Raw genomic sequence first — 55,820 nt, forward strand, 5'->3', positions numbered from 1 at the left:
ATACCAGGCGCGTGGCGTGCCCGCCGCATCGCGCCCCTCGATCGTCAGCGCCGGCCCATGCCGCGCATCCAGCGGCCGGATACCCCCCGACCGCCAGCGAAACCGCAAGGAGCAATCGCGATAATCGCGCACCGTGTCGTACCGCAGCAGCGGGTGGTCATGGACATCCTCCGATGCCCAGATCAGCCCCGCCAGATCATCCTGTCGGTAGAAGACACATGTCACCCGCAACGCATCCGCGCTGGTCGTCACCACCGACGCCATCATCGGACGCGGAAAATCGACCGTCCAATAGGCAGGATCGAAGCGCGACAGCACGCCCGCCTCCTGCACCGTGCGCTTGTCCGCCAGCCAATATCCCATCGTTCACGCCTCCATCAGCGCGGCACGCACCGCCCGCGCGACCTGCCGGCTCGACTGTTGCAGCGCGCGCGGCGCATCGCCGCCGCCGGCATTGACGGTGATCGCCACCCGCACCTCGCGCCCCCCGCCGCCCTGCGCCGGCACGACCTGCCCACTGCTGGTCGGCACGAACAATTCCGGCCCGCGCTCACCGACCCAGTACGGCCGCGCCGGGCTGACCGGGCCGCCCGTCGCCCGCCCCGGCGCCCCGCCGATCAACTGCCCCAGCAGCCCGATCAGCCCGCCCCCGCCCCCCGGCGTCACCGCGCCGACCACCGCCGCCGCGGCAATCTCCCCCAGCACCTTCAGCGCGGTATCGCGCAGGTCGTCGAAGCCCAGCTTGCCGGTGCGGATCGCCCGCGCCAGCGTCGTCTCCACCGCCCGCCCCGCGCGATCCACGCCGCCCGCAAACGGCCCGTCCAGGCTCGCCTGCATCGTCGCCACATCCTGCGCGAACCCGGCGGTGTCGGCGCGCACGCGCACGACCAGCCGTTCGATTTCCTCATCCATCGGGAAAACGCTCCTTCAATCGATCGATCGTGGTCCGGTCGCAGGGGTCGGGCGCATCGCCCCGCATCGCCTGCACCAGCGCGCCCAGCTCGGCCGGCGTCGCCCGCCAAAAGGCGTCCGGCCCCCAGCCGAACGCCACCCCCGCCAGCCCGGCTGCACGCGCAGCCGCCTCGGCAAAGCTCACCGCCCGCCCAGAATCTGCGCGATCAGGATTTTCAGTGCCGGGGTCGCCGCCGCCAGCCCGCCCGCCGTCACCCCTTCGGCAAAACTATCGCGCCCCATCGGCGCCGGATCGCGCAGGCAGTGCCACAGCAACGCGACCAGCTCGCCGAGCGTCAACCGCCCCGCCGCCGCGCGCTCGACCAGCGCGAACAGCGACCCGACCTCGCCCTCCGCCGCGACCAGCGCGGCAAAGCTCGGCCGCAGCACCAATGTCTCACCGGCGACGCGAACGCTCGCCTCGCCCCGCACCGGATTGGCGCTCATGCCGACACCACCGCGCCGGACGATTCCAGCGCCAGCGTATAATTGCGCTCGCCATTATAATCGCCGGCATAGTCCAGCCGCGTGACCAGGAACCGCCCGGTCATCGTCTCGCCGCTCTCGAAGCTCAGCCGATACTCGTCGATCACCCCCGACAGCGCATTGCCGCGCAGCCGCACTTCCGCCGCCGAGCCCGTAAACACGCCCGCCCCGCTGACGCTGACCGACCGCACCCCCGCCCCCGACAGCAATTCGCGCCACCCGCCCGAATCCTTGCTGGTGATCGCCACCGCCTCACCATTGACCGACAATTGCGTGGTCCTGAGACCCGCGACCGTCGCATAGGCCATCGGCACCGCCCCGTTCCCGATCTTCAACAGGAACGCACTACCCTTCTCCGCCGCCATCAATCTTCTCCTGATAAAATCCCTTTGCCCCGGGAAAGGGAGGGAGCGGCGCAGCCGCGGAAGGGTGAGGGCGCCCCCTCACCCCGCCAGCATCCGCACCCGAAACTCCAGCGCCCCGACCCAGCCGTCCCCCTCGCGCACCACCCGGCTGCGCACGAACGACAGGCTCGCCACCCGCCACCCCGCCAGCCCGGCCGGCGCCGACAACACCGCGACCTCCGCCGCCGCCGCGATATCCCGCAGCCGCGCCGGAACCTCGCCGCCATCGAACAGCTGCACGACCACCCGCCCCTCGCGCCCGGCGGCATCCTTGGTGCCCCAGTCGGTCAGCACCGGCATGTCGACGACCACATAAGGCCGGCTGCTGCGCACCGGCGGCGCATCGAACACGCTGGCAGTCGTCAGGACGCTACGCAGCCGCGCGACCAGCATCGCCTGCAACACCGTCCCCGCGATCATCGCCCCCACCCCGCGATATCCAGCAACCGGGGATCCGAGATCGTCCGCCGCGTCAGCCCCCGCCCCGACAGCACCACGCCGTCGCCGACGACCTCCGCCGAGACTCCTGGCACCTCGCGCGCCGCCGCAACCACCCGCTCGCGCACCACATGCGCCCGCCGCGCGGCCATCGCCTCGGCCCGCTCGACCGCCGCGATCATCGCGCGTCTCCCACCAGCCGCATCCGCCGCCACGGCCGCCACAGCGCCCCCACCGCCGCCGGCGGCGCGGCGGATGCCGTGCGCGCGTCGAACAGATGCGCGACCAGCAGCACGATCCCCTGCGCGACCGGCGCCGGCACCGCCTCCCAGCTTGCCGCCAGCCCCGCGACGAAGCGCACCGGCCCCGCCGCCGCCATCCGCACCCACCCGGTACCCGTCGCGTCGATATCGATCGCCGTCACGGGTGCGACGGCGGTGATCGCGGTCACCGGCGCAACCGGCAACGGCCGCCACGCGCTGGCCGCCGCCATCATCGCCTCATGCGGCCGCGCGACGATCGCGCTGCCGGTATAGGCCTCGGCCAGCGCCAGCGCGCTTTCCGCCAGCCGGTCGATCACCATGTCCTCGGCGGTCCCGGTAACCCGCAAATGGTCGCGCGCCGCCACGCGCACCCCCGCGATTACCGCCGCCGGAAAGGGCGCTGTGGTCATAAACTCCTCCCGATGTGAAAACGGAAAAGGGGCGGGGTTTCCCCCGCCCCGTCAGATCACGCCGCCGCGATCTTCAGCAGCTTGATCGCCTCCGAATTCATCACCGCCCCGCCGACGCGCTTGGTGGCGTAGAAGTGGACGAACGGCTTGTTCGAATACGGATCGCGCAGGATCTGCGTTTCGGCCCGCTCGGCGATCAGATACCCCGCCTTGAAGTTGCCGAACGCGATCGGCAGGTTGCCGGCCGCAATGTCGGGCATGTCCTCCGCCTCGACCACCGGATATCCCAGCAGCGTGTTCGCCTGCCCCTGCGCCAGCCCCGGCGTCCACAGGAACGCGCCTTCCGCCGTCTTGAACTTGCGGATGCGCGCCGCCGTCTGCGCATTCATCACCCAGCACGCCCCCTGTCGATAACTGCCGCGCAGGGCATGGACCAGGTCGATCAGCCGGTTCTCCGGCTCGCTCCCGAAATCCGCCGCAGCGCCCGACGGCAGGTGTTGCAGCGTCCCGAACGGCCGCACCGCATCGCCGGCCGCGGTGGTGGGGTAGGTCAGGAACCCGCGCGGCCGCCCGACGCCGGTGCCATTGACGAACGCCTGCCCCTCGGCCCGCGCGAACTCGCCCGCGATCTCGCCGGCCAGCCACGCCTCGACGTCGAACGCGGCATCGTCCAGCATCGCCTGGCTCGCCGCCGGATTGGCGTACAGCTCGCCCATCGGCGGGGCGATTTCGTTGAAGGTCGGCGTCGCCGTCTCCGGCCGCGCGCCCACCTCGCTCGCCCAGCCCGAAGGCGTCGCACCACTGGTCACCAGCTTGCGATAGCCCGCCGACCCCACGCTCACCACATTGGCGATCGCGCGGATCGGGCTGGCATTCTTCAGCGTCGCCCCGATCATCGCGTCGATCTCGCGCGGCACGGCATAGCCGCCGCCCGCATCGCTGGTCCCCGCCACCGCCTTGGTCTCGACCGTCATGCCGCTGCGCACGAACGCGCCGAAACCGCCGCCCTGCACCTCAGCACTCAGCATCGGCCGGCTCGCACCCGCCGCCACACCCGAAAAGCTCCCCGCCAGCGTCTCGATCGTCATACTCGTCGTCCCCATGAAAAAAGGGGCGCCGCAGCCTCGCGACACCCCCGTTAGAAAAGTTGCTGGATCGAGCGGCAGCTCACCCGTCCTCGACCGCATGGATGCGCGCCAGCACCTGCATCGGCTGCGCCACCACGCTCACCTCGATCAGCTCGGCGGCGGCGATCGTCCGCCACGCCCCCTGCCGCACGACGCGCGCCCGGTACCCGAACGACAGCCCGTCGATCGCCCCAGCGCGCACCAGCCGCGCCGCTTGCGGCTCCTCGATCCGCCCGATCACCCGCAGCCCGCGCGCATCCTCGCCCAGCCACTCGACCGTCCCGATCGGATCGCCCCGATGCTGCCACAACAGCGGCACCACCCCGCCCGCGACCAGCGCACCGCGCAGCACGACATCGCCGCCCCGATCCGCCCGACCGAAGATCGCCGCGTAGCCCGCGAACCTCACCGCGCCCATTCGGGCCACCCGGTCTTGACCGCGATCCCGACCAGCAGCAGCGCGAACGCCATCCGCATCACCCAGGCAAAGGCCGCGCGCACCGCCGACCGTTTGGCATCGCGCCACGCCTTCAACAGCTCGCGCAGCTCCTGCACATCGGTAGCCGCCGCCGCATCCGAGAGCCCGATCCGCGCCATCGCCCGGCTCGCGCCCAGCTCGCCCGCCTCCTCCGCAATCGCGCGCAGCGTCTGCAGGTCAGCACCATCGTCGGCCGCCTGCCCCATCAGCTGCGCCAGCAGCCCCGTATCGCCCATGTCTTGTCTCCCGCCTGTCGCCGCGCTAGCCCCACCCAGGTGAGACCGCGCCTCCGCATCATCGCCGCCGCCTTCGGCGCGGCCCTGCTCGCCTTCACCTTCGCGCTGCCGTTCCTGAAGGGGAAACGCTGCCTCGACGCCGGCGGCAGTTTCGACCGCACGACGCTGGTGTGCACCCCGGCGAAAAGATGAAATGGCTCAAATCCGTTCGTGCTGAGTAGGGACTGAGCGAAGTCGAAGGCCCGTATCGAAGCACCCGCCACGGTCTTTCGATACGCCGCGTCGACAAGTTCAGCGCCACCGCAGGACGAACGGCAATGGGCTACATCCCCACCAACCCCCGCTTCTCCTCCGGCGTCAGGAAATCCGCCCCCGCCACCCGCGCCCACAACTGGTCGCGCTCGTCGCTCAGCGCCGGGATCGCCTCGACCTCGATCTCCAGCGCGCCCGTCCCCAGCCAGCCATCGATCCCCTGCCCAATCGCGCCCAGCACGCGCGTGCCCAGCGGCACGATCGTCTGTCGCCACAGTGCCCGGTTCGCCTCGCGGTAATTGGCAAAGGTATTGTCGCCCGGCAGGCCCAGCAGCATCGGCGGCACCCCGAACGCCAGCGCGATCTCGCGCGCCGCCTGTGCCTTCAGCCCCACGAAATCCATGTCCGCCGGGGTCAGGCTCATCGCCTGCCATTTGAGCCCCCCGTCGAGCAGCATCGGCCGCCCGGCATTGGCCGCCCCGGCAAAGGCATCGTCCATCTGCGCGCGCAGCCGGTCGAACTGCTCGCCCGACAACACGCCGCCATCGCCCGGATCATGGACCAGCGCACCCGACGGCCGCGCCGCATTGTCCAGCAACGCCTTGTTCCACCGCGCCGCCTGGTTATGGATCGCCACCGCCCCCGCCGCCACGCCCAGGCACCCCAGCCCATAATGATCGTCCAGCGGATGAAAGCCGCGCAGATGGATCAGCCCCGGCCGACCGCCCTCGCCCTCCGCCGCGATCCGCAGCACCCGCTCGCCCACGCGGTAGCGGTACGCGACCGGCCACCCGCCCGCATCCGCCTCGACCGTCACCCGCTCGGGCCTGAGCGCATACAGCTCGCCGATCCCACCCGCACCATCGTCGAGGATCTGGATATAGGCATTGCCATGCAGCAACAGCTGCGCGCCCACACTCTCCAGCAAATCCTGCCCGGCCGATCGCGCCGCGACCAGCGCCACCGCCTGGGGATCGCCCTTGACCGGCAACGACGCCAGCCCCTCCGCCACGATCCTGACCGCGCGCTGCGCGATCGGATTGCCCAGATACGCCTCGCGCAGCTGCGCCTCATACCCTTGCGCCCAATCCCCCGCCGCCGGCCCGCTGCCATCGCGCCACAGGGTCGCGCCACCGCGCGCCAACACCGGACGCGCGCCATCGCGCCCGGACCTGCGTCCGAACCATTTCATGCGTGTTCTCCTGTTATCGGGCCGTGCCCGGTTTCGTTGCGATGGCCCTGCCACAATGGTGGCCGTACCCCCGCGAAGGCGGGGGTCCAGAGCCACGAACGCCACCGCCCGCGGCCCTGGGTCCCCGCCTCCGCGGGGATACGGCCAAAGACGAGGCGAACCACGCCCCCCACCACGTCACCCCGGACTTGATCCGGGGTCCCGCTTCTTCTTCTCCGGTCGAAACGGCGCACGCACGGCACGCCCTTCTCGACTACGGTTCTCGACAAGCTCGAAGCAAACGGGGAGGGAGAAGGCGAGAAGCATTGGCCGAAAACCCACCGCCCACCCTCACAACACCCGAACCACCGCCTCCCCCCGCCCGCTCAACATCAGCTCGAACATCGCCCACACCAGCGCATCGGCGCGATCCGGTGACCGCCCCGGCCCCTCATACCCCCCGCCGGTGACCAGCCCGCACAGCTCGTCCTCCAGCGCCGGAAATGCCCCGACATGAAATGCCCGCGCACCGGTATAGAGCGCCGCCACCGGCTCCGCCCGCGCGACCTTGCCGCGCGACGCATGGACCAGCCGCACCGGCAACCCGGCATCCGCCGCGCGCAGCACGCTCGCCACCATCGCCCCGCCCTGGTTCGCTTCCGCCACCACCCGGTCGGCGCTGTGGCGCGCGGCACATGCCGCGACCGCCGCCGCCCAGCCCTCGGGCGACAGGCCGGAAACGCTCGCATCCTCCAGCACATAGGCAAAGCCGTCCGCCCCCTTGCCGACCGCGACGATGCCGCACGCATCGCCGCCGATCCCGGCGGGCGGATCGACCCCGACCACCACCCGCACCAGCGCCGGCGCCCGGTCCACCCGCCGCGCCTCGATTACCGCCCGCTCCCACAGCGCGCCCGCGACATCCTCGATCAGCTCGCCGTCCAGCTCCTGCCGGCCCAGCCGCGTGCCGGCATAGGCCCCCTCGATCTGCGCGAAATAGCTCTCCGACAGGTGCCGGTTGTCGCGCGACCGCCCGCCGCTGATCCGCACCCCGTCCATCGCCCGGATACGCCGCAGCAGCGGGATGACGCGCGGCGTGGTCGTGACCAACGCCTGCGGCCGCTCGCCCATCCGCATCCCCATCATCAGGTTGTCCCACGTCGCATCGGCATTGCGCCATTTGGCCAGCTCGTCGCACCACGCGACATGATGCTCCGGCCCGCGCAGCCCCTCCGGGCTTTCGGCGGCATACACATGCGCCTCCGCCCCCGATCCGAACTCGACGACGCCGCGCGACGGACGCCACGTGACCGGCCCGTAATGCCGCCCGATCGCCAGCAGGCCGGCGGGGCCGCGCACCATCACGCTTTCCACATCGCGCCGCGTCGCCCCGACCAGCGCGATGCGCAGATCGCGCCGTTCGGCCGCCTGCGCGCACACCCATTCCGATCCGGCGCGCGTCTTGCCGAACCCGCGCCCCGCCTGGATCAGCCACACCGTCCAATCCTGATCGGCGATCGTCTGCCCATCGTGCGCCCACAGCTTGAACCGGGTCGCCAGTTCGCGCCGCCGGTGCGGCGTGACCTTCAGGAGAAAGCGTTCGAGTTGCACGTCGCTCAATTCGGCCATCGCCGCGACCAGCGGATCGACGCCGCTCATACCCGACGCTCCTGCTTGCCGCGCATCGCCTTGATCCGGGCAATCAGCATGGCGTCGGTTTCGGCCTGCGTCGCCCGCAACTGTGCCTCGCGACGACCTGCGCCCGGCTTCACTACGGCGCGATGCCGGTCGAGCAGCTTGATCGCCTGTTCGATACTGATCGCCCCTGCCACGACCTGATCCGGATCGCCGACCGCAACCCCGTCCAGCACCGCGATCGCCTTGGCCAACAGCATCTCTTCCAGCCGGTCATACCCGGCCAGCAACGCCATGCGCCATTGCTCGGCAAATGCCGGATCTCGCCGCCGCAGCGCATAGACGCTGGCCTGCGACAGTCCCACGGCCTCGGTCGCGGCCCGTACATTGCAAGTTGCGGCGACATGATCGAGAAACTGTTCTCGTCGGCTCGGCGTCCACCCTTGCGTGATACGCTGCCGCTGCACCGGGCGATTGGCACCCGCCGTCAGCACCTCTTCGTTCTTCATGCCTACCCCCCAGACGCACGTCGGGGCCAACGACGTTTCCGCCCGGCCCCGATCCCCACAATTCCCGATGTTCCTGTTTTGTGCCGTAAGAGCGTTGCGCTGTCAACCTAAATGTTCCCATTTGGTTCGTTTCAGCGCAGCCATGGCGGATTGCCCCTCGCATCCCCACATAGGGGCCATCGTTGGCAGATGGTCCGTAGGCGCCAGCGACCGGGAGACGCACGCGCTTCCGCTTACGCTGTTGGGAGCGTCAAACCATGGACCTCAACGATCTTCTTCACCGCCATCAGGTTTCGCTGATGCGCGCCGCCCATGCCAAATCGGTCGAGGCCGCCCATTCGCACGGCGGCATGGCGCGCGGCTATGAACGCCAGATCGCTTCGCTGCGCGACCTGCTCGGCGCCTCGGGCCGGATGGTGGCGGCATGACCGCCGCTCTCGCACCCGTGGCCGACGACATGGTCGATGGCGTGGCGAACGATGGCGATGCGACGCCCGCCGCCGCCCCGGCCGAACCCGCCGCGCGCCCCGGCGCGATGAAGTTCCGCCGCAAATACACGACCGTCCGCCTCACCCCGGATCAGGCCACCCGCCAGGGACAGGTCGCGACCGGCGCCTTCCGCCACTTCGGCGGGCGCGACGCGGCGATGGCGTTCCTCAACGACCACGACGAAACCCTCGGCGGCCGCCCGCTCGACCTGGCGATCGCCAGTGCCGAAGGACTGGCGCTGGTCGAGGCGGCCATGGTCGCACGGGGGAAGTAACACTCCCCCGACCTTGAGCCGGCCAAGAAGCGAGCCGGCCATGAAGCGTCTGTCGAGAACCCACCCGTTCCCGACAGACGCGAACCTCACAACCCTGCCAGCATCGCCTCCCACGCCGCGACTTCCCCGTCGCGCCGCCCCACGATCCGCAGCGGACCCGCAACGCCGGTCGCCGGATCGACCTCGATCTCGCCATCCCATTCGAACGTGGCGTTGCCGGCGATGGTCACCACGCCATCGGCATCGGCCTTCGCCCGCACCATGCCGCCGCGATTGAAGACCCGCGTCTCCACGCCCCAGCCGATCCGCCCCGTCCGCGCCGCTGCATGGGTCGACGCCGCCATCGCGCTGCCGCAACTGTTGGTCAGCCCGACGCCGCGTTCATAGGTCCGCACGAACAGCGCGGGCGCATGATCCGCCTCGCGCAGCTCGACGAAGCTGACATTCGCCCGCGTCGGGATCAGCGCCGGCGCGCTCTCGCACCAGTCGCCCAAGCCGACCAGCTCGCCCTCGTCCACCGCCTCCACGAACGCGACCAGATGCGGGTTGGGCATCGCCACCGCGGTAAAGCGCCGCGCGCTCGGCAGGCCGGGGATCACCGCCTCGACGAACGGCGCGTCGCCGACGGTCAGCCCGACATCGCCGGGATCGAGCGACACCGGCCCGACCTTCGTCTCGATCGTGGCGACGCCGGCGGCGACATCGGCCACCACCCGCGCCTGCGCAACGCTGGTCTTCAGCCGCACCTGCCCCTGCGCGGTCCCGGTCACCTCGAACCCAAGCCGCGCGGTACAGCGCAGCCCATTCAGGCACGTCTCCGCCTCCGACCCATCGGGATTGAACATCCGCATCCCGAAAATATTCTCGGTATCTGAATCAGTTAGCAGCAAAAGCCCATCGCCGCCGACATCCCCCGACCGATCCGCCAACGCCCGCGCAACCCGCGCCCACGCCGCATCGTCCAACGCGATCGCCCGCGCATCGATCAGCGGAAAGTCGTTCCCCGACCCATGGCACTTCACGAAAGACAGTTTCATTTCACAACCCTTGCCCGCGCCCGTTCGATAAACGCCCGCTCACCCGCCACCCGCGTCGCAAAGGCCGGCCGCGCCAGTATCGCCGCCAGATAGCGCGCAAGGTCCGGATACACCGCCGCATCGACCGGCGCACAGGCATGCAGCGTACTGGCAAAGGCGCTCGCGACCGCAATATCGGCCAGCGTCAGCGTATCCCCGACCAGAAAGTCCCGCCCGCCGACCTGCGCGTCCAGATAGGCGAGGATGCCCGGCCACTGATCGCGCTCCGCCGCATCCGCCACCGCCGCATCGCCGACACCGCCCCGAAACAGCGGCCCGACCACCCGGTTGAACAGCATTGCCCGACCGGCACCGAACACGATCGTATCCGCCAGTTCGTCGAACCAGATGGTGCGCCCGCGCGCCTGCGCCTCGGCGGGGATCAGCGCCGGTTCGGGATATTTCGCCTCCAGATAGGTGACGATCGCACTCGAATCGGCCAGCGAGAAATCGCCATCGACCAGCGCCGGGATCTGCCCGAACGGGCTGATCGCGCGAAACGCCGGCGACGCATCGCCGGGCGCAGTGGGGATCAGGTCGAGCGCGATCCCCTTTTCCTCGGCGAACACCGCAACCTTGCGGACGAACGGCGAAATGGTCGAACCATATAGCTGCATCGACATGCAATCTCCCCACGGTGCGCGAAGGGGGCGACACCGGCCCGTCGGCTGTGCCACAATCGGGTATCGTGACGATAGTCCTCCTCCTTGCCGTGATCGCGCAGACGGTCCTGCTGGTCCGGTTGCAGCGGCGCGTCGACGTGCTGGAACGGCGCGAACCGCGCCCGGCCGAGCCTGCGCCCCGACCGATGCCGGCGCCCGCGCCCGTCGCGTCCCGTCCGGTCGTCGCCACGCCTGCCCCGTCCGACGAAGCGCGCGCACGTCACGCTCCCCGCCCCCGCCCGCCGCGCCCGAAGATCGATGTCGAAACGCTGATCGGCAGCCGCCTGCCGGTGTGGATCGGCGGGCTGGCGCTGGTCGTCGGCGGCATCTTCCTCGTCCGCCTGTCGATCGAGGCGGGGTGGCTGACCCCGGCGATCCGCACCGTGCTGGCCGCGCTGTTCGCGCTCGCGCTGCTGATCGGCAGCGAAACGGCACGGCGCATCCCCGCCACACGCGACGATCCGCGCATCGCACAGGTGCTGGCCGGCGCGGGCATCGCCTCGGCCTATGCCACGCTCTATCTCGCCGCCGCGCTCTACCACCTGATCGGCCCGGCGACGGGCTTCGCGATCATGCTGGGCGCCACCGCGCTCGGCCTGTTCCTGGCGCTGCGCCACGGGCCACCGACCGCCGTCATGGCGCTGGTCGGCGGGTTCGCCGCGCCGCTGGTCGCCGGCTATGACGCTGCCGGCATCGGCGCGCTGCTCGTCTATCTCGGCCTGTTCGTCGCCGCGCTGCTGGCGCTCGCGATCGTGCGCGGTTGGGCGTGGCTGGCGCTGTCGGCGCTGGTTGCGGCGTTCGGCTGGGCCGGGCTGCTGATCGCGCTGGTCCCGCCGACGAGTCTGAGCGGCATCGGCGCGTTCCTGATCGCGCTCGGCATCGGCGGCACGCTCGCCGCCCCGCGCACCACCATCGCCCGCCCGTGGCTGCGCGCAGCACCCTTGCTGGTCGCGCTGCTTCAGACGCTCGCGCTCGCGCCGATGCTCGACTTCTCCGGGCTGGCGTGGGGCTTCTACCTCACCCTGTCCGCCGCCGCACTGTTCCTCGCATGGCGCGACGCGACCCTGCTGCCCGCCGCGATCGGCGCGGCGATCCTCGTCACCTTGCTGGTTGCGCTCGGGCTGGTGCAGGGTCCCAATGCGACCCCGGCGGCGCTGCCCGTCGCGCTGCTGCTGTTCGGTGCAGGCGGTGGCGTCGCGTCCCGCCGCGCGCCCGGCTGGGCCGTGGTGGCGCTCACCGGCACTGCCGCGCCACTGTTGGCGGCGCAGATCGTCGCCCCCGACCTGCTGTCCCCGGCGCTCCGGGCGCTCGCCAACCTCGCCCTCGCACTTGCCGCCGCCGCCCTTGCCTGGCGCCACCGCGACCGTGCCGATCGCGGCGACATGGGGCTGGTCGGCGGCGTGGCGGTGGCGGCGCTCGGCACCGGCCTTGCCGTCGCAGCGCTGCTCCCGGCGGTGCTGGCCCCGATTGCCGCGCTCGGCATCCTGCTGGCGGCGGCGCGGTTCGACCGGGCGATCCCCGAACGGCTCGCGCTGTTCCCGCCGCTGGTCTTGCTCGCCCTCGCGCTCCCGCCGCTGGCCGATGTGGCGCAGGCGCTGTCGGTGTCGCTGCTGTGGGAGGAACTGCCCTATCTCCACCTGCCCGCCCCCGGCGATGCCGCCCGCCTGCTCCTGCTCCCCGCGCTCGCACTGGTCGGCGCAAGCCTGTGGCAGCGCGGCCTGTTCGGCCCGGCCCGCCGCCTGATCCTGCCCACCGCGACCGGCATCGCCATCGCCGGCCTCTATGTCCTGCTGAAGCAACCGCAGGCCATCGCCACCCCCGAAGCCTTCCGCGCGTCGGGCTTCGTCGAACGCGCGCTCCTGACCGATCTCGCGCTCCTCGCCGCGTGGGGCGCATGGCCGCGCCAGCGCCGCGTGGGTCAGGCGCTGCTCGCCCTCGCGCTCGGCCGCATCCTGTGGTTCGACCTGCTCGGCCTCAACCCCGCCTTCGTGCCCCAGGCGGTCGGCGCGCTGCCGGTCCTGAACGCCGCCACGCTCCATTTCGCCCTTGCCGCTGCGGTCGTGTGGCGCCTGACCGACCTGCCGCGCCGCAGCCTGATCGCCGCGCTGCTGACCCTCACCGCAACCCTCGCCACCATCCGCCAGATCGCGCACGGCACGATCCTCACCGGCCCGGTCGGTCTCGCCGAAAATGGCGGCTATTCCGCCGCGATGCTGGCGCTCGCCATCCTCTGGCTATGGCGCGGCATCGCGCGGGGCAGCGCCGACCTGCGCCGCTTCGGCCTGACGCTGCTGACCCTGACCACACTGAAAGTCTTCCTGATCGACGCCGCCGCACTGGAGGGCGTGCTGCGTATCCTGTCGTTCATGGCGCTGGGCGGCGCGCTGATCGCGATCGGCTGGGCGTATCGGCGGTTCGTCACGCCAGCCGGTAATGCGCCGCCAGCCGATCGAGCGCCAGCGTAAGCACCAGCCGCCCGGCCCGCGCCGGCCACCCCAGCGCCTTTTCCGCCGCCGGCAGCCCTTCGTTCGCGCACACCGTTCGCCAGAGGATATCCGACAGCCCCGGCCCGACCGCCGCCACCGCCGCGTCGAACCGCGCCTTGGCCGCCACCTGCCCGCCCGACGGATCGCTTGGGATCCCCTTGCCGCCACGCGGCGCGGCGTCCCATCGCATCGTGACGCGCGGCCCCAGCGCGGCACGCTCATAATCGCCGCGCAGCCGCTCGCCCGCCTCATATTGCCGCGCATCGACCAGCGATCGCGCCTTCAGCCAGTCGAGTGGCGATTCGCGCAGGTTCACCTGCACCCGCCGCCCGCCGGCCTCGTCCCGCACCCGTCCGTCCGCCAGCCGCCGTTCCACCAGTTCGCGCACACCCCGCCTCCTGCATCCGATTCGCCGCCGGGGTTGCCATGACGGCATCGTTGTAGGAAAGCGTTTGTACCAGATCGGTTTGCGCACAAGGATGACGCCCAAATGATTACCGCCATTCGCGAAGTGCGCCGCGCACAGGGCCTGACGCTGGAGGAGGTCGCGATCCGCTGCGTACCACCGACCACCGCGCAGACCATCGGCCGCCTCGAAACCGGCACCCGCACCGTGTCGGTCGGCTGGCTCAACCGTATTGCCGAGGCGCTGGCGGTCGATGCCGCCGATCTGGTCCGCCTGCCCGAACGGCCCGACATTCCCGTCGCCGCGATCCTCGACGGATCGGGCGCCGCCGCCCCGCGCCGCGCGATGAGCGTCACCCCGCCGCGCAGCGAAGCCGACCTTGTCGCCATGATCGTGCAGGCGACGACCGGTGACTATCGCGCGGGCGACATGGTGTGGTGCCGCCGCCTCGCGCCTGCCGATTATATCGCCGCGCTCCACCGCGACGTCCTCGCGCCTGCCCCCGCCGGCCGCTTCGCCTTTGGCCGGTTGCTGGCGTTCGACGGCGACATGGTGTCGATCCTCCCCGCGACGCTCGGTACCAGTCCGGTGCCCTTGCGCTGCGCGTGGATCGCGGTGGCCGAACGGCTGGTGCGCAATCTGTAGGGTACGCCCTCCTCTGGCCGACACCGTACCCGCGCCCGCAAACCCCAACTTTCCCCGACGTCACCCTAAAGCGTCGTGACGCCTCCCCCCTCGACGTGGTAGCCCTTGCCCATGCCCGTCTCGGCCACCGCCTCCGCCCGCGAAATCCTCACCAACCTTCACGACGTGATGGCGTCACGAAGTCCGGCGCAGGCCAAGCTGAACTCCGTCGTCCGCATCATCGCCGAAGCGCTCGATAGCGAAGTCTGCTCGATCTATCTGCTGCGCGAGGGGCTGCTCGAACTCTTCGCCACCGTTGGGCTGGCGCAGGAGGCGGTGCACGTCACCAAATTTGCCCCGAACGAGGGGCTGGTCGGCACGATCGTCGCCAACATCGAAACGCTGAACCTCGCCGAAGCCGCGACTCATCCCGACTTCGCCTATCGGCCGGAAACGGGCGAGGACAAATATCACAGCTTTGCCGGGGTGCCGATCATCCGCCGCGAACGCGCGGTGGGCGTGCTGACCGTGCAGCATGCCGAACCGCGCCGCTATGCCGATGTCGAGATAGAGGCATTGCAGACCGTCGCGATGGTGCTGTCCGAACTGATCGCCAATGCCGACCTGATCGACGCGACCGGCGGTACGTCGATCCGGCCGCAGGCGACCGGCGCGGTACGCGTGCCCGGCTTCAAGCTGGTCGAGGGGATGGGCGCGGGCGTCGCCGTGTTTCACCAGCCGCGCATCGTCATCGAACACACCGTGGCGGAGGATGTCGAGGCGGAGCGCCACCGCGTCTATGCCGCGTTCGACAAGATGCGCGACCAGATCGAACGCATGTCGAACCAGGCCGAATTCGGCGTCGGCGGCGAACATGACGAGGTTCTGGCGACCTACAAGATGTTCGCGTACGACGAAGGCTGGGCACGCCGCATCAACGAGGCGATCGACAGCGGCCTGACCGCCGAGGCCGCGATCGAACGCGTGCAGCAGCGCACCCGGATGCGGATGCGCGAGATCAAGGATCCGCTGCTCGCCGACCGGATGCACGACCTGGAGGACCTGTCCAACCGGTTGCTGCGCATCGTCTCGGGACAGCTTGGCACCGCTGCGCAGATGGGGCTGCGGCAGGACACGATCCTGCTGGCGCGCAACCTGGGGCCGGCGGAACTGCTCGAATATGACCGCCGCCGCCTGAAAGGGGTGGTGCTGGAGGAAGGGTCGCTGACCGCCCATGTCGTCATCGTCGCCCGCGCGATGGGCGTGCCGGTGCTGGGCCGCGTCCGCGACATCCGCCGCCTGATCGCCGAGGGCGACCGGCTGCTGCTCAATTCGGTCGAGGACCTGCTGGTCATCCGCCCGACCCCGGCGATGGAGGAGGCGTTCGAATCGAAGCTGGCGCTGACGCAGAAGCGCCGCGCCGCCTTCGCCGCGATGAAGGGGGAACCGCCGGTCACGAAGGACGGCCACCGCATCACGATGATGGTCAATGCGGGGCTGCGCGACGACGCCGCCGCGCTCGACCTGACCGGCGCCGACGGCATCGGCCTGTTCCGCACCGAATTCCAGTTCCTCGTGTCGGCCACCCTGCCGCAGCGCGAACGCCAGCAGCGCCTGTACCGCGACGTGCTGGACGTGGCCGGCGACCGCCCGGTCGTGTTCCGCACCGTCGACATCGGCGGGGACAAGGCGCTGCCCTATCTCGACCATGCCGAGGGGCAGACGGAAGAAAACCCCGCCATGGGCTGGCGCGCGCTCCGCCTGGCCCTGGGCCGCGAAGGGCTGATGAAGGCGCAGGCCCGCGCCCTGATCGAAGCCGCCGACGGCCGCACCCTCAACGTCATGTTCCCCATGGTCAGCGAACCCTGGGAATTCGAAGAGGCCCGCGCGCTCTTCGAAGCACAGCGCGAATGGCTGCGCGGGCGGGGCAAGCCGCTGCCGACCGACATCCGCTACGGCGCGATGCTGGAAGTTCCGGCGCTGGCCGACGTGCTCGATTTCCTCTGGCCGCAACTCGATTTCCTGTCGATCGGCACCAACGACCTGACCCAGTTCCTCTTCGCCGCCGACCGCGCCGATCCGCGCCTCGCGATGCGTTACGACTGGCTGTCCCCTGCGATCCTGCGTTTCCTGCGCCGCGTGACGAAGGCTGCGCATGAGGCGGGCAAGCCCGTCGCGGTCTGCGGCGAGATGGGCGGGCGGCCGCTGGAGGCGATGGCGCTGATCGCGCTCGGCATCGACCGGCTGTCGATCACCCCGGCTGCGGTCGGCCCGGTCAAGGCGATGATCCGCTCGCTCGACCGGCAGGCGGCAACGGCCGAAATCGACCGCCTCCTCGCCACCCCCAGCCGCACGCTGCGCCCCGCCCTGGAAGACTGGGCTAAGACCAACGGCATAGAACTGTCCTAAAAAATCCTCCCCGGCACGGGGAGGGGGACCAGCGAAGCTGGTGGAGGGGGGTGCCCGCATACGGCACGGCTGCGTTGCGCGCGCGCCCTCCACCCCCGCTTCGCGGCGGCCCCCTCCCCATGTCGGGGAGGATGTGCAAATCCTCCCACTTTCCGCCCGCCCGCCCGCTGCGGCGTTGACAGCCGCCCTGTGCTGGCCGAAACCGCCGATGTACCGGGGGCGGACGATCAGCGGGTTGGAAGGGTAGTATGATGGACGGCGACAGCACCGCGGGCGCGCCACGCACGGCGGGCATGATGCTGCGTTCGGCACGCGAGGCGCAGGGCCTGTCCCTGTCGGACGTCGCGCAGCGCACGCGGATTCCGCTGCGTCACCTGGAGGCGGTCGAGGACGGCAAGTTCCAGGCGCTGCCTTCGATCACCTATGCGATGGGCTTCGGCCGCGCCTATGCCCGCGCGGTCGGCGTGGACGAGACGGAGGTGGCGCGCGCGCTGCGCAGCGAACTGGCCACCAATTACCAGCGGCCCGAACCGCTGCAGGACCTCGAACCGATCGACATGCGCCGCGGCCCCTCGCCCGGCGTCGTCGTGATCGCCGCCGCGATCGCCATCGTGCTGCTGCTGGGCGTCGGCCTGTATTTCGGCACCTCGCTGTTCCGCAACGACGAACCGGTGACCGCGCCCGCCGCCACCGTGGCCGGCGACCTCGGCATGTTGCCGCCCACTCCCACCCCGGCGACCGGCAATACCGCGCCCGTCGCCCCGCCCGTCCCGGCGGGCGGGGGTCAGGTCACGCTGACCGCGACCGGCACCACCTGGGTCCGCATCTTCGACGACACCGGCACGCTGGTGAACAAGGAGATGAAGTCGGGCGATCGCTACGACGTCCCGATGACCGCCAAGAACCCGCAGATCCGCACCGGCCGTCCCGACCTGCTGACCGTCACGGTCAACGGATCGAACGTGCCGCCGCTCGGCACCGCCGAACGCCCGATCACCGTGGGTGTCAGCGCAGAGGCCCTGCGCAACCGCGGCTCGGCCAACCCCACGCCCACGCCGTCGCCCGCCGGTTAAGCGTGGCGACAGCTCGCCTGTCTAGGGTCGCGCGGCCCGTCCAACCTGCTCCGGGGGGAGTTTTCATGCGCCATTTCAAAGCCCTGCCGCTTCTCGCCCTGCTCGCTGCCTGGCCAGCCACGGCGCAGACCACCAGCCAGATCGAACCCCGCGTCAACAAGCTGGAGCGCGAGATGCGCGCCGTGCAGCGGAAAGTCTTTCCCGGCGGCACCCCCAACCAGGTCGAACCGCAGATCACCGCGCCGACCCAGCCCGTCGACATTCCCGGCAGCCCGTCGAGCGGCCCGCTCGCCACGCTGACCTCGCGCATCGACGCGCTCGAATCGCAACAGCAGTCGCTGACCGGCCAGCTCGAACAGGCGCAGTACAAGCTGCGCCAGCTCGAATCGGCGTTCGAGGCCTACAAGACCGCAACCGATGCCAAGCTGAAGACGCTTGAATCGACCGGTGCCGCCCCGATCGCTCCGGCGACCCCCGGCGCGGTCGCGGCCTCCGGCGACACCTCGACCGACACACCGCCGACGCGCGGCTCCGGCAACGGCGGCGGGACACTGGGCGGTGGCGCGGTGCGTCCGCCCGCCGTCACCGCGCCGGCCACCGCCGACCCGGCCCGCGCCGCCCGCGTCAACGCGATCGAAAAGCCGTCGTCCGGCGACGCGGCGGAGGACGGCTATCTCTACGGCTTCCGCCTGTGGAGCGCGAAACTCTACCCCGAAGCGATCGCCGCACTGCGCCCGGTCGTCGCCAAATACCCCAAGCACCGCCGCGCCAGCTATGCCCAGAACCTGATCGGCCGCTCCTATCTCGACGACGGCAAGCCCAGCTTGGCGAGCCGTGAATTCTACGACAATTACAAGAACATGCCCGACGGCGAACGTGCTGCCGACAGCCTGTTCTATCTGGCCGATGCGCTGACCAAGCTGAAGAAGACCAAGGAAGCCTGCGACGTCTATGGCGAGCTGAGCGACGTCTATGGCGAGAAGCTGTCGGCGGCGATGAAGGCGGACGTGGCGAAGGGGCGGACGGCGAACAAGTGCGCGGCGTGAGGGGGACGTTACTTCCCCTCCGTTCGTGCTGAGTAAGGGCTGAGCGTAGTCGAAGACCTGTATCGAAGCACCCGTGGCGGTCCTTCGATACGCTGCTTCGACAAGCTCAGCAGCTACTCAGGACGAACGGAAATAGCCAATCACTGAACCCAACCCCAACCCGTTCGGTTCGAGCAGCTTCGAGCCTGTCGAGAAGCGTCCGCCGAGAACTCGCCGTTTGAGGCATTCCTTGCTCGACTTCGGTCCTCGACAGGCTCGAAGCAAACGGGGGAGGATGAGGGCCACGCAACCTATGCCGCCGTCCAACGCGCACCCATGGTGCCCAACCCCATGACCCTACCCCCCGAGACCCTCACCCGCTTCACCCGCGACCTCACCGCACTCGCCCCCGCACCGACCCCCGACCGTCCGCTGGCGATCGCCGTCTCCGGCGGTCCCGACTCGATGGCACTGCTCGCCCTCGCCGCCACCGCCTTCTCCGGCAGCGTCATTGCCGCCACCGTCGACCACCGCCTGCGCGCCACCTCCGCGGACGAAGCGGCGATGGTCGCCGACTGGTGCCACACCCACGCCATCCGCCACGCGACGCTGTGGCCCGAAAAGCCCCCCGCAGGCGCCAGCATCCAGGCCCAGGCCCGCCACGCCCGCTACGCGCTGCTCGCCGACTGGGCGCTCGCCGCCGACGCGAGCGCCCTTGCCACCGCGCACCATGCCGACGACCAGGCCGAAACCTTCCTGATGCGCGCCGCCCGCGCCTCCGGCCCGGCGGGCCTCGCCGGCATCCGCCCGCGCTGGATGTTCGACGCCGATCGCTGGAGGGCGGCTTGCCGGCAAGAACCGTCCCCCCGCGCAGGCGGGGGGCCAGGGCGACAGGACGCGACCGGTGGGACATGTCACTCTGGGTCCCCGCCTCCGCGAGGACGCGATCTCGAGGCGAAACAACGCCTTCCCATCGTCCGCCCACTTCTCACCTGGCGCCGCGCCGAACTGCGCACCCTCGCCACCGGCCTGCCCTTCGTCGACGACCCATCGAACACCGACCCGCGCCACGACCGCACCGCTGCCCGCGCGCTGCTCGCGGGCGGCCAGATCGACCCGCTCGCCCTCGCCGCCAGCGCCGCGCATTGCCGCGAGGTCGACGCCGCGCTCTCCGAGACGATCGACTGGCTGTGGCGCACCCGCACCCTGCCCGCCGACATTGGCGAACATCGCCTCGACCCGACCGACCTGCCGCGCGAACTGCGCCGCCGCCTCGCCCGCCGCGCGATCGGCCAGGTCCGCCGCGCCACCGGCGTCACCGAGGGGAAATGGTCCGACGCCGCCAATATCGAATCACTGCTCGACGCGCTCGATTCGGGCAAAAAGGCCACGCAAGCCGGCGTCATGGCATCGGCAAGCGCCGGAATCTGGCGCTTTCGCCCCGCTCCACCGCGTCGATCAGACTGATCGACGTTGTTCCATTGCCATTAACCTCGCCAAGCCTATCTTGGGTGGACTGAGAGGTAGCACGTCCGCATGAACGACAACGACAAGCAGAACGGCCCCGAAAACAACGGCGGCAATCCGTGGATGAAGAGCCTGTTGATCTGGGTCGGCATCCTGGTGTCGCTGGCGATTTTCGTCCAGCTGTTCAACGGCCCGTCCACGCAGACCCAGGGTCAGGTGATCCCCTATTCGACCTTCCTGAACAAGGTCGACGAAGGGTCGGTTCGCGACGTCAATATCGCGACCAGCACGATCACCGGCACCTACACCAACGACGACAAGTTCCGCACGAACGCGCTGAACGATCCCAACCTGATCGAACGGCTGCGCGCGAAGAACGTCGTGATGAACGCCCGTCCGGAGGAAGGGCCGAACATCTGGATGGCGATCCTCGTCCAGTCGCTGCCGTTCCTGCTGTTCCTCGGCATCGCCTTCTTCGTCCTGCGCCAGATGCAGAAGGGCGGCGGCGGCGGCGGCGCGATGGGCTTCGGCAAGTCGCGCGCGCGGATGCTGACGCAGAAGGAAGGCAAGGTCACCTTCGATGATGTCGCCGGCATCGACGAAGCCCGCGCCGAGCTGACCGAGATCGTCGACTTCCTGAAGGACCCGACCAAGTTCGCGCGTCTGGGCGGCAAGATTCCGAAGGGCGCGCTGCTGGTCGGTTCGCCCGGTACCGGCAAGACGCTGCTCGCCCGCGCGATCGCGGGAGAGGCCGGCGTGCCGTTCTTCACCATTTCCGGTTCGGATTTCGTCGAAATGTTCGTCGGCGTCGGCGCCAGCCGCGTCCGCGACATGTTCGAACAGGCCAAGAAGTCGGCGCCGTGCATCGTCTTCATCGACGAAATCGATGCGGTCGGCCGGCATCGCGGTGCGGGCTTGGGCAACGGCAATGACGAGCGCGAGCAGACGCTGAACCAGCTGCTGGTCGAAATGGACGGCTTCGAAGCGAACGAGGGCATCATCATCGTCGCGGCGACCAACCGTCCCGACGTGCTCGACCCCGCACTGCTGCGTCCGGGCCGCTTCGATCGTCAGGTCGTGGTGCCGCGCCCCGATATCGAGGGCCGGATCAAGATCCTGCAGGTCCATATGAAGAAGGTGCCGCTGGCCCCTGACGTCGACGCCCGCGTCATCGCGCGCGGCACGCCGGGCTTCTCGGGTGCCGACCTTGCCAACCTCGTCAACGAAGCGGCGCTGACAGCGGCGCGCAAGGGCAAGCGCCTCGTCGCGAACCAGGAGTTCGAAGAGGCCAAGGACAAGGTGATGATGGGTGCCGAGCGGCGCTCGATGGTGATGACCGACGATGAGAAGCGGATGACCGCCTATCACGAGGCCGGCCACGCCATCGTCTCGCTCCACGAACCGGCATCGGACCCGATCCACAAGGCGACGATCATCCCGCGCGGCCGCGCGCTGGGCATGGTGATGCGCCTGCCGGAACGCGATTCGTACAGCTATCACCGCGACAAGATGTACGCGAACCTGTCGGTCGCGATGGGTGGCCGCATCGCCGAGGAAATCATCTTCGGCTATGACAAGGTGTCGTCGGGCGCGTCGGGCGACATTCAGCAGGCGACCAGCCTTGCACGCGACATGGTGACCCGCTGGGGCATGTCCGACGCAGTCGGCCCGGTCGAATATGGCGAACCGCAGGGCGAAAGCTTCCTCGGCTATTCGTCGTCGGCCCCGGCGCGGATGTCGAACAAGACCGCCGAGCTGATCGACAGCGAGATCAAGCGCATCGTCGAAGGTGGCCTAGAACGCGCGCGTCAGTTGCTGACCGAGCATGTCGATCAGCTGCACGCGCTGGCCGGCGCGCTGCTCGAGTTCGAAACCCTGTCGGGTGACGAGATCAAGCGGCTGATCGCGGGTGAGGATATCGGCCGGGACGAAGGCACGCCGTCGACCCCGCTGGCCGCTGCCGGCACCTCGATCCCGAAGACCCGCCGCCCGCGCGGCCCCTTCGGATCGCCGACGCCGCAGGGGGCGTAACCCGGTTCCCGGTGGTGGGGCGGTCGCTCCACCACCGGGCTTCACGCCGCGCGCGAAACGCGTGCGAGTGTGAACTTAGTGAACTTTGGACCGATATTGCTGTCGGTCATATTGACTTCCCCGACGCTCCGCCGAACGATGTGACATCATCGCATCGCTGTCCGGCGATCGGTCAGGAGTCATTGCCCCCATGCGTTTTCGTCCGCTGCTGCTCGCCTGTACCCTTGCCTTCGGCGCCTCGACCCTTGCCGCGCAGACCTCTCAACCCAGCCCCGACATCTGGCCGACCAAGGGCGACATCCCGGCGAACTTCGTGCCGCCGACCGACAAATACGACTATGTGAAGCGCGAAGTGATGATCCCGATGCGCGACGGGGTGAAGCTGCACACGGTCATCATGATCCCGAAGGGTGCGACGAACGCCCCGATCCTGCTGACCCGCACCCCCTATAACGCGTCGGGCCGCGTCGCCCGTGCCGACAGCACCAGCTATGTCGCCGCCCTGCCGCAGGGGGACGAGGTGTTCACCCGCGCCGGCTATATCCGCGTGTTCCAGGACATTCGCGGCAAGTATGGGTCGGAGGGCGACTATGTCGTCACCCGCCCCGTCCGGGGGCCGCTGAACCCGACCAATACCGATCATGTCACCGACGCATACGACACGATCGACTGGCTGGTGAAAAAGGCGAACCTGCCCGAAAGCAACGGTCGCGTTGGCATGCTCGGGTCGTCCTACGAAGGCTTCACCGTCGTCATGGCACTGCTGAACCCGCATCCCGCACTGAAGGTCGCCGCACCCGAAAGCCCGATGATCGACGGCTGGATGGGCGACGACTGGTTCCACTACGGCGCGTTCCGCCTCGCCAATATCGGCTGGATCGGCAGCCAGACGGGGTACAAGGGTCCCGGCGCCTCGCCGCCCTCGACCACCTATGACGATTACGACCAGTTCCGGAACGTGGGTTCCGCGAACGACTGGGCAAAGGCATCGGGCTATGCTCAGCTCCCCTTCTGGCAGCGCTTCGTCGCCCACCCGTCCTACGATGCCTATTGGCAGGGACAGGCGCTCGACAAGCTGCTCGCCGCCAACCCCTCCAACGTGCCGACCATGTGGGAACAGGGCTTGTGGGATCAGGAGGACATGTACGGCGCGATCACCGCATGGGAAGCGCTGAAGGCCAAGGGCAAGGGCGGCAACAACTTCCTCGTCATGGGCCCCTGGCGGCACAGCGGCGCGAACTATGACGGGTCGTCGCTGGGCGACATCAAGTTCAATGGCGACACTGCGCTGCAATGGCGTGAGAACTATCTGTTCCCGTTCTTCGACCAGTATCTGCGCGATGGCCGCCCGGCCTTCACCCCGCCACAGGCACTGATCTACAACACCGGTGAGAACCACTGGGACGAACTCGCCCAATGGCCGCTGGCATGCGAGAAGGGCTGCACCGCGCCGCTGAAGCCCATCTATCTCGGTGCCGACGGCGACCTCGGCTTCACCGCGGCCAAGGCCGGTGGCGACAGCTATGTGTCCGACCCAGCCAAGCCGGTCCCGCACCTCTCGCGCCCGGTCAATTTCGACGATGGCCGGTGGAAGGCGTGGCTGGTCAGCGACCAGCGTCATGTCGACGGCCACACCGACGTCATGACCTACCAGACCCCGGTCCTGACCCAGCCGGTTAAGGTATCGGGCGCACCGATGGCCGACATCTTTGCCAAGACGTCGGGCACCGATGGCGATTTCGTGGTGAAGGTGATCGACGTCTATCCCGACGTCGTGCCGGGCCAGCCGGCGATGGGCGGATACCAGCTCCCCATCAGCCTCGACATCTTCCGCGGCCGCTATCGCAACGACTTCGCCAAGCCCTCGGCGATCCCGGCGAACAAGACGCAGCGCTATCGCTTCCGCCTGCCGACCGTGAACCATGTGTTCCAGCCGGGTCATCGCATCATGGTGCAGGTCCAGTCGTCGCTGTTCCCGCTCTATGACCGCAATCCGCAGACCTATGTCCCGAACATCTTCACCGCGCCCAAGGATGCCTATCGCAAGGCGACGGTGACGATCGAACGCGGTGGGTCCAGCCCGAGTGCGGTGTGGCTGCCGGTGGTGGAGGCGAAGTAACCCGGCCCATCGTCATCCCGGCACAAGCCGGGATGACGGGTCACACCGTTCGTCCTGAGTAGCCATTGAGCAAAGTCGAAAGGGCGTATCGAAGGACCGCTTGCGGCCAGATGCTTCGATACGGGTCTTCGACTTCGCTCAGCCCCTACTCAGCACGAACGGTTTAGTCGAAGCCGGCAAACTACCCGTGGTCCCGCCCGAAATCCTCGCGGGCGTCGTCCTGCCCCTGCTCGACGATCGACCGCCGGATCGCGCGCGTGCGGGTGAACAGGTCGAACAGCTCGTCGCCCTTGTCCCAACGGATCGCGCGTTGCAGCGCGGACAGATCCTCCGAAAAGCGCTGGAGCATGGCCAGCACCGCGTCCTTGTTCGCCAGGAACACGTCGCGCCACATCGTCGGATCGGACGCGGCGATGCGGGTGAAGTCGCGGAAGCCCCCGGCCGAATATTTGATGACCTCGCTCTGCGTCACCGCCTCCAGGTCGGATGCGGTGCCGACGATGGTGTAGGCGATCAGGTGGGGAAGATGACTGGTAACCGCCAGCACCAGGTCATGATGCTGCGCGTCCATCGTGTCGATGTCGGCCCCCAGCCGGCGCCAGAATTCGGCGACCCGCTCGACCGCCGTTGCATCGGCATCGGCGGCGGGGGTCAGGATGCACCAGCGCCCCTTGAACAGCGTGGCAAAGCCCGCCTCCGGCCCGCTGCGCTCGGTCCCGGCCACTGGATGCGCCGGCACGATGGCGACGCCGGGCATCGCCTCGGCCAAGGCCGCCGCGATGCCTGCCTTGCTCGATCCGACATCGCTGACTATCACGCCTTCGGGCAGGTCGGCGGCGATCTCGGCGGCGACTGCGCCGATCGCCCCCACCGGCACGCACAGGATCACCAGGTCGGCATCGATCACCGCCGCACCGGCATGGTCGGTACAATCGTCGACCAGCCCCAGTGCGCGCACCGCCTCACGCGCTTCGGGCGAAGCGTCATGCCCGGTCAGCCGCACCGTCGGCATTTCGGCCCGCACCGCGCGGGCGATCGACGATCCGATCAGCCCCAGCCCGATGATGGCGACGCGGGAGAAGGGCAGCATCAGCCGCCCACGATCTCGCGCAGCGCGGCGGCGATGCCGCGCACCTCCGCCTCGGTCCCGATCGAGATGCGCAAGCCGTTGGCCAGCCCCTGTCCCGGCAGCCAGCGGACGATGAAGCCGCGCTCCATCAGTGCCTGATATGCGTCGCCCGCGCTGACCGGCCCTTCGAACAGGACCAGCACGAAATTGGCCTTGGACGGCACGGCGCGCAGGCCGGCATTGCCCATCGCCGCGATCTCGCCCTCGAACCATGTCCGCCACTGACGGTTGTGGGCGCGGCTTGCCTCGACGAACCCCTTGTCGCGGATTGCGGCGATCGCCGCCTGCTGTCCCGCGGTGGTCACGTTGAACGGTGCCCGGATGCGGTGCATCGCATCGATTGCCTCCGCCGAGCCATAGCCCCAGCCGATCCGTTCGGCGGCAAGGCCGTGGATCTTCGAAAAGGTGCGGGTGACCAGCACGTTGGGCTGCGTCTTGGCCAGTTCGAGGCCGTGATCGTCCTCGGCCGGCTCCAGATATTCGGCATAGGCCTGATCGAGCACCAGCAGCACGGTCGACGGCAGACCGGCGTGCAGCCGCGCGATCTCTGCGCGCGGGGCATAGGTGCCGGTCGGGTTGTTCGGGTTGGCGACGAACACCACGCGTGTCCGCTCGGTCACGCACGCCAGGATCGCATCGACATCGGTCGCATGATCCTTGTCCGGTGCGATCACCGGGGTCGCCCCCACCCGCCGCGTCGCGATCTCATAGACCGCAAAGCCGTAGCGGACGAAGATCACCTCGTCGCCGTGCCCGGCATAGGCTCCGGCGGCCAAGTGCAGCACCTCGTCCGACCCGGTGCCATAGATGATCCGCGCCGGGTCCAGCCCATGCGCCTGCCCGATCGCGACGCGCAGGTCGGCGGCGGCGGGATCGGGATAGCGCTCAAGGCTGCGATCGGCGGTCGCGAAGGCGGCGCGGGCGTGGGGCGAGGTGCCCAACGGATTTTCGTTCGACGACAGCTTCGCCACCTGCCGCCCGTCATCGGTCTTGGACCGGCCGGGAACGTAAGGGGCGATGTCGAGAATCCAGGGCTTGGGAGCGGGTGCGGTCATGGCGTCGGCACTGGCAAATGCGCGGCGTGAACGCAAGGTTTGGGGCCGCGCTCTCCGTATCGTCATCCCCGCGGAGGCGGGGATCCATAGACGCAACGGTTGCACCTCCCGCATGAACGTCAGCGCATATGGATTCCCGCCTGCGCGGGAATGACGATGGGGGTGCCGCACACCCCAACCCTTGAACCCGCCGCGCCGCCCGCCTAACCGCTTGGCCCATGGATTCCCGTTTCGGCCCCGATCGTCGCGCCACCCTTGCCACCGGCCTCGCGCTGGACGGCGGGGCGATGCTGTCGTCGATCGACATCGCCTACGAAACCTATGGTACGTTGTCGCCGGCACGCGACAATGCGGTGCTGATCTGCCACGCGCTGACCGGCGACCAGCATGTCGCCTCCACCCATCCGCGCACTGGCAAGCCCGGATGGTGGGCGCGCATGGTGGGACCGGGCAAGCCGATCGACCTGGATCAGCATTTCGTCATCTGTTCGAACGTGCTGGGCAGCTGCATGGGATCGTCGGGCCCGGCGAGCATCGATCCGGCGACCGGCACGCCGTACGCCATGCGCTTCCCGGTGCTGACCATCCGCGACATGGTGCGTGCGCAGGGGATGCTGCTCGAGCATCTCGGCATCGACCGGTTGCGGGCGGTGGTCGGCGGGTCGATGGGCGGCATGCAGGCGCTGTCGTGGGCCGCGACCCTGCCCGAACGGGTGGAGGCGGTGGTCGTCATCGCGTCGACCGCGCGGCATTCGGCACAAAACATCGCGTTCCACGAAGTCGGGCGACAGGCGATCATGGCCGACCCCGACTGGCGCGGTGGCGACTATTATGCCGACGGATCGCCGCCCGCCGCCGGGCTGTCGGTCGCGCGGATGGCGGCGCACATCACCTATCTGTCCGAAGCGGGGCTGACCGCCAAGTTCGGCCGCAAGCTGCAGGCCCGCGCCGACGGACAGGCCGGGGCCAAGACCTTCGGCTTCGACGCCGATTTCCAGGTCGAAAGCTATCTCAGGCATCAGGGGCTGGCCTTTACCGACCGGTTCGACGCCAACAGCTATCTCTACATCACCCGCGCGCTCGATTATTTCGATCTGGCGGAGGAACATGGCGGGGTGCTGGCCAACGCATTCCGCGCGACGAAGGCGCGGTTCTGCGTCGTCAGCTTCGACACCGACTGGCTGTATCCGACCGCTGAATCCCGCAACATCGTCCACGCGCTGAACGCCGCCGGGGCACCGGCCAGCTTCGTCGAACTGTCCTCGCCGTTCGGGCATGACGCGTTCCTGCTCGATTCGCCCGAGCTGGACCGGATCATGCGCGGCTTTCTGGAGGCACGGGCATGACGCTGCGGCCCGATCTGGCGATCATCGCCGCGCATGTGGCGCGGGGTTCGCGCGTACTGGACGTCGGCTGCGGCGACGGGCAGCTGATGGCGGCGCTGCGCGACGAACGCGGTGTCGATGCGCGCGGACTGGAGATCGATCCGGGCAATGTCGCCGATGCGATGGCTAGGGGGCTGTCGGTGATGCAGGGCGATGCCGATCGCGATCTGGCCGATTATCCCGATGCCAGCTTCGACTATGCGATCCTCAGCCAGACGCTGCAGACCGCGATGCGACCGCATGTCGTGCTCGACCATCTGCTGCGCATCGGCGCGCAGGCGTTCGTGTCGTTCCCCAACTTCGCCCATTGGCGGGTGCGCGCGTCGCTATTGTGGGGCGGGCGGATGCCGGTGACGAAGCTGTTGCCGCTGGAATGGTATGAGACGCCCAACATCCACCACCTGACGATCGACGACTTTCGCGCCTACGTCGCCAAGCAGGGAATTACCGTGGTCGACGCGTGGTTCCTGTCGGGGGGCCGGCGGACCACGGCAGCGGCGGCCAATTTCCGCGCCGAACATGCGGTGTTCCTGCTCAAACGCTGACGTCGCGTTAACCATTGTGAAGGCTTTGGGGCCGATATTTCCGTCCTGTCGGGGGACAAGACGGGAATCGGTTCGATGCGTACACGCCTGCTCCTGCTCGCTGCCTGCAGCGCCGCGCTGCTCCACGGCTGCGCGCGCAAGACGCCCGAGGTCGCGGTGGTGACGCCGCCGCCGGTGCCGGTCGCGGCAGTGGCTGCGCCAAAGCCCAAGCCGCCGATGGGCGCCGCCGCCAGCCTCACCATTCCTGCCATATTGTCCGACGGCAATTACGCGACGCCCAACCACGCGCTGTCGGCCGATGCCGCCGTGTGGCATTTGCGTTCCGCGCTGAACGTCGCCGCGCTCCAGTGCAATGTCGCCGATCCGACCGGGGTCGCGCAGTATAACCGGCTGCTGAAGGTCCATGCCGCCCGCTTCGCCGCCGCGCACAAGGCGCTGGAGGCCGAATACCGCCGCGGCGGTGGCGACTGGCAGGATCGGTTCGACGACGCGATGACCCGCGTCTATAATTATTTCGCCCAGCCGCCGGTGCGGGACCAGTTCTGCGCAACGGCGCTGCCGATGCTGGCACAGGTCGCCGACCTGCCGGTGGGCGGGATCGATGGCTTTGCCGCGCCGGGCATCGCCTCGCTCGACCAGCCCTTCGTCGATTTCTACCGCGCGTACGACCAGTATCGCGTCGAACTGGCCGCGTGGCAGGCGGGACAGGTGCCCCGGCTCGCGGTCGATCCGCAGGTGCTGGTCGCCTCGACCGACGTTACTGGCGGCAGCTATCGCATGGCGGCGCGCTGACCCGCTTGCCAGCGGGCCGGTGACCGGTCACGATCGGTGGCATGACCCAGGCTCCCATTCGCATCGGCATCGGCGGCTGGAGCTTTCCGCCGTGGCGCGGCACCTTCTATCCGGACAGGCTGGCGCAGAAGCGCGAGCTGGAATTCGCGTCGCGCGCGCTGACCGCGATCGAGATCAACGCGACCTATCACGGCACCCAGAAACCGGCGAGCTTCGCCAACTGGGCCGCGACCGCGCCCGACGGCTTCGTCTTCGCGGTAAAGGCGTCGAAATACTGCACCAACCGCAAGGTGCTGGCCGAAGCGGGGGAGTCGATCGAACGGTTCATCGGTTCAGGCATTACCGAATTGGGCGACAAGCTAGGCCCGATCCTGTGGCAGTTCATGGCGACCAAGAAGTTCGACGCCGACGATTTCGCCGCGTTCCTGGCGCTGTTGCCCGCTGCCCATGCCGGGGTGACGCTGCGCCATGCGGTGCGGGTGCGCCACGACAGCTTCGCCGTGCCGGCGTTCGTCGACATGGCGCGCAAGGCGGGCGTGGCGATCGTCCATGCCGATTCGGCCGGCTATCCGGCGATCGCTGATGTAACCGGCGACTTCGCCTATGCCCGGCTGGAGAATGCGCAGGAGGATGTCGCGACCGGCTATGACGACGCCGCGCTCGACCACTGGGCCGCGGCGGCGCGGTGCTGGGCGACGGGCGGCGCGCCCGACGGCCTGCCCTATGTCGATGCCACCCCGCCCGCGAGCACGCCGCGCGAAACCTTCGTCTTCTTCATCAATGGCGCGAAGGTACGGGCGCCCCATGGTGCGATGGCGCTGATCGGGCGGCTATAGCCCTTCGCGACGCAACGGACGGGCGAGCAGGGTGTCGATCACCTGCGCGACGGGCGTGCCGTCCAGCAGCGCGCCGACCGCCGCCGTCACCGGCATGTCGACGCCTGCTTCCGCTGCCGCCTCGCGCAGCACGGGCGCGGTGAACGCCCCCTCGGCCACCGTCCGCCGATCGGCCATCAGGTCAGCGGCGGCGCGCCCCTGCCCCAGCCCGACGCCCAGCGAATAGTTGCGCGAGGCGGTGGAGGAACAGGTCAGCACCAGATCGCCCAGCCCCGACAGCCCGGCCAGCGTCTCCGCCCGCGCGCCACGGGCGAGGCCGAAGCGCGTCATCTCGGCAAAGCCGCGCGCGATCACCGACGCCCGCGCATTCTGCCCCAGCCCCGCGCCCTCCACGACACCGCAGGCGATGGCGAGGACGTTCTTCACCGCGCCGCCGATCTCCGCGCCGATCACGTCGTCGCTGGCATAGGGGCGGAACGCCGGTGCTGCCAATCGTTCGGCCAGACGGTCGCGCAACGCGGCATCGGCGCAGGCGAGGGTGACGGCGGTCGGCTTGCCCGCCGCGACCTCGTGCGCAAAGGTCGGGCCGGACAGCACCGCGACCGGGGCCTGCGGGTGAACCGCGCGGGCGACTTCGCCGACCAGCAGCCGCGTCCCCGCCTCGATCCCCTTGGCGCACAGCACCAGCGCGCGGGTGCCGACATCGATCGCCGACAATACGCTGCGGACATGCTGTGCGGGCGATACCACCAGCAGCGCGTCGGCGTCCTGCAAGGCGGCGGCATCGGTCGTGGCGTGGATGGCATCCGACAGGGTGACGCCGGGCAGGAACAGCGGGTTGCTGCGGGTCGTGTTGATCGCCTCGGCAACCTCGCCCTCGCGTACCCACAGCGTCACGTCGCCGCCGCGCGCCGCGACCTGCGCCAGTGCCGTGCCCCATGCGCCGCCACCGATGACCCCGATCTTCATGCCTTCACTCCTGCCCCACGCACCTTTTCCGCCGATGGATCGAGCGGCCAGCGCGGCCGCGCCGCAACGTCCAGTGGATCGCTATGGCCGGCCATGAACCGCTCCGCCCCGGCCCAGGCGATCATGGCGGCATTGTCGGTACACAGCCAGAGCGGCGGTGCGACGAAGCGCAGGCCGTTCGCCACCGCCAGCCCTTCCAATGCGGCGCGCACCGCACGGTTTGCGGCGACTCCGCCCGCCACGACCAGCGCACTGACCGGCCCGGCGAGGTGCAGCGCCAGCTTCGTCCGGTCGAGCAGACAGTCGACCACCGCCTGATGGAACGACGCGGCGATGTCGGCGGTCGTGTGGATGCCGGCGTCATGCGCGCGCAGCACCGCGCTTTTCAGGCCGGCGAAGGAGAAATGCGGCTCCGGCGTGCCGAGCAGCGGGCGGGGCAGCGGCACCGCCTTCGCATCGCCTTCCATCGCCGCCGCCTCGACGCGCGGGCCGCCGGGATAGCCGAGGCCGAGCACCTTCGCAGTCTTGTCGAACGCCTCGCCCGCCGCATCGTCGATGGTGGTGCCCAGCCGCCGATACTGGCCGACGCCATCGACGCGCAGCAGTTGGCAATGGCCGCCCGACACCAGCAGCAGCAGATAGGGATAGGCGAGGTCGGGATCGGTCAGGCGGGGGGAGAGCGCATGCCCCTCCAGATGGTTGACCGCGACCAGCGGCTTGCCCGCCGCCAGCGCCAGCGCCTTGGCCGTCACCAGACCCACCATCACCCCGCCGATCAGGCCCGGCCCGGCGGTGGCGGCGACGGCATCGACATCCGCCAGCGCGACCCCGGCATCGGCCAGCGCCCCCTCGACCAGCGAGGGCAGGATTTCGACATGCGCGCGCGCCGCGATTTCGGGCACGACGCCGCCATAGGGGGCGTGCGCCGCCTCCTGTCCCGCGAGGCGGTGCGACAATATGGTGCGGTCGCCGCGTACGAGGGCGACGGCGGTTTCGTCGCAGCTGGATTCGATACCGAGGATCAGGGGGGAGGACATGCCGCCGGCTGTAGCGCGGATTGTGGCGTTGTGCGAACCCCCGGCTTGCCCTGCGCCAGCCCGATGGATAGCGAGCGACCATGACCTTCAAACTGGGCACACGCGGATCGCCGCTGGCATTGGTGCAGGCGCACGCCACCCGCGACGCGCTGGCGGCCGCACATGGGCTGGACCCCGCCGCCATCGAGATCGTGACGATCAAGACCACCGGCGACCGGGTGCAGGACCGCGCGCTGGCCGAGATCGGCGGCAAGGCGCTGTGGACCAAGGAACTCGACCGCGCGCTCTGCTCGGGCGAAATCGACGCGGCGGTCCATTCGATGAAGGATGTCGAGACGGTTCGCCCGACCGAGATCCGCATCGCCGCGATGTTGCCGCGTGCCGACGTCCGCGACCGGCTGGTCGGGATCGCCTCGCTCGACGACCTGCCCCAAGGCGGCGTGGTCGGGACCAGTAGCCCGCGCCGCGCTGCGCAGGTGCTCAGCCACCGCAGCGACGCGCGGATCGTGCTGTTCCGCGGCAATGTCGACACCCGCCTCGGCAAGCTGGCGGCGGGGGAGGTCGATGCGACGCTGCTCGCCGCCGCCGGGCTGGAGCGGCTCGGCCGGCACGATGTCGGTACCGCGCTGTCGATCGACACGCTGCTGCCCGCCCCGTCGCAGGGCGCGGTCGGGATCGAAGTGCGCGCCGAGGACGCCGCCACCCTCGCCTTCGTCCGCGTCATCGACCATGCGCCGACACACCAGGCGGTGCGCGCCGAGCGCGGGTTTCTGGCGGCACTGGGGGCCGATTGCCATTCGCCGGTCGGGGCGCTGGCGACGATCGAGGGCGACGTGCTGACGCTGCGCGCGCAGTTGCTGGCGCAGGACGGCAGCGAACAGGTGGTCGACAGCGCCAGCGGGGCGATCGACGATATCGACCTGCCCCGGATGCTGGCCGAAGGGATGCTGGCGCGCGCGCCCGAGAGCGTGGCGAAGCTGTTCGCGCGATGAGCCGGCCGCTGGCGGTGCTGCGCCCCGAACCGGGCAATAGCGCCACCGCCCGCGCGATCGAGGCGTTGGGGCGTACCGCGATCCGCCTGCCGCTGTTCCGCATCGCGCCGCTGGCATGGGACGCGCCACCGGTCGAGGCGCATGACGCGCTGATCCTGACCAGCGCCAATGCCGTGCGACAGGCCGGCGCGGCACTGCACGCCTATGCGGCGCTGCCCGTCCATGCGGTGGGCGCGGCGACGGCGGCAGCGGCGCGGGCGGCGGGGTTGCGGGTCGTGGCGACCGGGGATGCCGACGGGCGGGCGCTGCTCGATGCCGCCGAACGCGCCGGGGTGCGCCGCGCACTGCTACTGACCGCGCGCGAGCGGGCGGTGGCCGATCATCCGGTGCTGTCGGCAATCCGTGCTGTCTATGCCAGCGAAGCGGTCGAGGGGGTCGATGCCACCCTGCTCGACGGCACGGTCGCGCTGGTCCATTCGCAGCGGGCGGCACAGCGGCTGGCGATGCTGGTCGCAGATCGCGGAACCTTGGCCGTCGCCGCCATCGCCCCGGGGGTCGCGGACGCGCTGGGCAGCGGATGGCGCGGCATGGCCATCGCCGCGCGGCCGGACGACACAGCGACCATCGCCGCCGCCACCGCGCTGGCGGACGCATGTGATTGACCCGACGGACGGGCGCGGGGATAAGGCGGCATGATCAGCGACGATGTGCCCTTCCCGACGACCCGTTACCCGCGTCGCCGGGGCAGCCGGGGATGGCTGGCCATCGCCTTCATCGCCTTCGTGATCGGCATCGGCCTGACGCTGGCCGTGCTGCGCTATGTCGCGCCGCGCTTCGGCTGGGGCGTGCAGCAGCAGGCCGCCGTGCCGACCGCACAGCCGACCCCGGTCGCGACCAGCGCCGCCCCGCCGCCGCAGGTTTCCGCCCTCCCCATCCTGTCGGCACGCGAAGCGGCACTGGCCGCGCGCATCGCCGATCTGGAAACGCGCATCGTCGGGCTGGACAGCAGCGCGCGCAATGCGGCGGGCTATGCGACCCGCGCCGAGGACATGATGGTGATCGTCGCCACCCGCCGCGCGCTGGATCGCGGGCGGCCGCTCGACTATCTGGAGGGGCAGTTGCGCGACCGGTTCGGCGGCAGCCGCCCCGATGCGGTCCGCACCCTGATCGCCGCCGCGCAGAACCCGGTCACGCTGGACGATCTGCGCAGCGCGCTGGACGCCGCCGCCATCCCGCTGACCGCCGGCCCGGTGAACGAGAATTGGTGGGATGCCTTTCGCCGCGAGGTCGGGCAGCTGATCGTGATCCGCCAGGGCACGACACCCAGCAGCCGCCCCGGCGACCGGCTGGAGCGCGCACGCCGCCGGCTGGACACGGGGCAGGTCGAAACGGCGATGGCCGAGGTCGAACGCATGCCCGGTGCCGCCAATGCCGCCGCGTGGACCGCCGCCGCACAGCGCTATGTCAACGCGCGCAAGGCGCTGGTCGACCTCGAATCGGTCGCGCTGACCACGCCGCGTCCGGCACCGGTCGCGCCGTCGGCGATCGTGCAGCCGACCCCCGACCCATCCGCTCCCCCCGCCGCGGCCGAGACGGTCGCGCCCACCCTCTGAAGGAAACGCCCATGGCCGATATGGGCCGGTTCGACTGGCAAGACCCCTTCGCCCTCGACGCGCAGTTGAGCGACGAGGAACGCATGGTCCGCGACGTTGCCCATGGCTATGCCCGCGAGAAGTTGCTTCCGCGCGTGACCCGCGCCTTCCTGGACGAGGATTTCGCGCGCGAGATCATGACCGAGATGGGCGCGCTCGGCCTGTTGGGCGTGACGATCGATCCCGAATATGGCGGGGCGGGCATGGGCTATGTCGCGTACGGCCTGGTCGCGCGCGAGGTCGAGGCGGTGGACTCCGGCTATCGCAGCGCGATGAGCGTGCAGTCGAGCCTCGTGATGCATCCGATCAACGCCTATGGTTCGGACGCGCAGAAGGCGAAATATCTGCCCAGATTGGCCAGCGGCGAATGGGTCGGGTGTTTCGGGCTGACCGAACCCGATGCCGGGTCGGACCCCGCCGGCATGCGGACGCGGGCGGAGAAGATCGACGGCGGCTATCGCATCTCCGGCGCCAAGATGTGGATCACCAACTCGCCGATCGCCGACGTCTTCGTGGTGTGGGCCAAGTCCGACGCGCATGGCGGCAAGATCCGTGGCTTCGTGCTGGAAAAGGGGATGGTCGGCCTGTCCGCGCCCAAGATCGAGGGCAAGCTGTCCTTGCGCGCATCGATCACCGGCGAGATCGTGATGGAGGGCGTCGAGGTCGGCGAGGACGCGCTGCTGCCGCACGTCGAGGGGCTGAAGGGGCCGTTCGGCTGCCTCAACCGTGCGCGCTATGGCATCGCGTGGGGTACGATGGGCGCGGCCGAATTCTGCATGCACGCCGCCCGGCAATATACGCTCGACCGGCAGCAATTCGGCGTGCCGCTCGCCTCCAAACAGCTGGTCCAGCTGAAGCTGGCCGACATGCAGACCGAGATCGCACTGGGGCTGCAGGCGGCACTGCGCGCCGGGCGGATGTTCGACGACGGCACGCTGGCGCCCGAGGCGATCAGCATCATCAAGCGGAACAACTGCGGCAAGGCGCTGGCCATCGCCCGCACCGCACGCGACATGCATGGCGGCAACGGCATCGCCGCCGAATTCCATGTGATGCGCCATGCGATCAACCTGGAGACGGTCAACACCTATGAGGGCACGCACGACGTCCATGGCCTGATCCTCGGCCGGGCGATCACCGGGATCGCCGCGTTCTGATGGCCCCTTGGTAATGGATCGCCAGCCGGTCCTGATCGGCGATCTGGTGACGGTTCGGCCGACGACCGCCGGCGACTATGATGCGCTGTACGGTGTCGCATCCGATCCGGCGATCTGGGACCAGCATCCCGCGCACGACCGGTGGCAGGCAGACGTGTTTCGCGCCTTTTTCGACGAAGGGTTGGCGGGCGGCGGGATGCTGACCATCCGCGATGCGGGCGATGGGCGGGTCATCGGGTCGAGCCGCTATGGCCCCTATGATGCCGAGGCCGACGAGATCGAGATCGGCTGGACCTTCTTCGCGCGCGACTGCTGGCGGCGGGGCTATAATCGCGAGACGAAGCGACTGATGATCGATCATGTCGCTCGGCATGTTGGGGCCGTTACCTTCCATATTGGTGAGGACAATGCCCGCTCGCGGGCTGCCGTTGCGGCATTGGGCGCGACGCTGCGCCCCGGCAGTGTCGATGTGCTGCGCGGCGGGCGGATGGTGCCGCATGTCCTTTACGAACTGCGCCGCGCGTGAAGCCGCTGGCGGGCATTCGCGTGGTCGAGCTGGCGCGTATCCTGGCCGGGCCGTGGTGCGGACAGGTGCTGGCGGACCTGGGTGCGGAGGTGGTGAAGGTCGAACGGCCGGGCAGCGGCGACGACACCCGCCACTGGGGGCCGCCCTTCGTCACCGCGCACGACGGAAGCACCCGCGACGCGGCCTATTTCCACGCCACCAATCGCGGCAAACGATCGGTGGCGATCGACATCACCAGCCCGCAAGGGCAGGCTGAGGTCCGTGCGCTGGTCGCGACCGCCGATGTGGTGATCGAGAATTACAAGGTCGGCGGCCTTGCCAAATATGGCCTCGATCATGCCGCGCTGTCGGCGGTGCGACCGGGACTGGTGACCTGTTCGATCACCGGATTCGGGCAGGATGGCCCCTATGCCCACCGTGCCGGATACGACTTCATCATCCAGGCGATGGGTGGCGCCATGTCGCTGACGGGCGAGCCGGACGGGGCACCGCAAAAGGCGGGCGTGGCCTATGCCGACCTGTTCACCGGGCTGTATGCGGCGGTCGCGATCCTCGCCGCGCTGCGCCGTCGCGACCTGACCGGTGAGGGTGCGTGGATCGACATGGCGCTGCTCGATACGCAGGTGGCGGTGCTGGCCAACCAGGCGCTGAACCTGATGGCGGGGGGTAGCGTGCCGACGCGGATGGGCAATGGCCACGCCAATCTGGTGCCGTATCAGGCGTTCGAGACGGCGGACGGCGCGCTGGTCATCGCGGTCGGCAATGACGGACAGTTCGCGCGGCTGTGCGGCATACTGGGCCTGAACCTGCATACCGACCCGCGCTTTGCGACCAACCCGGCGCGGGTGATGCATCGCCACGAGGTGATTCCGGCGGTGCAGGCGGCGGTGGCGACGTGGCGCAAGGCCGACCTGACGCAAGCGTTGGAGGCCGCCGGCATCCCCGCTGGCCCAATCAACGCGCTGGACGAGGTGTTCGCCGACCCGCAGGTGGTCGCGCGCGGCATGGCGATCCGGCCCGACGGGCTGCCGGGCCTTGCCGGGCCGATCGTGATCGACGGCGAACGGATGGTCGCCGAACGGGGTGCGCCACAGCGGCCCTAGAGCGGTTTTCGACCAGGCTGAACCACCGTCATCGCCCTGCGGGCGACCGCTTCGCGGCGGGCCATTTTTGATCCGGGGCGGCGTCGATCGTCGGTCACGATGCTTCGGCATCGCTCCCTCCTCTCTCCTTGCCCCGAACCGAAAACGGCGCCGTGCCGATGATCCAGCCTGATCGAGAACCGCTCTGGGCGCCAAAGTTCACAAAGTTCACACTCGCCACGCTTGTTGCACTGTGTTCAAATTGTGGCGGCTGCAGCAGGTTCAAAGAGCGGGCGCGGGTCGCGCGTCGCCGATCATGGCGCGGTGGCAGCGTGTAGGAAAGGGGTGCGTACTGGTCGGCAAGCCTATCCCAGCACGCGCCGGACCAGCGCGCCGCAATCGGCATTGCCCGCGCGCGGGGTATCGTCGCCGCGGATCGCGTGGCCGATCATGCGCAGGATGCCGCCCGCGCTCTTGATGCCCGGCGGGATGCGCACCTCGGGCGACTGGATGCGGCCGCCGATCCGCACCGGCTGGTCGAGGTGCAACAGCGTGCGCTGTTTCGGGGTGCCGGTCAGCGCGATCGACAGGGTTTCGTCGGACAGGCGCACCACTCCTCGCCCCCGCGTCTGCGCGCGCGAGGTGTCGATCAGCAGCGGGTCGATCCGCCCCAGCCCGTTGGTGACGTCGAGCCGCAGGCCGAGGCAGCGCAGCCGCGCCTGCGCATCGTCGTCGGTCAGTACCCCGCGCGCGACATCGGCACCAAGCATCGACGCCATCTTGGCCGGCAGCACGCCGCCCGCCGCCGCAAAGCCGATCGTACCGTCAGACCGGCCGATCGCCTGGCGGATGGTGTCGCCACGGCCGACCAGCCGCAGCCGGGCGCGCAAGGGGGCATCGACCGGCGCACCGCCGGCAAAGGTCGAGATGCGCGAATCCTTCAGCCGCAGGTCGAACGTCGCCTTCGGCGTCGTCCGCCCCCGCTGATCGATCACCACCTGCCCGGTGATCTGCCCCTGCGCCAGCCGCACGGTCAGTGGTGCGACGGTCAGGCGGCGGTCGTCGATCGCCAGCACGGTGTCGAGGCTGCGCAGGCCCGGCATGTCGAGCAACCGGTCGACCCGCACCGCGAGCGTGCCGTCGAGATTGCCCATCTTGGCCAGGTTGATGCGGGTACCCGGCACGACGCGCGAGCCGATGCGACGCTCGATCGCGGCGGCTTCGGCACGGCCTTCGTCGGTGGCGAGGTCGTCGAACGACAGGGTGGCGAAGTGCAGCCGGCCGTCGATGCCGGTCTTTTCGCCATCCTTGGTGACGGTCGCGTTGGCACCGGCCAGCCGCGAGCGGCCGATGCTGCCCGACAGCTTTTCGATCACCCAGGTCGGATCGTCGTGGCGCACGCGGGCGGTGAGCGCGACCGGTTGCGTGCCGAACAGCCCTGCCTCGACCAGCGCGTCCAGCGTCTTCAGATTGTCGGCGCGCGCGGTCAGGTCGACGGTCATCCGCCGCGTGTCGAGCGGGGAGGCCATGGTGCCTTTGGCATCGACGTCGATCGTTGGTCCTTCGACCCGCGCGGTGAAGGGCCACGTGCCGTCGCCGGTGATGGCCGGGCCATTCAGCGACACCGTGACCGGGCGGTTGTCGATCGCGCCCTCGCCGCCAGCACGAAAGCCCTGCGCATCGGAGGCGACGGTGACCGAAAAGCGGCGGTTCTGCACCGCATCGCGATAGTCGATCACGAGGTTGCGGACGGTCAGGCTGGTGATAGCTGAAGCCGAACCCTTGTCCCCGCGCTTGTCAGGGGCCCAGTTCTTGGTGCCGTCGCGCGAACGCACCATCGCCACCCGTCCGCCATCGATGGCGAGCGCGGTCAGATCGAACGTGCCCCGCAGCAGCGGCAGGACGCGGAAGCGGAAATCGATGCGCTGCAAGCGGACCAGATCGCCCTGCCCCGCCCAGCTGGGCTGCGCGATGCGCAGGTCACGGACGATCAAGGTGGGCGAAAAGGACAGCAGCTCGACCCGCTCGATCGTGCCGATCGACACGTCGGACCCGAAGCGTTCGGCAAGTTTCACCGACACCCGGTCGCGCAGCATCCCCCACGGAAAAGCGGCGAGGATCAACAGGATCAGCAGTGCCAGCCCGACGATGCCGCCCACGAGATACCGCCAGTTGCGCGAAAACCATGCCATCTGGCGACAAGTCGGGAACGGGCAGTTCGTTCCATAGGCGCAATGGAATTACTGACAGGGGTGTAGGTTGGGGGTGAGGTCTCCTCGCGCAGCTGCCAGTCAGAGGCCGTCCAACTGCCAATCAACTAATTGATATTAATTCATTTTTCCCATTTTAATGCGAATGCCTGTTAGGTGGTTGTGTTCTTAAAACAATACCTAAACTCGGTTCTTTCTACATCTTCGTACTGTTAATTGGGATTACCTACGCAACCTATAAACCATCCAACTAGAACCACATTAAGAGATGCTATGTAATAGTCTTCTATCTTATCGCTACGCACGGAAAATATCCGCCCATTAAAAACGGCATAAAGACCAATACAAATTGTATAGATTGAGTCGATCAACTAACGATTGATACCTGCAGGGCGCTGGTCAGCAGTCACCGGGGCCAAAAAACCGCCAGTCGTCGAAGAAAGTCCTTGCACCGACGGCCGAAATATAGCAACAAAGCCCGGCTGGCGAACCACCAGCCGGGCTAGATCGAGAAAACTCGAGATGGCTAACCTCTGACCGAGGAAGCAGCTTGCGTCCATGCAAATGGCGCAGCGGGACAGTCTCACCACTGTTCGCGCATGTCAGGACGCAGGCTGTTTACCCGACAATCGATGCGATTGTCCAGCATTGTTAGAGGCCGCGCCAACCGTCGCGCACGTAACCATACCTACCCTCAAAAGTCGACCGCAATGCCCTTGTGCGTCCAGTCGCCATAGCGCGTCGGGCTGAGGCCGAGCGGGTCGTCGGCGTCCGGTTTTTCAGGGATCGGTTCGGGGGTCGGCACCGGCGGCGATTTGGAGAGATGCGCTGGCGGCTTCACATGTGGCGGTCGCTTGCCCATAGGGGGTCCTTTCCGGTTCGCTTAGGCCTGCACTTGGCGGATCGGCGACAGGATTCAAGTACCCCCTTTTCCACATGGGAACCCGATCATGGCCCGCCCCCGTCTTGCCCCCGAAGCGCCCGGCGTGCCCGCGCGCCGTGCCGCGCTGAAACTGCTCGATGCCGTCATCCGGCGCGGATTGCCGCTGGAGGCGGCGCTGGCGAGTGCCACGTCCGAGCTGGACCGGCGTGAGGATCGGGGACTGGCCCATGCCATCGCCGCCGCCGTGCTGCGTCGCCTGCCCGATCTCGACGCGCTGATCGACAGCGCGACGCAGCGGCCGCTGCCCGACGATGCCAAGGCGCGGTTCGTGCTGCGCGTGGCGCTGGCGCAGGCGCTGGTGCTGAACACGCCGCCGCACGCCGCGATCGCGACCGCGCTGCCGCTGGTGGATGGCGGCCCGCGCAAGCTGGTGCACGGGGTGTTCGGGACGCTGATGCGCGGCAATGCGCGGCTGCCCGATGCAGCGACGCTGCCCGCCGATACCGATGCGCGCTGGGTCGCGGCCTGGGGCGAGGACATGGTGATCGCGGCGGCACAGGCGATCGCGCAGCAGCCGCCGGTCGACCTGTCGTTAAAGGGTGAGGACGGGCCGGAGGGACTGGCGCTCGCCCCACGCCATCGCCGATTGAGCGAACATGGCGCGATCGCCGACCTGCCGGGCTATGCCGAGGGGCAGTGGTGGGTGCAGGACCTGGCGGCGTCGATCCCGGCGCGGTTGCTGGGCAAGGGGCCGGGCCATGCGCTCGACCTGTGCGCGGCACCAGGCGGCAAGACGCTGCAGCTGGCCGCCGCCGGGTGGGACGTGACCGCGCTCGACAATTCGGCGAGCCGGCTGATGCGTCTGACCGAGAATATGGAGCGTACCGGGCTGTCGGCGACGGTCGTGACCGGCGATGCGCTGGTGTGGAAGCCGGCCGAGCCGGTCGACGCGATCCTGCTCGACGCGCCGTGCAGCGCGACCGGCATCTTCCGCCGCCACCCCGACGTGCTGCACCGCGTGCGGCCGAGCATCATTGCGGAGACGGCGGCGTTGCAGGCGCGGTTGCTGGCGCGTGCCGCCGACTGGGTGAAGCCGGGCGGGCGGCTGGTCTATGCCACCTGTTCGCTGGAGCCGGCCGAAGGCGAGGCGCAGCTTGACCGGTTCCTGTCCGCGCGGCCGGATTACGTCGTGGAGCCGGCGACGGCGGACGAGCTGCCCGAGGGCGTGACGGCGCATGAACGCGGCTATGTCCGCACGCTGCCGGGGATGCTGGCGGACCAGGGCGGGCTGGACGGGTTCTTCATCGTCCGGCTGCGGCGGAGCTGAAGAGGGAAGACGCGGAGGCGAACCCAGCCCTTTTGCGTCACCCCGGGCTTGACCCGGGGTCCCGCTTTCGCTGCGGCCGGGAAGAAGAAGCGGGACCCCGGATCAAGTCCGGGGTGACGATCTGCGTGAAAATCGATTCGACCAAATCTTTCCACCACCTTTACCCTTTGGCAGACCGTGCTAGGACGAATGCCATGCAACCCGTCCGTATCGCGCCCTCCATCCTGTCCGCCGACTTCGCCAAGCTGGGCGAGGAAGTCCGTGCGATCGATGCCGCCGGCGCGGACTGGATCCATATCGATGTGATGGACGGGCATTTCGTGCCGAACCTGACGATCGGCCCGGCGGTGGTGAAGGCGCTGCGCCCGCATAGCGCCAAGCCGTTCGACGTCCACCTGATGGTATCGCCGGTCGATCCGCTGGTGGAGGCGTTCGCAGAGGCCGGGGCCGATATCCTGTCGGTCCATCCGGAATCGGGGCCGCACCTGCACCGCACGCTCCAGCGGATCAAGGCGCTGGGCAAGCGTGCCGGCGTGGTGCTGAACCCCGGCACCCCGGTTGAGGTGGTCGACCAGGTGATCGACCTGACCGACCTGCTGCTGGTGATGAGCGTTAATCCGGGGTTCGGCGGACAGAAGTTCATCGACAGCCAGCTGCGCAAGATCGAGGCGCTGCGTGGCAAAATCGACGCGACGGGGCGACAGATCGACCTGCAGGTCGATGGCGGGATCGACCGCGTGACCGCGCCGAAGGCGATTGCCGCCGGCGCCGACTGCTTGGTCGCCGGCACCGCGACCTTTACCGGCGGCCCGACCGCCTATGCCGCGAATATCGCCGCACTGCGCGGCGCATGATCCCGCCCCAGCCGATCGACGAACCAAGGGGCGAGATCGACGTCGGCAAACGGCTGGTGCGGCAGGGTGGCGGCACCGGGCTGTCGCTGTCCGAACGGATTGCCGAGAAATTGCAGCGACTTGCGTGGCGCACGCCGCTGCACGGCCTGCGGTTGAAGGGGCGACATCCGCTCAAGCTGATCGCGGTCGCCGACGATCCGTTCTTCGGCGATGTCGCACGCGGGCAGGCGTTGCTGCGCGGCGAGCTGATGTTCCGGGGCGAGGCGGTGCCGATCGATCGCCTTGGCCTCGACCGGCCCAAATTCTCCGCCGCCTTTGCCGAACATCTCCACAGCTTCGCATGGCTGCGCGACCTGTCGAGCGTCGCGCCGCGGGTGACGGCGGTGCCGATCGCCGAGACGCTGATGCTGCAATGGCTGGCGGCGCATGGCGAACGGGTGTCGGAACCGGCGTGGAGCGCGCATGTTACCGGGCGGCGGATGCTGTTCTGGATCGCGCATGCGCCGCTGATCCTGTCGTCGACCGATCTGGTCTATCGATCGCGGGTGCTCAACACGATCGCCCGTGCCGCCCGGCATCTGGACGGCGAAGCGGGCAAGGCGCCGGCCGGTATCCGCGCGATCACCGCCTGGGCGGGGGTGGTCGCTGCCGGGCTGGTCATTCCCGGCGGCGATCCGCGCCGGGCGTTCGGCGAACATGGTCTAGCGCGGGCGTTGACGACCGGGCTGTTCGAAGATGGCGGCATCGTTGGCCGATCGCCCGCCGAGCAGCTCGACGCGGTGATGACGCTGGCGGCGCTTCGCGAAATCTATGCCGCGCGGCGGATGGACGTGCCGGAGGCGCAGGGGCTGGCGCTGACCCGGATGGTCGCCGCGCTGCTGGGCGTGTGCCATGGCGAGGGTGGCCTTGCCTGCTGGCAGGGATCGGGGCCGGTCGATGGCGAACGCATCGCCGATGTCGTGGCCGCGACCGGGGTGCGCACCCGTCCGTTACGGCATGCGGGCGACTGGGGTTATCAGCGTCTCGCCGCCGGTCGCACCGTGCTGATGGTCGATTCCGCGCCGCCGCCGGTGGCGCGGGCGGCGCGCGAGGGCTGTGCATCGACGCTGGCGTTCGAACTGTCGGACGGCGGGCAGCGGATCGTGGTCAATTGCGGCGGCGCGGGGGCGGCGCTGCTGACGCTGTCGCCCGAACTGCGCCGCGCGCTGCGCACCACCGCCGCCCATTCGACATTGGTGCTGGCCGATGCCAATTCGACCGCGATCCATGCCGACGGGTCGCTGGGCAAGGGGGTCGGCGTGGTCGACATGCACCGGCAGGAAAGCGACGCGATCAGCCGGATCGAGGTCGCGCATGACGGCTATGCCAGGCGGCTGGGCTTCCAGCATCGCCGCGTGCTGACCCTCAGCGCCGATGGCCGCGACGTGCAGGGTGAGGACATGCTGATCCCGACCGGCCGGCGCGGGCGCAAGGGCGACACGGGCTTCGTCGCGCGTTTCCATCTGGCACCCGGCATCGAGATCGCGCCGACGCCGGACGGACAGGCCGCGTTCCTGCGCATTCCCGATGGCGGCCCGGTATGGCAGTTCCGCTGCAAGGGCGCGACGCTGGGCGTCGAGGAAAGCCTGTGGATCGACGAAGCGGGCAAACCGGTGCCGACCTTCCAGCTGGTCCTGTCGGGCGCGACCCCGGCGGGGGGGCATGATTTTTCGTGGCGGTTCCACCGGGCGCGGTAGGGTTGAGGGGATAGCATGATGTTGTTGCTGGCCGCCGCGTTGCTTGGAACTCCCGCTCCCCAGTGCCGCTATGACCTGGCGGCAATGCTGGCGCTGGAACAGCAGGCGTTCGATCAGGACATGGACGGCGGCTGGCGCGCGCTGTCGAAGCGGGGTTGCGACGCTGCAGCGGCCGACCTGATCCGCGATTGGCGCGCCGCGCACCCGTCCGACCAGCCGAATGCCAAGATCCTGTTCTGGCACGAGGGTCAGATGCGCGCTGAGCTAGGCCAGACCGCACGTGCGATCGCGTTGTTCGCACAGAGCCGCAAGCCCGCCGAGAAGGACCGGGCCTGGGGCTGGAACCTGTATGTCGATGGCAGCATCGCGTTCCTGCGCGGCGATCGGGTGGGACTCGAGCGTGCCCGCGCCGCGCTGGCCGTGCTGCCCAGGCCGCCCGAGCTGGCCGATGCGCGCGGCCCGGACGGCAAGCCGATGACGATACGCTGGCCGATGAACCTGAACCTCCTTGACGGCTTCCTGCGGTGTTGGGGGCAGTCCTATCACAAGGCCTATGGCTGCGCCGTGCCGATGTCGGTGAAGAAGGGCTAACTGCTATTCCGTCACCCCGGCGACGCCGCCGATCCGGCGAGCAACCCGCCGTCGATATTGACCTCGGTCCCGGTGATATAGGTCGCTTCGTCCGATGCCAGCATTGCGGCGACCGCCGCGACTTCCTCCGGCAGTCCGAAGCGTTTGAGCGGCGTATCCGCCACCAATGCCGCCATCCGAGCTTCGCGGTCGGGGCCGTCGCCCAGCATTGGCTCCCAGATCGGGGTCAGGATCGCCGCCGGGTGGATCGAGTTGCAGCGGATGCGCCAGCCGTTCTGCGCACAATAGAGCGCGACGGTCTTGCTGTGATTGCGGATCGCCGCTTTCGACGAGGCATAGGCCGCCGCGCCGGGAATGCCGACCAGCCCGGAGCGCGACGAGACGTTGATGATCGATCCGCTCCCCGCCCCCTTCATCGCGCCGATCGCATAGCGACAGCCGAGGAAAGTGCCGTCGAGATTGACGGCATGGACCGCGCGCCAATCGGCCAGCGACGCATGTTCGGGATCATGGGCGACCATGCCGCCTTCGAACCCGGTCACGCCGGCATTGTTGACGACGACATCGGCCACCGGCACCTCGTCCGCCAGCCGCGCCCAGTCGCCCTCCTCGCGAACGTCGAGGGGGAGAAAGCGACAGCCGAGCGCATCGGCGGCGGCCTGTCCGGCGTGCCGGTCGCTGTCGGTCAGGACGACGGTGCCGCCCTCTTCATGGAAACGGGCGGCGATGGCATGGCCGATCCCGCGCGCCGCGCCGGTGACGACGCAGATTTTCGATTGCAGACGTTGCATGATGGAGTCCCTGTACGGATGATCGTGCGGCGGACGCTCCGCCGGTTCAGCTGAGGGACTGGACCATCGTTCCGACTCCATCTGGGACGGCGTGCAGGCTAGGCCGACCCGCCGAAAGTCGCAAGCCGCGCCCCCTTGCCCCGCCGCGCCATTCGCGCGAAAGGGCGCGGCCATGGATCATGTCACCGCACAGCGCGCGCTCCTTTCGGTTTCCGACAAGAGCGGCATCGTCGACCTCGCCACCGCCCTTGCCAACCACGGCGTCGAGCTGGTTTCCACCGGCGGCACCGCCAGCGCCTTGCGCGAAGCGGGCCTGACCGTCCGCGACATTTCGGAGCTGACCGGGTTCCCTGAAATGATGGACGGGCGGGTCAAGACGCTGCACCCGGTGGTCCATGGCGGGCTGCTGGCGGTGCGCGACAATCCGCAGCATGTCGCGTCGATGGACGAACACGGCATCGGCGCGATCGATATCGTCGTCGTGAACCTCTATCCGTTCGAAGCGACCGTGGCCAAGGGCGCCGACCGCGACACGATCATCGAGAATATCGATATCGGCGGCCCGTCGATGGTGCGTTCGGCCGCGAAGAACCATGATGCCGTCGCGATCGTCACCGATCCGGCCGACTATGCCGCGCTGATCGCCGAGCTGGCCGAAACCGGCGGCGCGACGACCCTCGCCACCCGCCGCCGCTTCGCCGCCAAGGCCTATGCCGCCACCGCCGCCTATGACTCGGCGATCGCGCAGTGGTTCGCCTTTGCCGATCAGGGGCAGGCATTTCCTGACACGCTCCCCCTCGCCTTCACCCGCGGTGCCGAGCTGCGCTATGGCGAGAACCCGCACCAGTCGGCCTCGCTCTATATCCCGCGCGGCCCCGCCGCCCGTGGCATCGCGCAGGCCGAGCAGGTGCAGGGCAAGGCGCTGAGCTACAACAACTATAACGACGCCGATGCCGCGCTGGAGCTGGTCAGCGAGTTTCGCGACGGCCCGCCGACCGTGGTCATCGTGAAACACGCCAACCCGTGCGGCGTCGCGACTGGCGAGACCCTGATCGAGGCGTATCAGGCGGCGCTGGCGTGCGACAGCGTGTCGGCGTTCGGCGGGATCATCGCGGTCAACCGGCCGCTGGACGGCGAGACCGCGCGGGCGATCAGCGGCATCTTCACCGAAGTCGTCGCCGCCCCGTCGGCCGATGACGAGGCGAAGGCGGTGTTCGCGGCGAAGAAGAACCTGCGCCTGCTGCTGACCGGCGACCTGCCCGATCCGGCGCGTGGCGGGCTGATGGTCAAGACCATTGCCGGCGGGCTGCTGGTGCAGTCGCGCGACGGCGGCAATCTGGGTCAGGTCGAGCTGAAGGTCGTGACCAAGCGCCAGCCGACGGAACAGGAACTGGCCGACTGCCGCTTTGCGTGGACCGTCGCCAAGCATGTGAAGTCGAACGCGATCGTCTATGCCAAGGACGGCAGCACGGCGGGCATCGGTGCCGGCCAGATGAACCGGCTGGAATCGGCGCGCATCGCCGCGTGGAAGGCGAAGGACGCCGCCGACAAGGCCGGCTGGAGCGAAGCACGCACCACCGGGTCGGCGGTCGCGTCGGACGCGTTCTTCCCCTTCGCCGACGGCCTGCTGGCCGCGGTCGAGGCGGGTGCGACGGCGGTGATCCAGCCGGGCGGATCGATCCGCGACGAAGAAGTCATCGCGGCGGCCGACGAAGCGGGCCTCGCGATGGTGTTCACGGGCATGCGCCACTTCCGGCATTGATTGGGGCTACGCCCTCCTCTGTCCCTCGTCACCCCGGGCTTGACCCGGGGTCCCGCTTCTACTGCGGCCGACAAGAAGAAGCGGGACCCCGGGCCAAGCCCGGGGTGACGGGACTATGGGCGGGTCGATAGCGATTCGAACCGCCATTTGCCTCCCCTGCCCGCGCCCGGTACGACCGCTTTCATGCCGTCGTTCCACAATACCGCCTACGCCGCGTTCCTCTTCGACATGGATGGGACGCTGCTCGATTCCAGTGCGGCCGTGGAGCGCGTCTGGCGGCGCTGGTGCGACCGGCACGGTATCGATGCGGATGCGCTGATTGCTGTGTGTCATGGCGTGCGGGGCGAGGATACGGTGCGGCGCTTCGCTACGACGGGCATGGACATCGACGCCGAGGCCGCTTGGCTGAACGCCGCCGAGCTGGAAGATGTCGCTGGCGTCGTACCGATCCCGGGCATCCATGACCTGATCGCCACGCTTGCCCCACAGGAATGGGCGATCGTCACCTCCGCGCCGCGCAACCTGGCGGAAGTGCGGTTGCGCGCCATCGGCCTGCCGGTGCCCGACGTCTTCGTCACCGCAGAGGATGTGACGCGCGGCAAGCCCGACCCGCAGGGGTTCCGCCTCGCCGCCGAACGGCTGGGCGTTGCCACCACGGACTGTCTGGTGTTCGAGGATTCGCCCGCGGGTGTCGCTGCCGGCAAGGCGGCGGGAGCAGCGGTCGCGATCGTTGGCCCCCGCGTCGCGGCAGAGGAAGGGACCTATGCGATCACCGATTATCGCTGACCTGCCCGTCGATCGCCGCACGCTGCTGGCCGGGCTAGGCGCATCGCTGGCGCTGCCGCGCGCGGCGGTGGCGGCCAATCCGGCGTTTCCGGGCTGGTATGCCGATCCTGAAATCCGCATCTTTCGCGGGCGATACTGGATCTACCCGACCTATTCGGCCGATCAGGGCATGTCTGCGCCGACAAGCCGGTTCACGCCGTGGCAGGCGAACGAGCGCAAGGCTCCGCATATCTGGCACCCGTTCCTGCGCCAGACGTTCCTCGACGCCTTTTCCTCGCCCGATCTGGTGCATTGGACGCGGCATCCCCGCGTGCTGGATGTGGAGCGCGTCGGCTGGGCGGCCTATTCGATGTGGGCGCCGTCGGCGATCGAGCATCGCGGGCGCTATTACCTGTTCTTCGGCGCGAACGACATCAAGAACGATGCGCAGACCGGCGGCATCGGTGTCGCGGTGGCGGATCGGCCGGAAGGGCCGTTCCGCGATGCGATCGGCAAGCCATTGATCGGCAGGATCATCGGCGGCGCGCAGCCGATCGACCAGATGGCGTTTCGCGACGATGACGGGCAGGTCTATCTCTATTATGGCGGGTGGAAGCACTGCAACGTCGTGCGCCTGTCCGATACGCTGACCGATATCGTGCCGTTCGCCGATGGCACCCTGTTCAAATCGATCACCCCCTCCCCCGATTATGTCGAGGGGCCGTTCATGGCGAAGCGCAAGGGCGTCTATTACCTGATGTGGTCGGAGGGGGACTGGACCGGGCCGGACTACCGCGTCGCCTATGCCACGGGGCCGACCGCGCTGGGGCCGTTCACGCCGCGCGGGGTGGTGCTGCAACAGGACGCGCGGGTGGCGCGCGGGGCGGGCCACCATTCGCTGTTGCAGATCCCGGGCACCGACGACTGGATCATCGTCTATCACCGCCGCCCGCTGACCGAAACCGATGGCAACCACCGCGAAGTCGCAATCGACCGCCTGACCTTTCGCGCCGATGGCAGCATCATGCCGGTGGTGATTACCGATAAGGGCGTGGGACCGAGGGTACTCAGGAAACGATAGGGCCGCTCCCCCGCGCGGGCGGGGGAACGGCGTTATCGTCCTATCCGTGCACCGCGACGATCGACGATACGACCGTCTGGATCAGTTGCTGGCGTTCCTGCACCGGGCGCGAGGTGTCGCCGATCATTACCGCGACGGCATAGGATTTGCCGTCCGGCGCGGTCAGGATGCCGACGTCGTTGAAGCCCGCCGTGCGGCCACCCAGATCCTGTCCGGTGCCGGTCTTGTGCGCGACGCTCCACCCGGCGGGCAGCGCGGCGCGGATGCGGGCGCGGCCGGTGCGGGTGTGGCTCATCGTGTCGAGCAGCCAGCGGGTCGATGTCGGCGACAGCAGCATGCCGTGGTGCAGCCGGGCCAGCGCATCGGCGATGGCGCCCGCGCCCGCGCCATCAGGCGGATCGGCGACATAGGCCTGATACGCCGCGCGGCGGACATTGGGGTCGAGCCGCGAGCGTGCCAGGGCAAAGGCGTTGCCCTGCGAATATTCCTGCCGCCACGGCAGGCCGGCGGTCTTTGCCTGGAGCAGTCGTTCGCCCGGGCCGAAGCGGATATTGCCAAGGCCCCGGCTGGCGATGAAGTCGCGCACCGCGACCGGCCCGCCGGCAAGGTTCAGCAGCTTGTCGTTGGCAGTATTGTCGCTCATCGTCAGGGCGCGGCGCAGCAGGTCGCCGACGGTCGTATTGAACGCGCCGTCCTTCATCAGATAGGCGACCGGCTGGTGGAACAGGGTCAGGTCGCTGCGGGTGATCGTAACCGGGGTGTCGAGCGCATAGCGCCCTTCGTCGATCGCATTCATCGTGGTCAGTGCGACCCACAGCTTGCTGACCGATTGCTGCGGCATCCGCTGATCCATCGCATGGCCCACGACCCAGCCGTCATCGATGCTGCGCACCGCGATGCCGACCCTGCCCTGGAACCCGTCACCGAGCGCATTGATCGCCGCGACGAGGGCCGGCGGGGCGGGCCGGGTCTGTGCGGGCAGCGGCACCGGCACGGCATAGCGCTGCGGCGCGGCCTGCGCCGTCGGCGGCAAGGTGCGCGTTGCCAACCCGGCACCGCCCAGCGCCATCACCGCCACCATCAGCGCCGCGTTGCGCGACCCGATTCGATTCAACATGTGTGCGACCATCTCACCCCGGAATATGCGGTAACCATGCTTGTCCGGGTATTAACATAACAGGCCGGGCCGATCCGCTTGCGACGAATCCCCCCACAGGGACGACGAATGGCAGCACGTCTTATGGAACGAGTATGGTGTCGACCGCCTCGTGCCCGGTTTCGGGGTAATCAAGCGTGTAGTGCAGGCCCCGGCTTTCCTTGCGCTTGAGTGCCGACTGCACGATCAGGTCGGCGGATTGCAGCAGGTTGCGCAGTTCGATCAGGTCGGCGGTCACGCGGAAATGGCCATAATAATCGGCAACCTCCTCGGCCAGCAGCGCGATGCGGTGGCGCGCGCGCTCCAGCCGCTTGGTCGAGCGGACGATGCCGACATAATTCCACATGAAACGGCGGATTTCGGTCCAGTTCTGCTTGATGACCACTTCCTCGTCGGAATCGGTCACCCGGCTTTCGTCCCAGCCCCGGATGGCGGGCGGCGGCGGCAGGGTGTCCCAGCGCGCGGCGATGTCCTTTGCCGCCGCTTCGCCGAACACGAAACATTCCAGCAGCGAGTTGGACGCGAGGCGGTTCGCACCGTGCAGCCCCGATTGCGATACTTCGCCGACCGCATAGAGGCCGGGCAGGTCGGTGCGCCCGTCGCGGTCGATCACCACCCCGCCGCACGTATAGTGCTGCGCCGGCACCACCGGGATCGGCTGGCGGGTCATGTCGATGCCGAGGCCCAGCAGCTTTTCATAGATGTTGGGAAAGTGTCCGCGCACGAACGCCGGGTCCATGTGGCTGATGTCGAGATGGACGTAATCGAGGCCGAAGCGCTTGATCTCCGCATCGATCGCCCGTGCCACGATGTCGCGCGGGGCCAGTTCGGCGCGAGGGTCGTAATAGGGCATGAAATTCTTGCCCGTGGTCGGGTTGATCAGCTTGCCGCCCTCACCGCGCACCGCTTCGGTGATCAGGAAGTTCTTGACCTCCAGATTGTAGAGGCAGGTCGGGTGGAACTGCATGAATTCCATGTTCGACACGCGGCACCCCGCGCGCCACGCCATGGCGATGCCGTCGCCGGTCGCGCCGCGCGGCGCGGTGCTGAACAAATAGGTGCGCCCCGCCCCGCCGGTGGCAAGGATCGTCGCGCGCGCAGTGAACAGCTCGACCCGGTCGGTCGTGCGGTCGAAGGCATAGACCCCCCACACATTGCCCGCGCCCGAATAACGCTGCTCATGCCGGCTGGTGGCGAGGTCGACCGCGACCATGTCAGGCCGCAGGGTGATGTTGGGATGCGCCTTTGCCGCGCGGATCAGCGCCTCCTGCACCGCCCAGCCGGTAGCGTCGTCGACATGCACGATGCGGCGGTGCGAATGGCCGCCCTCGCGCGTCAGGTGCAGCGCCTCGCCCTCCATGTTGAACGGCACGCCCAGCGCCGCCAGCCGCTCGATCGCGGCGGGGGCGCTCTCCACCACGAATTCGACGACGGCGCGGTCGTTGAGGCCCGCGCCGGCGACCATCGTGTCCTCGACATGGTTTTCGAACGTGTCGCCGGGTTCGAGCACGGCGGCGATCCCGCCCTGCGCCCAGGCGGTCGACCCTTCGTTCAGCGCGCCCTTCGCCAGCACGGTCACGCGGAACCGCTCGGCCAGATGCAGCGCGGCGGTCAGGCCGGCAGCCCCCGACCCGATGATGAGGATGTCGCTCTGGGCAGGGTCGTGGGACAAGATGCGCTCCGGTTGCTCTGTCCGACGACTAGGCGGGTTTCGTAGGGCGTGACAAGCGTGGGGGTGGGACAACGCCCATCCACCACCGTCACCCCGGACTTGATCCGGGGTGACGAACAGCAGGTCAGAACGACGTCGACAGCTGTGCGAACCAGGTGCGCGGGCGGGCGAAGATGCGCTCCGCATAGCCGAGCGTCGCCAGCGAGGCATTGCCTTGGATCAGATAGCGCTGGTCGAGGAGGTTGTTCACGCCCGCGCTGATCTCGATCCCGTTGGCCAGCTTCAGCGCGACCGAACCGTTGCCGACGAAATAGCCGTCCTCTTCGATGAGCGGAATGCTGCCGGTGATGAAGGTGATCTTCGATGTATAGCTGCCATCGACGCGCGGGGTCAGCGTCGTGCCGTTCCCCAGTTCGATCTTGTACGCCAGGCCGAGATTGGCCTGGATGTCGGGAGTGAAGGGCAGGTCGTCGTTCGGCGTGACGGTCGCGGTCGCGCCGGGGATCGGGGTGATGCTCTTGATCTTGTCCTTCAGCACGCTCAGGCCGCCATCGACCATCAACCCCCATGGCGCGCGCCAGTTCGCCTCCGCCTCCAGCCCGCGAATGCGCGCTTCGCCGGCGTTGAACAGCAGCGGCACGACGCCTTGGCGGAAGATCAGCTGGATATCCTGATATTCCGCCTGGAACGCGGCGAGGTTCAATCGCAACCGGCCGATATTGGTCTTCATGCCGATTTCGTAGCTGGTGACGCTTTCGTCGGAAAACGGCACCGGCAGGTTGTTCGACGTTGCCGCATTATAGCGCGTGTTGAAGCCGCCCGACTTGAAGCTCTTGGCATAGGACGCATAGGTGCTGACCGCGCCGCTCCAGCGATATTGCACGCTGGCAGAACCGGTGAGCGCGGCGAAATCGCGTTGGAACGGGCGGGGGAAGATGAACAGCGGCCCGCCCTGCGTCGTCGCCAGCTGCGGCAGCGGGTTGGGATCGGGTTGGGTCGCGGGGAACAGGTTCAGCACCGTCCCCTGATAATATTTGCGGTCGGAAGTGTAGCGCAGGCCCCCGGTCAGCTCCAGCCGGGTGGTCGGCGACCAGGTGGCTTCCCCGAACAGCGCGACCGAATTGGTCTTGAGGCGCGAGACCTGCAGATCGCGGCTGCCGGGGCCGCCGGTCAGCAGCGACCGGATGACCGGCGGCGAGGGCGGGAAGGCAAGGAACACCGTCGCGCGCTCATCGGTCGATTCGTTGAAATAATAGCCGCCGAGGATGCCGCTGATCTTGCCGAAATCGAGCTGGAGCTGAACCTCCTGGCTGAACTGGTTGGATTTCGATCCGACATCGGTGGTGATGAGCGTCAGCGGGGTGTTGTCGGCATCGCGGATGCCGCGCGAGCTGGTTTCGCGGTACGCGGTAATCAGCTTCACCAGCGCCTGATCGGTCAGGTGGATGTTGGCGGTGCCGGCGACGCCCCACACCTCCGACATGCTCATCACCGGCGCGTTGCCGCCGTTCACGAAATCGCCCTTGGCCTGCAAATCATTGGCGCAGCGCGCGTCGTTGATGAGGGGCACGTTGGGCGCACCGAAGCGCGGATCGCCCGGCACGATCGGGGAAAAGGGGATGGTCGCGCCGGGACAGCCGGCGGCGACGCTGGCGATGGCGGCGACCGGGGCCTGCTCGTTGACGCCAGCCAGCACGAACGGTGCGCCATGTTCGTCGCGGCGCGAATAATCGGCGCGCAGGAACAGGTCGAAGTCGCTCGACGGTTCCCACTTCACCGCGCCGTTGAGCGAATAGCCATTCTCGTTGCCCAGATCGAGGCCATCGACCGCGCGGATGACATAGCCGTCGCGGCGGCGGAACCCGCCCGACACGCGCGCGGCCAGCGTCTCGCCCAGCGGCACGTTCACCGCCGCGAACCCTTCGCGCAGATTGTAATCGCCGATGCGCAGGCGGGCGCGGACGCTGGTCTTGCCCAGTTCGGGCTGGCGGGTGCGCACCAGGATCGCGCCACCGATGGTGTTGCGGCCGAACAGCGTCCCCTGCGGCCCGCGCAGTACCTCCACGCCATCGATATCCCCGAAATCGATCGCCCCGCCGACGGCGCGGCCGAGATAGACTTCGTCGAGATAGATGCCGACCCCCGGATCGACCGCCGCGGTCGGATCGACCTGTCCCACGCCGCGGATGAACACGACCGATGCCGCGCTGTTGCCCGACAACTGCCCCGCCGGCTTGAACTGCAGGCTGGGGGTGACGCGTTCGAGGTCCTGGGTCTGCACGATCTGGCGCTGGTCGAGCATGTCCGACGTGAACGCCGAAATCGCGACCGGCGTATCCTGCAGGCTTTCCGCGCGGCGGCGGGCGGTGACGATGATCTCGCCCTCCTCCGCCTGGGCGGCGGGCGGCGTGTCCTGCGCGGCGGCGGCGACAGGGATGGCGGCAACCGCCAGGGCACCGATCGCGGCATGACAGTGCAGCACCGCAACCATCGACGAACGAAGGCCAGTCATAGCATCCTCCCAGGATGGGGAGATCTGTCGCTCCCCTTTTCCCGCAGGCTACGCGAGCGAATGCTATTGTCAATAACTGTAATGGTTAAGAACTAGCTGTCCTCCGCGAGGATCAGCGCGTCGAGCGCGACGACCCCCTCATCCTTCGGATAGACGACCACCGGGTTCAGATCGATCTCCCGGATATTGGGTGTGCCCGCCAGCACCCGGCCCAGCCCGGCGATCAGCGCGGCGACCGCATCGACGTCGAGCGCGGGCGAACCGCGATAGCCGTCGAGCAACGCCCCCTGCTTGAGCGCGCGCAGTTCGGCGACGATCGCTTGCGTGGTCAGGTCCACGGCCAACAGCCGGACGTCGTGGAGCAGTTCGGCGGTAACGCCACCAAAGCCGACCAGGATCACCGGCCCCCAGTCGGGATCGTTGCGCGCGCCGACGATCAGCTCGACGCCGCGTCGGCCCATCGCCTCCACCTGCGCGCCCTCGAGCACGATGGCCGCGTCGTATGCGGCGACATTGGCGTAGAGCCGGTCCCATGCCGCCGCCAGCGCGGCATCGTCGGCGATGTTCAGCAGGACGCCGCCGGCATCGCTCTTGTGGCTGAGCGCGGCTGCCTGCGCCTTGATCGCGACCGGATAACCGATGCGGCCAGCGATCGCCTGTGCCTCGGCAACGGTCGCGGCGAACCCGCCGGCGGGGAACGGGATGCCGACCGGAGCCAGCAGCGCCTTGGCGCGATATTCGGGGATGACCCCGCCCGGCAGGTCGAGCGCGACCGGATCGGCCTCCACCACCGCAAAGTCGCGCGCGGCATGGCGCAACAGG

Annotated in this window: 56 protein-coding genes (2 of these 56 only partly in view); 28 read left to right on the plus strand and 28 right to left on the minus strand. The window is 68.9% G+C overall.

The window, feature by feature from the left end; translation table 11 throughout:
• The 11 genes from ASE67_RS14245 to ASE67_RS14295 form a co-directional block, all read right to left on the minus strand.
• Positions 1-363, minus strand: the beginning of a protein-coding gene (locus ASE67_RS14245; protein WP_055762688.1) for a DUF2460 domain-containing protein. The gene continues 1,926 nt to the left of window position 1, outside the view; the window shows 363 of its 2,289 coding nt (coding positions 1-363); the start codon lies at positions 361-363; its stop codon lies off the left edge, out of view.
• Between the two features lie 3 nt (positions 364-366).
• The gene (locus ASE67_RS14250) at positions 367-912 is read right to left on the minus strand and encodes a hypothetical protein (RefSeq protein WP_055762691.1); all 546 of its coding nucleotides are present in this window, start codon (positions 910-912) and stop codon (positions 367-369) included.
• Positions 905-1,096: a phage tail assembly chaperone gene (locus tag ASE67_RS14255; RefSeq protein ID WP_055762693.1), complete on the minus strand. Its 192-nt coding sequence runs from the start codon at positions 1,094-1,096 to the stop codon at positions 905-907. Before ASE67_RS14255 ends, ASE67_RS14250 begins: the two co-directional genes overlap by 8 nt.
• Positions 1,093-1,398: a gene transfer agent family protein gene (locus ASE67_RS14260; protein ID WP_055762696.1), complete on the minus strand. Its 306-nt coding sequence runs from the start codon at positions 1,396-1,398 to the stop codon at positions 1,093-1,095. Before ASE67_RS14260 ends, ASE67_RS14255 begins: the two co-directional genes overlap by 4 nt.
• A complete protein-coding gene (locus tag ASE67_RS14265) occupies positions 1,395-1,802 on the minus strand; it encodes a phage major tail protein, TP901-1 family (protein WP_055762700.1) in 408 nt (135 codons plus the stop codon). Before ASE67_RS14265 ends, ASE67_RS14260 begins: the two co-directional genes overlap by 4 nt.
• A gap of 78 nt (positions 1,803-1,880) precedes the next feature.
• Positions 1,881-2,261, minus strand: coding sequence for a DUF3168 domain-containing protein (locus ASE67_RS14270; RefSeq protein WP_156348624.1), 381 nt, complete (start codon positions 2,259-2,261; stop codon positions 1,881-1,883).
• Entirely contained in the window at positions 2,258-2,461 is a 204-nt protein-coding gene (locus ASE67_RS14275; RefSeq protein ID WP_055762706.1) for a hypothetical protein, read from the minus strand. The genes ASE67_RS14270 and ASE67_RS14275 overlap by 4 nt, the downstream gene beginning before the upstream one ends.
• Entirely contained in the window at positions 2,458-2,952 is a 495-nt protein-coding gene (locus tag ASE67_RS14280) for a hypothetical protein (RefSeq protein WP_055762709.1), read from the minus strand. The genes ASE67_RS14275 and ASE67_RS14280 overlap by 4 nt, the downstream gene beginning before the upstream one ends.
• A 56-nt stretch (positions 2,953-3,008) precedes the next feature.
• Complete coding sequence (locus tag ASE67_RS14285; RefSeq protein WP_200922231.1) at positions 3,009-4,040, minus strand: phage major capsid protein; 1,032 nt, start codon at positions 4,038-4,040, stop codon at positions 3,009-3,011.
• Positions 4,041-4,119: 79 nt separating this feature from the next.
• On the minus strand, positions 4,120-4,497 hold the full coding sequence (locus tag ASE67_RS14290; protein ID WP_200909384.1) for an HK97 family phage prohead protease: 378 nt from the start codon (positions 4,495-4,497) through the stop codon (positions 4,120-4,122).
• On the minus strand, positions 4,485-4,793 hold the full coding sequence (locus tag ASE67_RS14295) for a DUF6127 family protein (protein WP_055762712.1): 309 nt from the start codon (positions 4,791-4,793) through the stop codon (positions 4,485-4,487). The genes ASE67_RS14290 and ASE67_RS14295 overlap by 13 nt, the downstream gene beginning before the upstream one ends.
• A gap of 39 nt (positions 4,794-4,832) precedes the next feature.
• Between ASE67_RS14295 and ASE67_RS18250 the strand changes: the two genes are divergently transcribed.
• Positions 4,833-4,985, plus strand: coding sequence for a hypothetical protein (locus ASE67_RS18250; protein WP_156348625.1), 153 nt, complete (start codon positions 4,833-4,835; stop codon positions 4,983-4,985).
• A gap of 130 nt (positions 4,986-5,115) precedes the next feature.
• Here the strand turns inward: ASE67_RS18250 and ASE67_RS14300 are convergent, their stop codons facing one another.
• The 3 genes from ASE67_RS14300 to ASE67_RS14310 all read right to left on the minus strand — a co-directional run bounded on the left by ASE67_RS14300 (position 5,116) and on the right by ASE67_RS14310 (position 8,360).
• Complete coding sequence (locus ASE67_RS14300) at positions 5,116-6,237, minus strand: phage portal protein (RefSeq protein ID WP_055762715.1); 1,122 nt, start codon at positions 6,235-6,237, stop codon at positions 5,116-5,118.
• Between the two features lie 330 nt (positions 6,238-6,567).
• Entirely contained in the window at positions 6,568-7,875 is a 1,308-nt protein-coding gene (locus ASE67_RS14305) for a DNA-packaging protein (RefSeq protein WP_055762718.1), read from the minus strand.
• Positions 7,872-8,360, minus strand: a complete 489-nt coding sequence (locus ASE67_RS14310) for a hypothetical protein (protein ID WP_055762720.1) — start codon at positions 8,358-8,360, stop codon at positions 7,872-7,874. The genes ASE67_RS14305 and ASE67_RS14310 overlap by 4 nt, the downstream gene beginning before the upstream one ends.
• Positions 8,361-8,617: 257 nt before the next feature.
• On the opposite strand from ASE67_RS14310, the gene ASE67_RS18480 reads away from it, so the two are divergent.
• Together ASE67_RS18480 and ASE67_RS14315 are read left to right on the plus strand one after the other, a co-directional pair.
• Entirely contained in the window at positions 8,618-8,788 is a 171-nt protein-coding gene (locus ASE67_RS18480; RefSeq protein WP_200909385.1) for a hypothetical protein, read from the plus strand.
• Entirely contained in the window at positions 8,785-9,123 is a 339-nt protein-coding gene (locus ASE67_RS14315) for a hypothetical protein (RefSeq protein WP_235511920.1), read from the plus strand. The genes ASE67_RS18480 and ASE67_RS14315 overlap by 4 nt, the downstream gene beginning before the upstream one ends.
• 86 nt (positions 9,124-9,209) lie before the next feature.
• On the opposite strand, the gene dapF is transcribed toward ASE67_RS14315, so the two are convergent.
• Both dapF and ASE67_RS14325 read right to left on the minus strand, forming a co-directional pair.
• Positions 9,210-10,160: a diaminopimelate epimerase gene (gene dapF, locus ASE67_RS14320; RefSeq protein WP_055762724.1), complete on the minus strand. Its 951-nt coding sequence runs from the start codon at positions 10,158-10,160 to the stop codon at positions 9,210-9,212.
• Positions 10,157-10,822 (minus strand): glutathione S-transferase family protein, encoded by a 666-nt coding sequence (locus ASE67_RS14325; protein ID WP_235511921.1) that lies wholly within the window; start codon positions 10,820-10,822, stop codon positions 10,157-10,159. Before ASE67_RS14325 ends, dapF begins: the two co-directional genes overlap by 4 nt.
• 65 nt (positions 10,823-10,887) lie before the next feature.
• On the opposite strand from ASE67_RS14325, the gene ASE67_RS14330 reads away from it, so the two are divergent.
• Positions 10,888-13,326, plus strand: coding sequence for a DUF2339 domain-containing protein (locus ASE67_RS14330; protein WP_156348626.1), 2,439 nt, complete (start codon positions 10,888-10,890; stop codon positions 13,324-13,326).
• On the opposite strand, the gene ASE67_RS14335 is transcribed toward ASE67_RS14330, so the two are convergent.
• The gene (locus tag ASE67_RS14335) at positions 13,280-13,735 is read right to left on the minus strand and encodes a DUF6456 domain-containing protein (RefSeq protein ID WP_055762729.1); all 456 of its coding nucleotides are present in this window, start codon (positions 13,733-13,735) and stop codon (positions 13,280-13,282) included. The two genes, ASE67_RS14330 and ASE67_RS14335, sit on opposite strands and share 47 nt — an antisense overlap.
• A 102-nt stretch (positions 13,736-13,837) precedes the next feature.
• Here ASE67_RS14335 and ASE67_RS14340 point away from each other — a divergent pair, with 102 nt between their 5' ends.
• From ASE67_RS14340 to ASE67_RS14370, 7 genes are all read left to right on the plus strand, one after another.
• A complete protein-coding gene (locus ASE67_RS14340; protein ID WP_055762732.1) occupies positions 13,838-14,398 on the plus strand; it encodes a helix-turn-helix domain-containing protein in 561 nt (186 codons plus the stop codon).
• Positions 14,399-14,509: 111 nt separating this feature from the next.
• Positions 14,510-16,786 (plus strand): phosphoenolpyruvate--protein phosphotransferase, encoded by a 2,277-nt coding sequence (gene ptsP, locus ASE67_RS14345; RefSeq protein ID WP_055762735.1) that lies wholly within the window; start codon positions 14,510-14,512, stop codon positions 16,784-16,786.
• A gap of 251 nt (positions 16,787-17,037) precedes the next feature.
• Complete coding sequence (locus ASE67_RS14350) at positions 17,038-17,859, plus strand: helix-turn-helix domain-containing protein (RefSeq protein WP_162236350.1); 822 nt, start codon at positions 17,038-17,040, stop codon at positions 17,857-17,859.
• 65 nt (positions 17,860-17,924) lie between these two features.
• Positions 17,925-18,905: a hypothetical protein gene (locus ASE67_RS14355; RefSeq protein ID WP_055762738.1), complete on the plus strand. Its 981-nt coding sequence runs from the start codon at positions 17,925-17,927 to the stop codon at positions 18,903-18,905.
• A gap of 330 nt (positions 18,906-19,235) precedes the next feature.
• Positions 19,236-20,351 (plus strand): tRNA lysidine(34) synthetase TilS, encoded by a 1,116-nt coding sequence (gene tilS / locus ASE67_RS14360; RefSeq protein WP_200922232.1) that lies wholly within the window; start codon positions 19,236-19,238, stop codon positions 20,349-20,351.
• A gap of 69 nt (positions 20,352-20,420) precedes the next feature.
• Complete coding sequence (ftsH, locus tag ASE67_RS14365; RefSeq protein WP_055762745.1) at positions 20,421-22,382, plus strand: ATP-dependent zinc metalloprotease FtsH; 1,962 nt, start codon at positions 20,421-20,423, stop codon at positions 22,380-22,382.
• A 190-nt stretch (positions 22,383-22,572) separates the two neighbouring features.
• Positions 22,573-24,501, plus strand: coding sequence for a CocE/NonD family hydrolase (locus tag ASE67_RS14370; protein ID WP_055762747.1), 1,929 nt, complete (start codon positions 22,573-22,575; stop codon positions 24,499-24,501).
• Between the two features lie 181 nt (positions 24,502-24,682).
• Here ASE67_RS14370 and ASE67_RS14375 read toward each other — a convergent pair whose 3' ends face one another.
• Both ASE67_RS14375 and hisC read right to left on the minus strand, forming a co-directional pair.
• Entirely contained in the window at positions 24,683-25,591 is a 909-nt protein-coding gene (locus ASE67_RS14375; RefSeq protein ID WP_055762750.1) for a prephenate/arogenate dehydrogenase family protein, read from the minus strand.
• Entirely contained in the window at positions 25,591-26,685 is a 1,095-nt protein-coding gene (gene hisC / locus ASE67_RS14380) for a histidinol-phosphate transaminase (protein WP_055762752.1), read from the minus strand. Before hisC ends, ASE67_RS14375 begins: the two co-directional genes overlap by 1 nt.
• Positions 26,686-26,903: 218 nt before the next feature.
• Here hisC and metX point away from each other — a divergent pair, with 218 nt between their 5' ends.
• The 4 genes from metX (at position 26,904) to ASE67_RS14400 (ending at position 30,243) form a co-directional block, all read left to right on the plus strand.
• On the plus strand, positions 26,904-28,031 hold the full coding sequence (gene metX, locus ASE67_RS14385) for a homoserine O-acetyltransferase MetX (protein ID WP_055762755.1): 1,128 nt from the start codon (positions 26,904-26,906) through the stop codon (positions 28,029-28,031).
• The gene (gene metW, locus ASE67_RS14390; RefSeq protein ID WP_055762756.1) at positions 28,028-28,615 is read left to right on the plus strand and encodes a methionine biosynthesis protein MetW; all 588 of its coding nucleotides are present in this window, start codon (positions 28,028-28,030) and stop codon (positions 28,613-28,615) included. Before metX ends, metW begins: the two co-directional genes overlap by 4 nt.
• A 75-nt stretch (positions 28,616-28,690) precedes the next feature.
• The gene (locus tag ASE67_RS14395; RefSeq protein WP_055762760.1) at positions 28,691-29,407 is read left to right on the plus strand and encodes a hypothetical protein; all 717 of its coding nucleotides are present in this window, start codon (positions 28,691-28,693) and stop codon (positions 29,405-29,407) included.
• A gap of 41 nt (positions 29,408-29,448) precedes the next feature.
• Positions 29,449-30,243: a DUF72 domain-containing protein gene (locus tag ASE67_RS14400; protein ID WP_055762764.1), complete on the plus strand. Its 795-nt coding sequence runs from the start codon at positions 29,449-29,451 to the stop codon at positions 30,241-30,243.
• On the opposite strand, the gene ASE67_RS14405 is transcribed toward ASE67_RS14400, so the two are convergent.
• Together ASE67_RS14405 and tsaD are read right to left on the minus strand one after the other, a co-directional pair.
• A complete protein-coding gene (locus ASE67_RS14405; RefSeq protein ID WP_055762767.1) occupies positions 30,238-31,212 on the minus strand; it encodes an NAD(P)H-dependent glycerol-3-phosphate dehydrogenase in 975 nt (324 codons plus the stop codon). The genes ASE67_RS14400 and ASE67_RS14405 overlap by 6 nt on opposite strands.
• Entirely contained in the window at positions 31,209-32,249 is a 1,041-nt protein-coding gene (gene tsaD, locus ASE67_RS14410) for a tRNA (adenosine(37)-N6)-threonylcarbamoyltransferase complex transferase subunit TsaD (RefSeq protein ID WP_055762770.1), read from the minus strand. Before tsaD ends, ASE67_RS14405 begins: the two co-directional genes overlap by 4 nt.
• Positions 32,250-32,329: 80 nt before the next feature.
• Between tsaD and hemC the strand changes: the two genes are divergently transcribed.
• The 6 genes from hemC to ASE67_RS14440 are packed head-to-tail and all read left to right on the plus strand — an operon-like array spanning position 32,330 to position 37,679.
• Positions 32,330-33,241, plus strand: a complete 912-nt coding sequence (hemC, locus tag ASE67_RS14415; protein WP_055762772.1) for a hydroxymethylbilane synthase — start codon at positions 32,330-32,332, stop codon at positions 33,239-33,241.
• A complete protein-coding gene (locus ASE67_RS14420) occupies positions 33,238-33,903 on the plus strand; it encodes a uroporphyrinogen-III synthase (RefSeq protein WP_055762775.1) in 666 nt (221 codons plus the stop codon). The genes hemC and ASE67_RS14420 overlap by 4 nt, the downstream gene beginning before the upstream one ends.
• Positions 33,904-33,933: 30 nt before the next feature.
• Complete coding sequence (locus tag ASE67_RS14425) at positions 33,934-34,854, plus strand: hypothetical protein (RefSeq protein WP_055762778.1); 921 nt, start codon at positions 33,934-33,936, stop codon at positions 34,852-34,854.
• An 11-nt stretch (positions 34,855-34,865) separates the two neighbouring features.
• The gene (locus tag ASE67_RS14430; protein ID WP_055762781.1) at positions 34,866-36,050 is read left to right on the plus strand and encodes an acyl-CoA dehydrogenase; all 1,185 of its coding nucleotides are present in this window, start codon (positions 34,866-34,868) and stop codon (positions 36,048-36,050) included.
• 13 nt (positions 36,051-36,063) lie between these two features.
• Positions 36,064-36,576 (plus strand): GNAT family N-acetyltransferase, encoded by a 513-nt coding sequence (locus ASE67_RS14435; protein WP_055762783.1) that lies wholly within the window; start codon positions 36,064-36,066, stop codon positions 36,574-36,576.
• Positions 36,573-37,679, plus strand: a complete 1,107-nt coding sequence (locus tag ASE67_RS14440; RefSeq protein ID WP_055762786.1) for a CaiB/BaiF CoA transferase family protein — start codon at positions 36,573-36,575, stop codon at positions 37,677-37,679. The genes ASE67_RS14435 and ASE67_RS14440 overlap by 4 nt, the downstream gene beginning before the upstream one ends.
• Before the next feature lie 344 nt (positions 37,680-38,023).
• Here the strand turns inward: ASE67_RS14440 and ASE67_RS14445 are convergent, their stop codons facing one another.
• A complete protein-coding gene (locus tag ASE67_RS14445; protein ID WP_055762789.1) occupies positions 38,024-39,850 on the minus strand; it encodes an AsmA family protein in 1,827 nt (608 codons plus the stop codon).
• 712 nt (positions 39,851-40,562) lie between these two features.
• Positions 40,563-40,730, minus strand: a complete 168-nt coding sequence (locus ASE67_RS17825; RefSeq protein ID WP_082457151.1) for a DUF1674 domain-containing protein — start codon at positions 40,728-40,730, stop codon at positions 40,563-40,565.
• An 88-nt stretch (positions 40,731-40,818) separates the two neighbouring features.
• On the opposite strand from ASE67_RS17825, the gene ASE67_RS14450 reads away from it, so the two are divergent.
• The 4 genes from ASE67_RS14450 to ASE67_RS14465 all read left to right on the plus strand — a co-directional run bounded on the left by ASE67_RS14450 (position 40,819) and on the right by ASE67_RS14465 (position 45,259).
• Positions 40,819-42,078: an RsmB/NOP family class I SAM-dependent RNA methyltransferase gene (locus ASE67_RS14450; protein ID WP_055762794.1), complete on the plus strand. Its 1,260-nt coding sequence runs from the start codon at positions 40,819-40,821 to the stop codon at positions 42,076-42,078.
• Between the two features lie 194 nt (positions 42,079-42,272).
• On the plus strand, positions 42,273-42,932 hold the full coding sequence (gene rpe, locus ASE67_RS14455) for a ribulose-phosphate 3-epimerase (RefSeq protein ID WP_055762797.1): 660 nt from the start codon (positions 42,273-42,275) through the stop codon (positions 42,930-42,932).
• A complete protein-coding gene (locus tag ASE67_RS14460) occupies positions 42,929-44,668 on the plus strand; it encodes a heparinase II/III family protein (protein WP_055762801.1) in 1,740 nt (579 codons plus the stop codon). The genes rpe and ASE67_RS14460 overlap by 4 nt, the downstream gene beginning before the upstream one ends.
• 15 nt (positions 44,669-44,683) lie before the next feature.
• On the plus strand, positions 44,684-45,259 hold the full coding sequence (locus tag ASE67_RS14465; RefSeq protein WP_055762804.1) for a hypothetical protein: 576 nt from the start codon (positions 44,684-44,686) through the stop codon (positions 45,257-45,259).
• 11 nt (positions 45,260-45,270) lie between these two features.
• Here the strand turns inward: ASE67_RS14465 and ASE67_RS14470 are convergent, their stop codons facing one another.
• Positions 45,271-46,050: an SDR family NAD(P)-dependent oxidoreductase gene (locus tag ASE67_RS14470; RefSeq protein WP_055762807.1), complete on the minus strand. Its 780-nt coding sequence runs from the start codon at positions 46,048-46,050 to the stop codon at positions 45,271-45,273.
• Positions 46,051-46,222: 172 nt separating this feature from the next.
• Here ASE67_RS14470 and purH point away from each other — a divergent pair, with 172 nt between their 5' ends.
• From purH to ASE67_RS14485, 3 genes are all read left to right on the plus strand, one after another.
• A complete protein-coding gene (gene purH / locus ASE67_RS14475) occupies positions 46,223-47,812 on the plus strand; it encodes a bifunctional phosphoribosylaminoimidazolecarboxamide formyltransferase/IMP cyclohydrolase (RefSeq protein ID WP_055762810.1) in 1,590 nt (529 codons plus the stop codon).
• Between the two features lie 183 nt (positions 47,813-47,995).
• Entirely contained in the window at positions 47,996-48,598 is a 603-nt protein-coding gene (locus tag ASE67_RS14480; protein WP_055762812.1) for an HAD-IA family hydrolase, read from the plus strand.
• Positions 48,576-49,658: a glycoside hydrolase family 43 protein gene (locus ASE67_RS14485; RefSeq protein ID WP_082457152.1), complete on the plus strand. Its 1,083-nt coding sequence runs from the start codon at positions 48,576-48,578 to the stop codon at positions 49,656-49,658. The genes ASE67_RS14480 and ASE67_RS14485 overlap by 23 nt, the downstream gene beginning before the upstream one ends.
• A 40-nt stretch (positions 49,659-49,698) precedes the next feature.
• Here the strand turns inward: ASE67_RS14485 and bla are convergent, their stop codons facing one another.
• The 4 genes from bla to ASE67_RS14505 form a co-directional block, all read right to left on the minus strand.
• A complete protein-coding gene (bla, locus tag ASE67_RS14490) occupies positions 49,699-50,775 on the minus strand; it encodes a class A beta-lactamase (protein WP_235511922.1) in 1,077 nt (358 codons plus the stop codon).
• Positions 50,776-50,896: 121 nt separating this feature from the next.
• Positions 50,897-52,486: an L-aspartate oxidase gene (gene nadB / locus ASE67_RS14495; RefSeq protein ID WP_055762814.1), complete on the minus strand. Its 1,590-nt coding sequence runs from the start codon at positions 52,484-52,486 to the stop codon at positions 50,897-50,899.
• 124 nt (positions 52,487-52,610) lie between these two features.
• Positions 52,611-54,998 carry a TonB-dependent receptor gene (locus tag ASE67_RS14500; protein ID WP_235511923.1) on the minus strand — a complete coding sequence of 796 codons (2,388 nt, stop codon included), beginning with the start codon at positions 54,996-54,998 and terminating at the stop codon, positions 52,611-52,613.
• A gap of 92 nt (positions 54,999-55,090) precedes the next feature.
• Positions 55,091-55,820 carry the end of an acetate--CoA ligase family protein gene (locus tag ASE67_RS14505; protein WP_055762819.1) on the minus strand. 1,364 nt of this gene lie beyond the right edge of the window, so 730 of the gene's 2,094 nt are visible here — the last part of the coding sequence; the start codon falls outside the window, past its right edge; its stop codon occupies positions 55,091-55,093.

This window comes from Sphingomonas sp. Leaf23, assembly GCF_001421585.1.
In the GTDB taxonomy this organism is placed as follows: Bacteria; Pseudomonadota; Alphaproteobacteria; order Sphingomonadales; family Sphingomonadaceae; genus Sphingomonas.

What these genes read in the sequence shown, in the direction of transcription:
- ASE67_RS14295 (WP_055762712.1), bottom strand. Translation starts at nt 4,793, where the DNA reads ATGGGCGATACGGGGCTGCTGGCGCAGCTGATGGGGCAGGCGGCCGAC.
- ASE67_RS14305 (WP_055762718.1), bottom strand. Translation starts at nt 7,875, where the DNA reads ATGAGCGGCGTCGATCCGCTGGTCGCGGCGATGGCCGAATTGAGCGAC.
- ASE67_RS14250 (WP_055762691.1), bottom strand. Translation starts at nt 912, where the DNA reads ATGGATGAGGAAATCGAACGGCTGGTCGTGCGCGTGCGCGCCGACACC.
- purH (WP_055762810.1), top strand. Translation starts at nt 46,223, where the DNA reads ATGGATCATGTCACCGCACAGCGCGCGCTCCTTTCGGTTTCCGACAAG.
- ASE67_RS14500 (WP_235511923.1), bottom strand. Translation starts at nt 54,998, where the DNA reads ATGACTGGCCTTCGTTCGTCGATGGTTGCGGTGCTGCACTGTCATGCC.
- ASE67_RS14290 (WP_200909384.1), bottom strand. Translation starts at nt 4,497, where the DNA reads ATGGGCGCGGTGAGGTTCGCGGGCTACGCGGCGATCTTCGGTCGGGCG.
- ASE67_RS14430 (WP_055762781.1), top strand. Translation starts at nt 34,866, where the DNA reads ATGGCCGATATGGGCCGGTTCGACTGGCAAGACCCCTTCGCCCTCGAC.
- ASE67_RS14355 (WP_055762738.1), top strand. Translation starts at nt 17,925, where the DNA reads ATGCGCCATTTCAAAGCCCTGCCGCTTCTCGCCCTGCTCGCTGCCTGG.
- ASE67_RS14450 (WP_055762794.1), top strand. Translation starts at nt 40,819, where the DNA reads ATGGCCCGCCCCCGTCTTGCCCCCGAAGCGCCCGGCGTGCCCGCGCGC.
- ASE67_RS14370 (WP_055762747.1), top strand. Translation starts at nt 22,573, where the DNA reads ATGCGTTTTCGTCCGCTGCTGCTCGCCTGTACCCTTGCCTTCGGCGCC.
- ASE67_RS14325 (WP_235511921.1), bottom strand. Translation starts at nt 10,822, where the DNA reads ATGTCGATGCAGCTATATGGTTCGACCATTTCGCCGTTCGTCCGCAAG.
- ASE67_RS14280 (WP_055762709.1), bottom strand. Translation starts at nt 2,952, where the DNA reads ATGACCACAGCGCCCTTTCCGGCGGCGGTAATCGCGGGGGTGCGCGTG.
- ASE67_RS14420 (WP_055762775.1), top strand. Translation starts at nt 33,238, where the DNA reads ATGAGCCGGCCGCTGGCGGTGCTGCGCCCCGAACCGGGCAATAGCGCC.
- ASE67_RS17825 (WP_082457151.1), bottom strand. Translation starts at nt 40,730, where the DNA reads ATGGGCAAGCGACCGCCACATGTGAAGCCGCCAGCGCATCTCTCCAAA.
- tilS (WP_200922232.1), top strand. Translation starts at nt 19,236, where the DNA reads ATGACCCTACCCCCCGAGACCCTCACCCGCTTCACCCGCGACCTCACC.
- ASE67_RS14395 (WP_055762760.1), top strand. Translation starts at nt 28,691, where the DNA reads ATGCGTACACGCCTGCTCCTGCTCGCTGCCTGCAGCGCCGCGCTGCTC.
- ASE67_RS14400 (WP_055762764.1), top strand. Translation starts at nt 29,449, where the DNA reads ATGACCCAGGCTCCCATTCGCATCGGCATCGGCGGCTGGAGCTTTCCG.
- ASE67_RS14310 (WP_055762720.1), bottom strand. Translation starts at nt 8,360, where the DNA reads ATGAAGAACGAAGAGGTGCTGACGGCGGGTGCCAATCGCCCGGTGCAG.
- ASE67_RS14270 (WP_156348624.1), bottom strand. Translation starts at nt 2,261, where the DNA reads ATGATCGCGGGGACGGTGTTGCAGGCGATGCTGGTCGCGCGGCTGCGT.
- dapF (WP_055762724.1), bottom strand. Translation starts at nt 10,160, where the DNA reads ATGAAACTGTCTTTCGTGAAGTGCCATGGGTCGGGGAACGACTTTCCG.
- tsaD (WP_055762770.1), bottom strand. Translation starts at nt 32,249, where the DNA reads ATGTCCTCCCCCCTGATCCTCGGTATCGAATCCAGCTGCGACGAAACC.
- ASE67_RS14315 (WP_235511920.1), top strand. Translation starts at nt 8,785, where the DNA reads ATGACCGCCGCTCTCGCACCCGTGGCCGACGACATGGTCGATGGCGTG.
- rpe (WP_055762797.1), top strand. Translation starts at nt 42,273, where the DNA reads ATGCAACCCGTCCGTATCGCGCCCTCCATCCTGTCCGCCGACTTCGCC.
- ASE67_RS14260 (WP_055762696.1), bottom strand. Translation starts at nt 1,398, where the DNA reads ATGAGCGCCAATCCGGTGCGGGGCGAGGCGAGCGTTCGCGTCGCCGGT.
- ASE67_RS14265 (WP_055762700.1), bottom strand. Translation starts at nt 1,802, where the DNA reads ATGGCGGCGGAGAAGGGTAGTGCGTTCCTGTTGAAGATCGGGAACGGG.
- hisC (WP_055762752.1), bottom strand. Translation starts at nt 26,685, where the DNA reads ATGACCGCACCCGCTCCCAAGCCCTGGATTCTCGACATCGCCCCTTAC.
- ASE67_RS14285 (WP_200922231.1), bottom strand. Translation starts at nt 4,040, where the DNA reads ATGACGATCGAGACGCTGGCGGGGAGCTTTTCGGGTGTGGCGGCGGGT.
- ASE67_RS14435 (WP_055762783.1), top strand. Translation starts at nt 36,064, where the DNA reads ATGGATCGCCAGCCGGTCCTGATCGGCGATCTGGTGACGGTTCGGCCG.
- ftsH (WP_055762745.1), top strand. Translation starts at nt 20,421, where the DNA reads ATGAACGACAACGACAAGCAGAACGGCCCCGAAAACAACGGCGGCAAT.
- ASE67_RS14300 (WP_055762715.1), bottom strand. Translation starts at nt 6,237, where the DNA reads ATGAAATGGTTCGGACGCAGGTCCGGGCGCGATGGCGCGCGTCCGGTG.
- ASE67_RS14460 (WP_055762801.1), top strand. Translation starts at nt 42,929, where the DNA reads ATGATCCCGCCCCAGCCGATCGACGAACCAAGGGGCGAGATCGACGTC.
- bla (WP_235511922.1), bottom strand. Translation starts at nt 50,775, where the DNA reads ATGTTGAATCGAATCGGGTCGCGCAACGCGGCGCTGATGGTGGCGGTG.
- ASE67_RS14470 (WP_055762807.1), bottom strand. Translation starts at nt 46,050, where the DNA reads ATGCAACGTCTGCAATCGAAAATCTGCGTCGTCACCGGCGCGGCGCGC.
- ASE67_RS14425 (WP_055762778.1), top strand. Translation starts at nt 33,934, where the DNA reads ATGATCAGCGACGATGTGCCCTTCCCGACGACCCGTTACCCGCGTCGC.
- hemC (WP_055762772.1), top strand. Translation starts at nt 32,330, where the DNA reads ATGACCTTCAAACTGGGCACACGCGGATCGCCGCTGGCATTGGTGCAG.
- ASE67_RS14405 (WP_055762767.1), bottom strand. Translation starts at nt 31,212, where the DNA reads ATGAAGATCGGGGTCATCGGTGGCGGCGCATGGGGCACGGCACTGGCG.
- ptsP (WP_055762735.1), top strand. Translation starts at nt 14,510, where the DNA reads ATGCCCGTCTCGGCCACCGCCTCCGCCCGCGAAATCCTCACCAACCTT.
- ASE67_RS14485 (WP_082457152.1), top strand. Translation starts at nt 48,576, where the DNA reads ATGCGATCACCGATTATCGCTGACCTGCCCGTCGATCGCCGCACGCTG.
- ASE67_RS18480 (WP_200909385.1), top strand. Translation starts at nt 8,618, where the DNA reads ATGGACCTCAACGATCTTCTTCACCGCCATCAGGTTTCGCTGATGCGC.
- ASE67_RS14465 (WP_055762804.1), top strand. Translation starts at nt 44,684, where the DNA reads ATGATGTTGTTGCTGGCCGCCGCGTTGCTTGGAACTCCCGCTCCCCAG.
- ASE67_RS14340 (WP_055762732.1), top strand. Translation starts at nt 13,838, where the DNA reads ATGATTACCGCCATTCGCGAAGTGCGCCGCGCACAGGGCCTGACGCTG.
- ASE67_RS14445 (WP_055762789.1), bottom strand. Translation starts at nt 39,850, where the DNA reads ATGGCATGGTTTTCGCGCAACTGGCGGTATCTCGTGGGCGGCATCGTC.
- metW (WP_055762756.1), top strand. Translation starts at nt 28,028, where the DNA reads ATGACGCTGCGGCCCGATCTGGCGATCATCGCCGCGCATGTGGCGCGG.
- ASE67_RS14350 (WP_162236350.1), top strand. Translation starts at nt 17,038, where the DNA reads ATGGACGGCGACAGCACCGCGGGCGCGCCACGCACGGCGGGCATGATG.
- ASE67_RS14375 (WP_055762750.1), bottom strand. Translation starts at nt 25,591, where the DNA reads ATGCTGCCCTTCTCCCGCGTCGCCATCATCGGGCTGGGGCTGATCGGA.
- ASE67_RS14275 (WP_055762706.1), bottom strand. Translation starts at nt 2,461, where the DNA reads ATGATCGCGGCGGTCGAGCGGGCCGAGGCGATGGCCGCGCGGCGGGCG.
- ASE67_RS14480 (WP_055762812.1), top strand. Translation starts at nt 47,996, where the DNA reads ATGCCGTCGTTCCACAATACCGCCTACGCCGCGTTCCTCTTCGACATG.
- metX (WP_055762755.1), top strand. Translation starts at nt 26,904, where the DNA reads ATGGATTCCCGTTTCGGCCCCGATCGTCGCGCCACCCTTGCCACCGGC.